General features: G+C 70.1%; 47 protein-coding genes, 1 rRNA gene and 1 pseudogene (1 of these 49 running past the window's edge). 27 read left to right on the forward strand and 22 right to left on the reverse strand.

The window, feature by feature from the left end; genetic code table 11:
• A 5S ribosomal RNA gene (gene rrf / locus EER30_RS36795) occupies positions 1 to 107 on the forward strand; the annotation flags it as partial.
• 200 nt (positions 108 to 307) lie between these two features.
• Here rrf and EER30_RS47505 read toward each other — a convergent pair.
• From EER30_RS47505 to EER30_RS36820, 5 genes are all read right to left on the reverse strand, one after another.
• Entirely contained in the window at positions 308 to 631 is a 324-nt protein-coding gene (locus tag EER30_RS47505; protein WP_164842608.1) for a sensor histidine kinase, read from the reverse strand.
• Entirely contained in the window at positions 586 to 1,080 is a 495-nt protein-coding gene (locus tag EER30_RS36805) for a histidine kinase dimerization/phospho-acceptor domain-containing protein (RefSeq protein ID WP_127505733.1), read from the reverse strand. The genes EER30_RS47505 and EER30_RS36805 overlap by 46 nt, the downstream gene beginning before the upstream one ends.
• 85 nt (positions 1,081 to 1,165) lie before the next feature.
• Positions 1,166 to 2,107, reverse strand: a complete 942-nt coding sequence (locus EER30_RS36810) for a siderophore-interacting protein (protein ID WP_127505735.1) — start codon at positions 2,105 to 2,107, stop codon at positions 1,166 to 1,168.
• A gap of 72 nt (positions 2,108 to 2,179) precedes the next feature.
• Entirely contained in the window at positions 2,180 to 3,817 is a 1,638-nt protein-coding gene (locus EER30_RS36815; RefSeq protein ID WP_127505737.1) for a polysaccharide biosynthesis tyrosine autokinase, read from the reverse strand.
• 66 nt (positions 3,818 to 3,883) lie between these two features.
• Positions 3,884 to 5,104, reverse strand: coding sequence for a DUF6891 domain-containing protein (locus tag EER30_RS36820; protein ID WP_127505739.1), 1,221 nt, complete (start codon positions 5,102 to 5,104; stop codon positions 3,884 to 3,886).
• A 147-nt stretch (positions 5,105 to 5,251) separates the two neighbouring features.
• Between EER30_RS36820 and EER30_RS36825 the strand changes: the two genes are divergently transcribed.
• The 3 genes from EER30_RS36825 to EER30_RS36835 all read left to right on the forward strand — a co-directional run bounded on the left by EER30_RS36825 (position 5,252) and on the right by EER30_RS36835 (position 11,508).
• The gene (locus tag EER30_RS36825; RefSeq protein ID WP_127505741.1) at positions 5,252 to 8,170 is read left to right on the forward strand and encodes a glycoside hydrolase family 3 protein; all 2,919 of its coding nucleotides are present in this window, start codon (positions 5,252 to 5,254) and stop codon (positions 8,168 to 8,170) included.
• Positions 8,171 to 9,322: 1,152 nt separating this feature from the next.
• On the forward strand, positions 9,323 to 9,571 hold the full coding sequence (locus EER30_RS47510; protein ID WP_164842609.1) for a hypothetical protein: 249 nt from the start codon (positions 9,323 to 9,325) through the stop codon (positions 9,569 to 9,571).
• Positions 9,572 to 10,494: 923 nt separating this feature from the next.
• Positions 10,495 to 11,508 carry a LacI family DNA-binding transcriptional regulator gene (locus EER30_RS36835; protein ID WP_127505743.1) on the forward strand — a complete coding sequence of 338 codons (1,014 nt, stop codon included), beginning with the start codon at positions 10,495 to 10,497 and terminating at the stop codon, positions 11,506 to 11,508.
• Here EER30_RS36835 and EER30_RS36840 read toward each other — a convergent pair.
• Complete coding sequence (locus tag EER30_RS36840; protein ID WP_127505745.1) at positions 11,492 to 11,902, reverse strand: VOC family protein; 411 nt, start codon at positions 11,900 to 11,902, stop codon at positions 11,492 to 11,494. The two genes, EER30_RS36835 and EER30_RS36840, sit on opposite strands and share 17 nt — an antisense overlap.
• 10 nt (positions 11,903 to 11,912) lie before the next feature.
• The gene (locus EER30_RS36845) at positions 11,913 to 12,371 is read right to left on the reverse strand and encodes a helix-turn-helix transcriptional regulator (protein WP_240670534.1); all 459 of its coding nucleotides are present in this window, start codon (positions 12,369 to 12,371) and stop codon (positions 11,913 to 11,915) included.
• Between the two features lie 31 nt (positions 12,372 to 12,402).
• Here EER30_RS36845 and helR point away from each other — a divergent pair, with 31 nt between their 5' ends.
• Positions 12,403 to 14,583, forward strand: coding sequence for an RNA polymerase recycling motor ATPase HelR (gene helR, locus EER30_RS36850; RefSeq protein WP_127505747.1), 2,181 nt, complete (start codon positions 12,403 to 12,405; stop codon positions 14,581 to 14,583).
• On the opposite strand, the gene EER30_RS36855 is transcribed toward helR, so the two are convergent.
• The gene (locus EER30_RS36855; RefSeq protein WP_127505749.1) at positions 14,573 to 15,091 is read right to left on the reverse strand and encodes a hypothetical protein; all 519 of its coding nucleotides are present in this window, start codon (positions 15,089 to 15,091) and stop codon (positions 14,573 to 14,575) included. The genes helR and EER30_RS36855 overlap by 11 nt on opposite strands.
• Positions 15,092 to 15,788: 697 nt before the next feature.
• Between EER30_RS36855 and EER30_RS36860 the strand changes: the two genes are divergently transcribed.
• The 8 genes from EER30_RS36860 (at position 15,789) to EER30_RS36895 (ending at position 26,749) form a co-directional block, all read left to right on the forward strand.
• The gene (locus EER30_RS36860) at positions 15,789 to 17,099 is read left to right on the forward strand and encodes an ABC transporter substrate-binding protein (RefSeq protein WP_127505751.1); all 1,311 of its coding nucleotides are present in this window, start codon (positions 15,789 to 15,791) and stop codon (positions 17,097 to 17,099) included.
• 55 nt (positions 17,100 to 17,154) lie between these two features.
• Positions 17,155 to 18,045: a carbohydrate ABC transporter permease gene (locus EER30_RS36865; RefSeq protein ID WP_127505753.1), complete on the forward strand. Its 891-nt coding sequence runs from the start codon at positions 17,155 to 17,157 to the stop codon at positions 18,043 to 18,045.
• Positions 18,042 to 18,929 carry a carbohydrate ABC transporter permease gene (locus EER30_RS36870; protein ID WP_127505755.1) on the forward strand — a complete coding sequence of 296 codons (888 nt, stop codon included), beginning with the start codon at positions 18,042 to 18,044 and terminating at the stop codon, positions 18,927 to 18,929. The genes EER30_RS36865 and EER30_RS36870 overlap by 4 nt, the downstream gene beginning before the upstream one ends.
• Before the next feature lie 35 nt (positions 18,930 to 18,964).
• Complete coding sequence (gene yicI / locus EER30_RS36875; RefSeq protein WP_127505757.1) at positions 18,965 to 21,196, forward strand: alpha-xylosidase; 2,232 nt, start codon at positions 18,965 to 18,967, stop codon at positions 21,194 to 21,196.
• Between the two features lie 63 nt (positions 21,197 to 21,259).
• A complete protein-coding gene (locus tag EER30_RS36880; protein ID WP_127505759.1) occupies positions 21,260 to 22,291 on the forward strand; it encodes a carbohydrate kinase family protein in 1,032 nt (343 codons plus the stop codon).
• A complete protein-coding gene (locus EER30_RS36885; RefSeq protein WP_127505913.1) occupies positions 22,281 to 23,597 on the forward strand; it encodes a family 4 glycosyl hydrolase in 1,317 nt (438 codons plus the stop codon). The genes EER30_RS36880 and EER30_RS36885 overlap by 11 nt, the downstream gene beginning before the upstream one ends.
• Before the next feature lie 182 nt (positions 23,598 to 23,779).
• Positions 23,780 to 24,502, forward strand: a complete 723-nt coding sequence (locus EER30_RS36890; protein WP_127505761.1) for a hypothetical protein — start codon at positions 23,780 to 23,782, stop codon at positions 24,500 to 24,502.
• A gap of 195 nt (positions 24,503 to 24,697) precedes the next feature.
• Positions 24,698 to 26,749, forward strand: a complete 2,052-nt coding sequence (locus EER30_RS36895; protein WP_127505763.1) for a serine hydrolase — start codon at positions 24,698 to 24,700, stop codon at positions 26,747 to 26,749.
• A 22-nt stretch (positions 26,750 to 26,771) separates the two neighbouring features.
• Here the strand turns inward: EER30_RS36895 and EER30_RS36900 are convergent, their stop codons facing one another.
• On the reverse strand, positions 26,772 to 27,692 hold the full coding sequence (locus EER30_RS36900) for a phosphotransferase family protein (protein WP_127505765.1): 921 nt from the start codon (positions 27,690 to 27,692) through the stop codon (positions 26,772 to 26,774).
• 275 nt (positions 27,693 to 27,967) lie between these two features.
• Between EER30_RS36900 and EER30_RS36905 the strand changes: the two genes are divergently transcribed.
• Both EER30_RS36905 and EER30_RS36910 read left to right on the forward strand, forming a co-directional pair.
• Positions 27,968 to 28,660, forward strand: coding sequence for a response regulator transcription factor (locus EER30_RS36905; RefSeq protein ID WP_127505767.1), 693 nt, complete (start codon positions 27,968 to 27,970; stop codon positions 28,658 to 28,660).
• Positions 28,657 to 30,105 carry a HAMP domain-containing sensor histidine kinase gene (locus EER30_RS36910; RefSeq protein ID WP_127505769.1) on the forward strand — a complete coding sequence of 483 codons (1,449 nt, stop codon included), beginning with the start codon at positions 28,657 to 28,659 and terminating at the stop codon, positions 30,103 to 30,105. The genes EER30_RS36905 and EER30_RS36910 overlap by 4 nt, the downstream gene beginning before the upstream one ends.
• A gap of 10 nt (positions 30,106 to 30,115) precedes the next feature.
• On the opposite strand, the pseudogene EER30_RS36915 reads toward EER30_RS36910, so the two are convergent.
• Positions 30,116 to 30,709, reverse strand: a pseudogene (locus EER30_RS36915) (RNA-guided endonuclease TnpB family protein); the annotation flags it as partial.
• A gap of 396 nt (positions 30,710 to 31,105) precedes the next feature.
• Here EER30_RS36915 and EER30_RS36920 point away from each other — a divergent pair.
• From EER30_RS36920 to EER30_RS36930, 3 genes are read left to right on the forward strand one after another with little or no spacing between them, the layout of a single operon-like run.
• Positions 31,106 to 31,765, forward strand: coding sequence for a redoxin domain-containing protein (locus tag EER30_RS36920; RefSeq protein WP_127505771.1), 660 nt, complete (start codon positions 31,106 to 31,108; stop codon positions 31,763 to 31,765).
• 45 nt (positions 31,766 to 31,810) lie between these two features.
• The gene (locus EER30_RS36925) at positions 31,811 to 32,509 is read left to right on the forward strand and encodes a phosphatase PAP2 family protein (RefSeq protein WP_127505773.1); all 699 of its coding nucleotides are present in this window, start codon (positions 31,811 to 31,813) and stop codon (positions 32,507 to 32,509) included.
• Between the two features lie 31 nt (positions 32,510 to 32,540).
• The gene (locus EER30_RS36930; protein WP_127505775.1) at positions 32,541 to 33,239 is read left to right on the forward strand and encodes a phosphatase PAP2 family protein; all 699 of its coding nucleotides are present in this window, start codon (positions 32,541 to 32,543) and stop codon (positions 33,237 to 33,239) included.
• A 103-nt stretch (positions 33,240 to 33,342) separates the two neighbouring features.
• On the opposite strand, the gene EER30_RS36935 is transcribed toward EER30_RS36930, so the two are convergent.
• From EER30_RS36935 to aceA, 3 genes are all read right to left on the reverse strand, one after another.
• Positions 33,343 to 34,824 (reverse strand): mannitol dehydrogenase family protein, encoded by a 1,482-nt coding sequence (locus tag EER30_RS36935; protein ID WP_127505777.1) that lies wholly within the window; start codon positions 34,822 to 34,824, stop codon positions 33,343 to 33,345.
• A 283-nt stretch (positions 34,825 to 35,107) separates the two neighbouring features.
• Entirely contained in the window at positions 35,108 to 36,730 is a 1,623-nt protein-coding gene (gene aceB / locus EER30_RS36940) for a malate synthase A (RefSeq protein ID WP_127505779.1), read from the reverse strand.
• Positions 36,730 to 38,079, reverse strand: a complete 1,350-nt coding sequence (gene aceA, locus EER30_RS36945; protein WP_127505781.1) for an isocitrate lyase — start codon at positions 38,077 to 38,079, stop codon at positions 36,730 to 36,732. The genes aceB and aceA overlap by 1 nt, the downstream gene beginning before the upstream one ends.
• Positions 38,080 to 38,211: 132 nt before the next feature.
• On the opposite strand from aceA, the gene EER30_RS36950 reads away from it, so the two are divergent.
• Positions 38,212 to 39,651 (forward strand): XRE family transcriptional regulator, encoded by a 1,440-nt coding sequence (locus EER30_RS36950; protein WP_240670536.1) that lies wholly within the window; start codon positions 38,212 to 38,214, stop codon positions 39,649 to 39,651.
• A 13-nt stretch (positions 39,652 to 39,664) separates the two neighbouring features.
• Here EER30_RS36950 and EER30_RS36955 read toward each other — a convergent pair whose 3' ends face one another.
• The 3 genes from EER30_RS36955 to EER30_RS36965 are packed head-to-tail and all read right to left on the reverse strand — an operon-like array spanning position 39,665 to position 44,062.
• Entirely contained in the window at positions 39,665 to 42,388 is a 2,724-nt protein-coding gene (locus EER30_RS36955) for a helix-turn-helix transcriptional regulator (protein ID WP_127505783.1), read from the reverse strand.
• A gap of 52 nt (positions 42,389 to 42,440) precedes the next feature.
• Positions 42,441 to 43,247, reverse strand: coding sequence for an alpha/beta fold hydrolase (locus tag EER30_RS36960; RefSeq protein WP_127505785.1), 807 nt, complete (start codon positions 43,245 to 43,247; stop codon positions 42,441 to 42,443).
• The gene (locus EER30_RS36965) at positions 43,244 to 44,062 is read right to left on the reverse strand and encodes an alpha/beta fold hydrolase (protein WP_127505787.1); all 819 of its coding nucleotides are present in this window, start codon (positions 44,060 to 44,062) and stop codon (positions 43,244 to 43,246) included. Before EER30_RS36965 ends, EER30_RS36960 begins: the two co-directional genes overlap by 4 nt.
• A gap of 81 nt (positions 44,063 to 44,143) precedes the next feature.
• On the opposite strand from EER30_RS36965, the gene EER30_RS36970 reads away from it, so the two are divergent.
• Complete coding sequence (locus tag EER30_RS36970) at positions 44,144 to 46,846, forward strand: helix-turn-helix transcriptional regulator (RefSeq protein ID WP_240670537.1); 2,703 nt, start codon at positions 44,144 to 44,146, stop codon at positions 46,844 to 46,846.
• Entirely contained in the window at positions 46,833 to 47,459 is a 627-nt protein-coding gene (locus EER30_RS36975; protein ID WP_349290908.1) for an alpha/beta fold hydrolase, read from the forward strand. Before EER30_RS36970 ends, EER30_RS36975 begins: the two co-directional genes overlap by 14 nt.
• Positions 47,460 to 47,467: 8 nt before the next feature.
• Here EER30_RS36975 and EER30_RS36980 read toward each other — a convergent pair whose 3' ends face one another.
• The gene (locus EER30_RS36980) at positions 47,468 to 48,187 is read right to left on the reverse strand and encodes a hypothetical protein (RefSeq protein WP_127505789.1); all 720 of its coding nucleotides are present in this window, start codon (positions 48,185 to 48,187) and stop codon (positions 47,468 to 47,470) included.
• Positions 48,188 to 48,443: 256 nt separating this feature from the next.
• On the opposite strand from EER30_RS36980, the gene EER30_RS36985 reads away from it, so the two are divergent.
• Complete coding sequence (locus tag EER30_RS36985; protein WP_127505791.1) at positions 48,444 to 49,886, forward strand: cellulase family glycosylhydrolase; 1,443 nt, start codon at positions 48,444 to 48,446, stop codon at positions 49,884 to 49,886.
• On the opposite strand, the gene EER30_RS36990 is transcribed toward EER30_RS36985, so the two are convergent.
• On the reverse strand, positions 49,883 to 51,325 hold the full coding sequence (locus EER30_RS36990; RefSeq protein ID WP_127505793.1) for an EAL domain-containing protein: 1,443 nt from the start codon (positions 51,323 to 51,325) through the stop codon (positions 49,883 to 49,885). The genes EER30_RS36985 and EER30_RS36990 overlap by 4 nt on opposite strands.
• Before the next feature lie 127 nt (positions 51,326 to 51,452).
• On the opposite strand from EER30_RS36990, the gene EER30_RS36995 reads away from it, so the two are divergent.
• The 4 genes from EER30_RS36995 (at position 51,453) to EER30_RS37010 (ending at position 54,281) form a co-directional block, all read left to right on the forward strand.
• Entirely contained in the window at positions 51,453 to 52,193 is a 741-nt protein-coding gene (locus EER30_RS36995) for a lytic polysaccharide monooxygenase (protein WP_127505794.1), read from the forward strand.
• The gene (locus tag EER30_RS37000) at positions 52,178 to 52,714 is read left to right on the forward strand and encodes a DUF305 domain-containing protein (RefSeq protein WP_127505796.1); all 537 of its coding nucleotides are present in this window, start codon (positions 52,178 to 52,180) and stop codon (positions 52,712 to 52,714) included. Before EER30_RS36995 ends, EER30_RS37000 begins: the two co-directional genes overlap by 16 nt.
• Positions 52,715 to 52,723: 9 nt before the next feature.
• Positions 52,724 to 53,134 carry a PPOX class F420-dependent oxidoreductase gene (locus EER30_RS37005; protein ID WP_127505799.1) on the forward strand — a complete coding sequence of 137 codons (411 nt, stop codon included), beginning with the start codon at positions 52,724 to 52,726 and terminating at the stop codon, positions 53,132 to 53,134.
• Positions 53,135 to 53,750: 616 nt separating this feature from the next.
• Positions 53,751 to 54,281 carry a GNAT family N-acetyltransferase gene (locus tag EER30_RS37010; protein WP_127505801.1) on the forward strand — a complete coding sequence of 177 codons (531 nt, stop codon included), beginning with the start codon at positions 53,751 to 53,753 and terminating at the stop codon, positions 54,279 to 54,281.
• On the opposite strand, the gene EER30_RS37015 is transcribed toward EER30_RS37010, so the two are convergent.
• Positions 54,265 to 54,801 carry a GNAT family N-acetyltransferase gene (locus EER30_RS37015; RefSeq protein ID WP_240670539.1) on the reverse strand — a complete coding sequence of 179 codons (537 nt, stop codon included), beginning with the start codon at positions 54,799 to 54,801 and terminating at the stop codon, positions 54,265 to 54,267. The genes EER30_RS37010 and EER30_RS37015 overlap by 17 nt on opposite strands.
• A 110-nt stretch (positions 54,802 to 54,911) precedes the next feature.
• Between EER30_RS37015 and EER30_RS37020 the strand changes: the two genes are divergently transcribed.
• Positions 54,912 to 56,114, forward strand: a complete 1,203-nt coding sequence (locus EER30_RS37020) for a serine hydrolase domain-containing protein (RefSeq protein WP_127505803.1) — start codon at positions 54,912 to 54,914, stop codon at positions 56,112 to 56,114.
• 13 nt (positions 56,115 to 56,127) lie between these two features.
• On the opposite strand, the gene EER30_RS37025 is transcribed toward EER30_RS37020, so the two are convergent.
• The 3 genes in view from EER30_RS37025 to EER30_RS37035 are tightly spaced (at most 52 nt apart) and all read right to left on the reverse strand, a layout consistent with a single transcriptional unit that may run on beyond the window.
• Positions 56,128 to 56,796, reverse strand: a complete 669-nt coding sequence (locus tag EER30_RS37025; RefSeq protein WP_127505805.1) for a hypothetical protein — start codon at positions 56,794 to 56,796, stop codon at positions 56,128 to 56,130.
• 1 nt (position 56,797) lies between these two features.
• Positions 56,798 to 57,142: a PadR family transcriptional regulator gene (locus EER30_RS37030; RefSeq protein WP_127505807.1), complete on the reverse strand. Its 345-nt coding sequence runs from the start codon at positions 57,140 to 57,142 to the stop codon at positions 56,798 to 56,800.
• A 52-nt stretch (positions 57,143 to 57,194) separates the two neighbouring features.
• On the reverse strand, positions 57,195 to 57,671 hold the 3' portion of the coding sequence (locus tag EER30_RS37035; protein ID WP_127505809.1) for a response regulator. Its footprint extends 162 nt past the window's final position; 477 of the gene's 639 nt are visible here — the last part of the coding sequence; its start codon lies beyond the right edge, outside the window — the gene reads right to left on this strand; its stop codon occupies positions 57,195 to 57,197.

Genomic DNA, 57,671 nt, shown 5'->3' on the forward strand with positions numbered 1-57,671 from the left:
ATAGCGGAGGGGAAACGCCCGGTCTCATTCCGAACCCGGAAGCTAAGCCCTCCAGCGCCGATGGTACTGCACTCGGGAGGGTGTGGGAGAGTAGGACGCCGCCGGACTCAACGTGACAGTAGGCCCACCCCACACGGGGTGGGCCTACTGCTGTTTCCGGGCCGGAAACGGGGCGGCTCTACTGGCCTTGGGCTGATATCGCGGCGGGCGTGGGGCTGATGTCGCGGCGGGCGTGGGGCTGATGTCGCGTCGGGCGTGAGGCTGATGTCGCGGCGGGCTTTGGGGTCGTATCGCGGCGATCCCAGTGCTATTTGGGCAGCGTGAGGCAGACCGTTGTTCCGCCGCCCGGCGTCTCTTCGAGCGCGATTTTCCCGTGATGACGGTCGAGAATCCGCAGGCACGTGGACAGGCCGATTCCGTAGCCCTTCTGCTGCTTCGGGTCGACCTGGGCGAACATGTCGAACACCCGCCGGCGCTGATCGGGCGGGATGCCGATGCCGTTGTCGCCCAGCCGAACCACCCAGGCGTCCGGGTGGGCTTCGGCGCTCACGGTGGTGTGGCACGGCCGTGCCGGATGGCGGTACTTCATCGCGTTGTCGATAAGGTTCTGCAGGAGTTGGCGCAGCAGCACCGGATCCCCGAGTACGGTCGGCAGGTCGTCGGTCGCCGTGATCTGGGCGCCGCTGCTTCCGTCGCCGTGCGCAGGTCGGCGAGCACGTCGAGCAGCACGTTGTTCAACGGAACCGGCTCGGCCTGGTACGGCGTCTGGCCGGCACGGGCGTACCTGAGCAATGCGTCCACCAGCTTCTGCATCCGCTCGACCGAGCGGATCGCGCCCGTCAGCCACTTCCCGGCCCGCTCGTCCATCACCGGCGCGTATTCGCTGAGCAGCAGGTCGAGGAAGCCGTGGGCCGCCGCCATCGGACGCACCAGGTCGTGGCTGACCGCGCCGGCGAACTGTTCCAGTTCCTCGTTCGAACGGCGCAGTTCGACCAGCGCCGCGGACAGTTTCTCGCCGCGGGCCACGATCTCGGCGCTGGCTCGTTCGATCTCGCGGCGGTAGGCCCGATCGGCGGTCACGTCTCGCGGGCGTGGCCGTACCGAAAACGCGAGGCGAAAGGGCACCCCGCCGGAGGAATTCGGCGGAAACGGGGACGAGCGCCGCTCAGTTGCCCTCCGCGCGTCCCAGGCGCCAGTAGCCCATGAATGCGACCAGGCGGCGGTCGACGCCCCGCTCGGAGACCAGGTGACGACGCAGGGTCTTGATCACCGCGGCCTCGCCGGCCAGCCACGCGTAGAAGTTGCTCGCGTCGGTGACCTGCTCGGGCACCTCCCACAGGATGTCGTGGTCGACGTCGACATCCTCGAGCTCGACGACCGGGCCGGGCTGGCCGTCCCCTTCGTCGCCGTCGTCGCCCAGGATTCGGCGGGCGGCGGCGCGTACGGCGGGAACCAGCTTTGCGCCGTGGGCGGCGTCGTCGCGGGCCAGCCAGGTGACCCGCACGCCTGCGGGGGCGATCAGCTCCTGGGCGTCGGCGGCCGACGGCACCTCGAGCAGGGCCTCGCCTCGCGCGTCGGCGGGCAGCCCGGCCAGGATCTGGGTGATGGCCGGGACGGCGGTCTCGTCGCCGCCCAGCAGCAGGCATTCGATGTGCGCCGGCGGGTGGAAGTCGATGCCGCCGTGCACCCCGGCGAAGTCGGCGTTCGGGCCCAGCAGGTAGGCCCGGGCGCCCGGCGCGGCCTCGGCGGCGAAGCGCGAGGCGGGGCCGTTCACCCCGTGCAGCACCATGTCGACGTCGACCTCGCGCAGCTCGGGGCGCACCGCACGCACCGTGTACGTACGGATCGGGTTGCGCTGATCCTCGGGCAGCTCGCGCCACCGGGCATACCAGTCCTCGCCGGTCGGCACGTGGGCCAGGCCCGCGCCGGGCAGCGGGGGGATCAGCTTGATCCGCTGGTCGAAGCCGTTGTCGGCGAAGCGGTCGAGGTCGTCGCCGGTGAACGTGACCCGTACGAAGTGGGGGCTCAGCCTGCGCACCGCGCGCACCTCGGTGGCGAAGAACCGCCACGGCACCACGGACACGGCCGAATCGACGGTCTGGGTCACGGGGGCCTCCTGAGCAACAACCGACTAGGTATGCCTAACCTAACCTGCCGGTCCCGGAGGTGGCCAGCCGGGTCATTTGTCGCCCGGTGGGTCCTTGGCCTCGGCGGCCGCTTTGGCCTGCACACGGGCCTCGGCCTCGGCCTTGGCGGCGGAGGTGTAAACGCGCGGAGTGGGGATCGCCGCCTTGGCGCTGATCGGCCGCGCGGACTGGCCCGCAGGGCGTTCGGTCGCGGACTGGGCCTGCGGGCGCTCGGGGGCGGGCTGGGGGTGTTCCGCGGCGGCGGACCTCGGCTCTGCGGCGGGTTTCGGTTGTGCCGCCGGGTTCGGCTGTGCCGTCGGCTTCGCATGGTCGGCCGGGCCGTCGAGAGATGCGGACGGCAGCGGCGGAAGCGGGCGGGGAGCCAGTGAGGGGGACTCGCCGGCCCGGTTGCGCGGGGTCGGGCCGCCGTCGCGCCCGGACACACCGACCAGCACCGCGGCCAGCCGGTCGGGCGCGACCTGGCCCAATTCGGCCGCGGCCCGCACCGCGTCGGCCCGGGTCGTACGGCTGTGGTCGGCGACCAGCAGCACATGGTCGGCGTGCGCGGCCAGCCCGACCGCGTCGGCCACGCCCAGCAGCGGAGGCGAGTCGAGCACGACCACGTCGCACTGCTCCCGCAGCTCGTGCAGCAGCCCGGTGAGCTGGTTGCCGGCGAGCAGGTCGGCGCCGCGCGGGGCGCCCGCGGCCAGCACCCGCAGGTTCACGATCGCCCCGGCGGCCAGCGTCTCGGCCAGCGTGTGCTCGCCGCTCAGCACGCTGGTCAGGCCGCGGTCGCGGGACAGGTCGAACATCAGGTGCAGGGCCGGGTGACGTACGTCGGTGTCGACCAGCACGACCCGCCGGCCGGACTGGGCCAGGGCCACGGCGAGGTTGGCCGCCGTGGTGCTGCGGCCCTCGCCGGTGCGCCCGCCCGCCACCAGCACCGTCGCCGGACAGCGAAGCTGCTGGTCGAGCCGCGCCCGCAGGAACCGGTAGGCCTCCGCGTCGGCCGAGGCGGGCGAGCGCAGCAGCACCGGCAGCGGCGCGCCCGGACCGCGGGAACGCGGGACTCGCGGGATGGTGGCCAGGACCCGTACGCCGGTCTGCTGTTCGAAGTGAACGCGGCCGCGCAACCGGTCGCGGCGGCGAGCCAGCCCCAACGCGCTGAGCACCCCCAGCAGCAGCCCGCCCGCCGCACCGGACAGCAGCGGCACCCACAACGGGAACCGCTGCTCGACCGCCTCGCCGGCCGGGGAGACGAGGGTGGCGGCGATGCCGTACTGGCTGGTGATGCTGTTGCGATAGCGCACGTACTCGGAGGCGACGGCCTGCGCGCGCTGCTGGGCGGTGACCGCGCTCGGGCCGGAGTAGGCGATGGTGATCGCCGCGCCGCCGGCCGCCTCGACGTCGAGCCCTTCGACGAGGTCGTCCCGTCCGATGCCCAGCTCGGTGGCGGCCGTACGAAGCACCGTGTCTGATCGCGCGATCTCCCGCTCGGTGCCGGCGTCGGCCGGAACCGGCTCGATGCCCGGCCGCAGTCGGGGCCCGGCGATCGCGGTGGCGGTGGAGCGGTAGTCGGCCGGCACGAAGCGGTAGGCCGCGTAGACCCCGGCGGTGATCAGCACGGTCACCAGGACGATCCACCAGCCCCACCCACGCAGAAGCCGCGCGGGTCTGCCGTGGGTCGTCATGTCGGGTCGTCCTCCCGCTATGCCGCTGATCGCAGCCTACGGCCACGACGAGGACGCCCGCTACGGTCACCAGGGCCGGGTGATCACGCCGTTCAGCTCACCGACGGCGTTGCGGTGCTCGACCGCGAGGATCGTCAGCACCCGTTCGGCCTCGTCGAGGGTGGCGTGCTTGCCGATGCTGGCGGCGTCGGCGGCACGCGGGGTCTCCAGCCACAACCGGCGGTCCTCCTCCCAGCACATCTGCACGACGCCGGCCTCGCCGGCCGCAGTCAGATGAGCGCTCGTACGGACCGGGAGTCGCCGCAGCACGTCGAGCATCTCGGGCAGGTCCATGGGGCGCGGGTGCGAGGAGTCGGTGCCGACCTCGACGAGACCGGGTTCGCCCTCGACGTCGACGGTCTCGCCCCGCAGCAGCCGCAGACCGTCGAACCGTCCGGCCCGGCGGCCGTCGTGGGCGATCAGGGTGTCCCGTTCACGGTGGACGGTCACGACCCGTCCGGCCTCCTCGACGCGCACCGAAACACCCGCGGGCAGCCAGGGCAGTTCGAGCCGGGCCAGCAGGGCCGCGGTCATCGGCGGGTCGAGGCGGTTGCGGCCGGGAGAATAGCGGATCGTCGCGGTGGGACCGGTCGCGTCGCCGGGCGCGGGGAAGGCCGCCATCCGGCCGTGCCGGCGTCGAGCCCAGCGCAGCGTGACGTGAATGCGCAGGCCGACTGTGCCGTCCCACTGCACGGTGAGGCCTTCGGCGCGAAGAGCCTCGACGATCTCGTGGGCGATCTGCTCGGCATCCCGCCCGCCGTAGGCGAGCCAGATGTCCAAGCCCTCGGCGGCACTGAGCGCGTCCTGGCCGTGATAGAAGACATAGCCCCGGGACGCGCCATCGGTCGTCTCGTCCCGGATCTCGGTGACCCCGCAGTTCTGGCAGCACGAGAAGTCCTCCCGCGCGACGATCCCGGCCGCGTCGAGACTGTGGAACGCGGCGGTGAGCCGGTCGCTGTCGGTCCGCTCCGGCCATCCGGCCTGCTTCTCGAGGTGCGCCGCGAACTCGGCCGCGACGACCTCCCAGGCCAGCGCGGTCAGATCGACGCCATCGCCCCGCCCGGCCCGATCGCCCTGGCCCTCCCCGGGTGTCTCGTTGCTCGCGTCGCCGGTCTTGCTCGCGTCGCCGGCCTCGCTCTCGAGCAGTTCGAGCACTTGGGTCACGATCTCCGCGCACGTCGCGCCTCCTCGGGCGACCTCCACCCGTACGGTCGCGGTTGCGCTCTCCCGGAGGTCGTCCTCAGACATGGCGCGGACGGTATCAGCAGTCGGCTCTGGACTCGTCATTCATCGACATCTATGGTGAGCGGGCCGCCGTTTATCGAAGCGCTTCGACGAAGCCTACTGCTCGCGACGAGGGCCGCTGAGCAGGATGTCTGATGAGGAGAACCGCTCATGCGCAGGCGTTTACTGGCGACGCTGGCCGCCGCCGCACTGATCGCCCCGCTCAATCCCGGCGCGGCCCAGGCCGCCCCTGACTATCCGTTCCGTGATCCGCGGCTGCCGCTGCAGGCTCGCGTCGACGACCTCGTCGGGCGGCTCACGCTCGACGAGAAGGTGTCATTGCTGCACCAATATCAGCCGGCGGTGCCGCGGCTGGGTGTCGGATTCTTCAAGACCGGCACTGAGGCGTTGCACGGCGTTGCCTGGTCGACCGACATCGACAACGGCGGCCAGGTCGTGACGGCCGACGGCACCAGCTTTCCGCAGGCGGTCGGACTGGCCAGCACCTGGGACCCGGCACTGATCCGGCGGGTCGGCTCGGTCGTCGGCGACGAAGCACGCGGGTTCCACGCCCGCAACCCGCGCGTGTTCGGGCTCAACCTGTGGGCGCCGGTCGTCAACCTGCTGCGCGATCCGCGGTGGGGGCGCAACGAGGAGGGGTATTCCGAGGACCCCTGGCTGACGGGTGCGATCTCCACGGCGTACGGGAAGGGTCTGCAAGGGGTTGACCCTGACCACCTGAAGACCGCGCCGACGCTGAAGCACTATCTGGCCTACAACAACGAGACGCGGCGGGACGTGACCTCGTCGAACGTGCCGCCGCGGGTGCTGAACGAATATGACCGGCAGGCGTTCAAGCCCGCGCTGGCGGCCGACGCGGCGACCGGGGTGATGGCGTCCTACAACCTGGTCAACGGACGGCCGACCACGGTGGACCCCGATCACGCGGGGTTGCTGCGGGAATGGGCGAACTATCCGCTCTTCAACGTGAGTGACGCGTGGGCGCCGGTCAATCTCACCGGGTCGCAGGCGTACTACCCGACGCAGGCCTCGGCCAACGCGGCGCTGCTCAAGGCGGGACTCGACAGCTTCACGGTCAACGACACCAACCCCGGTCCGACGGTCACCGCCGTCAAGGAGGCGCTGGCGCAAGGGCTGCTGACCGTCGCGGACGTGGACAGAGCCGTGGGGCACGCGTTCAGCATCCGGTTCCGGCTCGGCGAGTTCGATCCGGGCGGGGGCCCGTACGGGAAGATCGGGGCTTCGGTGATCAACGCGCCGGCGCATCAGCGGCTCGCGCGCGAGACGGCCGGCGACGCGATGGTGCTGCTCAAGAACGCGAACCGCGCGCTGCCGCTGCGGCCGGGAGGGAAGGTCGCGGTGGTCGGGCCGCTGGCCGACAATCTTTACACCGACTGGTACGGAGGAGCGCTGCCCTATCAGGTGACGGCGCGCGACGGCATCGCGTCGCGGGCGTCGTCGGTCGCGTACAGCGCCGGGTCTGATCGGATCGCGCTGAAGCAGGTGTCGACCGGGCGGTATCTGACAGCGACGGGGACCGGGGACGCCGACGCGGTGACCGTTTCCTCGGCGACCGCCTCCGAGGCTGCGCAGTTCGATGTCGTGGACTGGGGGCAGGACGTGCTGACCCTGCGCAACGCGGGGAACGGGCGCTATCTCGGGTCGTTCAACGGGGCTTTCGTGACGCGCGACGAGCAACCGAACGGGTGGTTCGTGCAGCAGCAGTTCAAGCTCGAGTCGCAAACCGACGGAAGTGTCGTGCTGCGCTACGCCGGTTACGAGACGGCGGAGAGCTGGTTCGGGCCCCGGGTCTATGTGACTGTGGGTGCGGACGGCCGGTTGACGCTGGGTTTGCCTCAGGACGCTACGCGGTTCACGCGCGAGGTGCTTCGCAGCGGGGTCGACGAGGCGGTGGCGGCGGCCGCGTCGTCGGATTCGGCGGTCGTCGTGGTGGGAAGCCAGCCGTTCATCAACGGGCGCGAGGCTCACGACCGTACGTCAACGGAGTTGGGCTCGGCTCAGGAAGCGCTGGTCAAAGCCGTTCTGGCGGCCAACCCGCGGACGACCGTGGTGCTTCAGACGAGCTATCCGCAGACGATCAACTGGTTGCAGGAGCACGTGCCGGCGATCGTGTGGACCACGCACGCGGGGGCGGAAACGGGGAACGCGCTGGCCGACGTGCTCTACGGCGATCGAAACCCGGCCGGGCGGCTCACCCAGACGTGGTATCGGTCGGACTCGCAACTGCCGCCGGACCTGCTCGAATACGACATTGTGAAGTCGAAGCAGACCTATCTCTACAGCGATGCGGCGCCGCTCTATCCGTTCGGGCACGGGCTGTCGTACACGTCGTTCTCGTACGGGAAACCGGTGATCGGCCGAGGGGCGGTGCGCGTCACGGTGACGAACACCGGCGGGCGTGCGGGCGACGAAGTGGTGCAGGTTTACACGCATCAGCGCAGCTCACGGGATGCGACGGCGAACAAGCAGCTGCGAGCGTTCGAGCGGGTTTCGTTGGCGGCGGGGGAGAGCCGGACGGTCACATTGCCGCTGCCGACCTCCGCGCTCGCGCGGTGGGACCAGACGCGGGGGCGCTGGATCGTCGAATCCTCGGACTATGACGTGCTCGTCGGCGCGTCGTCGGAGGACATCCGGGGGCGTGCGGTTCTGAACGTGCGGGGCGAGACGATTCCGGCCCGTGACCTGCGTTCCGCGACCCGGGCAGAGACGTTCGACGGGTACTCCGGGGTCCGTCTGCTGGACGAGAGCAAGGCGGCGGGAACGGTCGTGGGGGCTACGGCGGACGGGCAGTGGGTGGCTTACAAGGATGCCTCGTTGCGGTCGGCCGGGGCTTTCACGGGGCGGGTCGCTTCTGTGGGCGGCGGGACCATTCAGGTGCGCTTGGGGTCGCCGACCGGGCGTCTGATCGGCACGGCTTCCGTGCCGGCCACAGGCGATGTCTACGCGTACGCCACGACGAGCGCGACGCTGACACGGACGAGCGGGCGGCAGGACGTCTATCTGGTGTTGGATGCCGGGGTCAGGCTGGCGGAGTTCACGGTGCGGTAGGGCTGGTGGTGGACCGGACGGTCATGCGGCGGCCGTTCCGGTTCACCGGCTCCGCACGCCGGGGACGACAACGGCCCGCTTCCCGCCCGCCTTCGTCGAGCTGGCGGCGGCGCCCATCGGGATCCCTTGCCTGCTCCCTTGACCGCTTCCTGATCGTTGCCTTGACCGCTGCCCTTGACCGCTCCCGGCGATGACCACCCCTCTGGATCGCTCCCCCTGACCGCACCCTTGATCGCTCGCCCTTGGCCCCCTCTGGAACGTTCCCGCCTTGACCCCCGTCCTTGATCAGCTTCCCTTGACCACGGCCCGTGAACGTTCCGCCCTTGACTGCCTCTCCTTGACCACCCCTACCTTGACCTTCTGCTCTGGAACCTTCTCCCTTGACCGCCTCTCCTTGGGCACCCCTTTCTTGACCATCTGCTCTGGGACCTACTCCGTTGGCTACCTCTTCTTGGCCGCCTCTCCTTGATCACCTCTCCTTGACCATCCCGCGATCGACCTCCTTGATCTCCCCTGATTGCTCTTTTTAACGCTACGTCGTCGAACCGATCGGAGGTCGTTCAGAGTCGTCGAGGTGACGATCAGCGCCGGGTCAGAACGCGCATTCCTCGTGTTTCCATGATCGGGATTTGCTGTTCCGGGCAACCGTTTATCTAAACCTGGAAATTTAGAATTGGCATGATCGTCATGGCGATTTGGGTCGGGCGGCGCGGGAGAATTAACTCATGCGATATCAGCAGCTTTCATTGTTCTCCCGTTCGGTGACGGCTGCTATGCGCGACCGCACGAAATCGCGGAAGTATTGTCCGGAGATGGATGCGTTCCGGGCGGAACATGCGCGGTGCCGTGACTGGGGCCTGAAACGACGTCACGCGGAGAAGCTGTGCCGGCTGCACGGCTGCTCCCGCCTCTGCGACGAGGTCGGCCTGCACGACGAGGTCGATCCCGACCCGCCGTTCAACTGGCCAACCGGCGTTGCCCTGGCCCGGCGACCAGGACCCCCGCCGGCGAGCGTCGTTGCCCCGGCGGCGCCGTCGACGTGGAACGCTGTGACTCCAATGACGGCGCCCTCGACGTCGAGTGCTGTTACCCCAGCGAGTGCACGCTCGCCGCTGACGCCGAGCGCTTCGGAGCTGGTCGCGTTCACCGGCGATGGCGTTCGCGGCGATGACGTTCGCGGCGATGGCGTTCGCGGCGATGGCGTTCGCGGCGATGGCGTTCGCGGTGGTGGCGTTTGCGGTGGTGGCGTTTGCGGTGGTGGCGTTTGCGGTGGTGGTGTTCGCGGTGGTGGTGTTCGCGGTGGTGGTGTTCGCGGTGATGACGTTCGCGGCGGTGGCCTCTGCGGTGATGGCGTTCGGCGTGATGACGCTCGCCGAGATGACGCCCGCTGCGGTCAGGTGATCACCGCGCGGCGGGCTGCCAGTGTCACGACGTTCGCCTTCGTCGGGTGGTCGGTTTGCGTGCGGTTCCGCGTGGTTGGCCGGCATATCGATCCGCGACCGGTCGAACGAGTCCTCGCCCACAGTGGTCGCCCACCGCCGTCGTGCGGGCAGTCATAGTTCCCCGGATTTTCTGTGCGCCGAGGCTGGCCGCGTTCCTCGCCGGTCTACGGCCCCGGCGCCCCACACCACACCCCCGACTCGTGCCAGTTTCGCGTTTGCGTGTTCGTCGAACATGGCGGCGTGGCTTTCCGGCCGAATCCGGGGTGGATTAATGCCGCACGTATTTCGTCAGAGTGCGGTCGAATGGCCGGTGCGGTATCGAAGTTGTCACGACTCGGCGGGCAAACAAATTTCCGCCTGATGAAAGGAGTGGTATAAGGTGGGCGTCGCGGCCATAGCCATTCTGTGCGGGCCTGGACGAATTCTGATAAAGGCGTGGCTTGGTGGTGCGGCCGCTGATTCTTGGCTGTGGCGGTTCCGTCAGCGGAAGAAATGCTGAATCTGGGCTCGATCGCCGCGTGGCAGGGCGCGATGCGTTGCTCCTTCTCCGACACATTCGCCTGGGCGTGACAGCACGGAGCCTGACGCTCGGTCACCTGGAATGTGTGCGTCGGAAGAGATCGCTATGCACTGGAGCAGGGAAGCACCGGCCTACGCACAGCCGAGAGCCGGCCCATGCAGCAGCGGGTGAGGGCCGGGCGGCGGGGTGGGCCAGGCGGCGGTGGCCCGGGTGGCGGCGTGGGCCGGGTGGCGGCGTGGGCCGGGTCGCGGCGTGGGCCGGGGAAGTGCGTGGCGCGGCCTGGGGGATGTGACCGCTTGTGGGGCCTCGGTCACGGTGCTCTATAGGATCGCGCATGACGAACGCGGTGGGGGGAAACACGGATGGCGACGATCAATGATGTCGCGCGGGCTGCCGGTGTGTCGCCGAGCACGGTGTCGTATGTGCTCAGCGGGCGCCGCCCGATCTCCGCGCAGACCCGGGAACGGGTGCAGGCCGCGATCGCCGAGCTCGGGTTTCATCCGCATGCGGGGGCCCGCGCGCTGGCCAGCAGCCGCACCAACGTGCTGGCGCTGGTCATTCCGCTGCGCACCGACGTGAACGTGCCGGTCATCATGCAGTTCGCGTCGGCTGTCGTGACCGCGTCCCGCGTGCACAACCATGACGTTCTCCTGCTGACCAAGGATGAGGGCACGGCCGGGCTGGAGCGCGTCGCGCACAGCACGATGGTCGACGCGCTCCTGGTCATGGACGTCGAGCGGGACGACGTTCGCATCCCCGCGCTGCGCCGGCTCAAGCAGCCGTCCGTGCTGATCGGGCTGCCTGAAGACCCGGCCGGGATCGCCTGCGTCGACCTCGACTTCGAGGCCGCGGCGGCCGAGGCACTGCGGCACCTGTCGTTCCACGGGCACCGCCGTGTCGCCCTGGTGGGTCCGTCACCGGCTGTCTACAAGCGCGGCACCACGTACGCGGAACGCTTTTTGACCGGTTTCACCGCGGCGAGTGACCAGCTCGGCTTGGAAACGCTGGCGCACCCGTGCGAACCGGATCGCGAGGGCGTGCGGGCCTGCCTCAATGACATCGACGCGCAGCTGCCCGGCGCGACCGCCCTCGTCGTGCACAACGAGGAGGCTTTGCGCCTGGTGCTCGAGGAGTTGCGGGCCAGCGGGCGCCGCGTCCCGGCGGACATCTCCGTGGTCGCGGTCTGCCCGCGGGACGTGGCGCTCAGCATGCCGCTGCCGTTGACCTCGGTCGACATACCGGCTCATGACGTCGGGGCGCTCGCCGTCGAGACCGCGATGCGCCTTCTCGACGGAAGACACATCGAGCCCGTACGCCTTCTGCCCCCGACCCTCGTCGAACGTGAGAGCAGCGCCGACCTCAGGCCTGCTGGTTGATACGCACCATGTTGCCGGCCGGGTCGCGGAAAGCGCAGTCGCGAATCCCGTACGGCTGGTCGATCGGCTCCTGAACCACGTCGGCGCCGTTCTTCTGCACCTGCTCGAACGCCTCGTCGACGTTCGGGGCGCTGAGCACGATGCTCGCGTAGCTGCCCTTGGCCATCAGCTCGGCGATCGTACGTTTCTCGTCGTCGGTGAGGCCCGGGTCGACGGTCGGCGGGTGCAGGACGATCGACGTCTGCGGCTGTCCGGGCGGGCCGATGGTGATCCAGCGCATCTCGCCGTACCCGACGTCGTTGCGGACCTCGAAGCCCATCGTGTCGCGCCAGAACTCGAGCGACGCCTCGGGGTTGTCGGCCGGAAGGAAGGTGTTCGCAATGGTGAGGTTCATGCCACCCACGCTAGACACCGGGCGTACGGCTTGCTTCTCGATTCCTGACCGGTCGGGTCGCCTGCTTCACGACGAAGGTCGGCAGGCCCGCGACCTGCGGCTCCTCGGCGGTCATGCGGCGGTAGGCGCTCGGTGACATGCCGACCAGTTCGCTGAAGCGGGTGCTGAACGTGCCGAGCGAGGAACACCCGACGGCGAAGCAGACATCGGTGACGGACAGGTCGCCGCGGCGCAGCAGGGCCATGGCGCGTTCGATGCGGCGGGTCATGAGATAGCTGTACGGCGACTCGCCGAACGCGGCACGGAATTCGCGGCTCAGATGCCCGGCGGAGACGTTGACGCCACGGGCGAGAGCTTCGACGTCGAGGGGCTGGGCGTAGTCGCGGTCGATGCGGTCACGAACCCGCCGCAGCAGCCGCAGATCTTTGAGTCGCTGCTCATGCTTGGCAGTCGAAACCGTGGCAGTCACACTCTCCTCCCATTCAGAACATATAACACACATGGGGGCTTGCGGCAAGACCCGGGTGCTGCTGAAGAATCGCTGCTCACAGCCAGTTTCGGGGGTATTCGTGGATCACCTGACCAGCGTTTTCGATGTGCCGCCGGCCAAGGCCGACCCGGCGCTGATCGCCGAGGACGAGAAGCATTTCACGGCGGTCGCGGCCAGCCTCGCGCAGACGGTCGCCCGTCTCGAGGACCAGCTCGAGACCGTACGCCGTGCGCCCGCGGGCAAGGGCAGGCAGGCGATCGACCGTGACGACGAGATCCGCCGCCTGATCGCGCGCCTGCGTGCGCTCAGCCGCTACAGCCTCGACATCTGCCTCGGTCGTATGGTCGGCGACGAGCCTGTCTACGTGGGCCGTTTCGGGCTCACCGACAGTGAGGGCCGCCGGCTGCTGGTCGACTGGCGGTCACCGGCGGCCGAACCGTTCTTCGGCGCGACCCACGCCCGGCCGATGGGTCTGACCAGCCGCCGCCGCTACCGCTGGACGCGGGGGCGGATCACCGACTACTGGGACGAGGTGTTCACGCCCGACGGGCTCGAGGGGCACGCCGCGCTCGACGACCAGTCCGCGTTCATCGCCAGCCTGGGCGGCAACCGGTCGGCGCGGATGCGCGACGTGCTCGGCACGATCCAGGCCGACCAGGACGCGATCATCCGCGCGGGGTCGTCCGGCGCCCTCGTCGTGGACGGCGGACCGGGCACGGGCAAGACCGTCGTCGCGCTGCACCGTACGGCGTATCTGCTCTATTCCGACCGCCGTCGCGGGGTGCTTTTCGTCGGGCCGCACGAGCCCTATCTGGCGTACGTGGGTGACGTTCTGCCCAGCCTCGGCGAGGAGGACGTGCAGACCTGCATGCTGCGCGACCTCGTACCGGAAGGGTTGACCGCCGGTGAGGAGACCGACCCTCACGTGGAGCGGCTCAAGTCGTCCGTCGCGATCGTGGGGGCGATCGAGGCGGCGGTCCGGTTCTACGAGGAGCCGCCGTCGAAAGGCATGGTCGTCGCGACCGACGACGACGAGATCCGCCTGACCGCCGCCGACTGGGCCGAAGCCTTCGACGCGCCGGGACCGGGCACTCCGCACAACGAGGGCCGCGAACAGGTGTGGGACGAGTTGCTGGCGATCCTGGCCGCCAAATACCAGGGCGACGAGCCGGGCGACCTGCTGCGGCGCTCGCTGCTGCGCAACCGGGAGCTGGCCGCCGCGTTCAACCGCGCCTGGCCCCTGCTGGAACCCGAGGACATCGTCGCCGATCTGTGGTCGGTGCCGGCCTACCTGCGGCGATGCGCTCCCTGGCTTCGTCCCGAAGAGATAAGAGCCCTCCAGCGTATGGATCCCCGCGCGTGGACTGTCTCCGATCTGCCGCTGCTCGACGCGGCCCGGCACCGGCTCGGTTCCTCCTCGGAGGCCCGCTTGCGGCGCCGGCAGGAGGCCACGCTGGCCGCCCAGCGCGTCGACATGGACCGCGTCGTCGACGAGCTGATCGCCTCGCACGCCTACGACGACGGCGAGGGCCTGATGCAGATGCTCGTCCAGAAGGACATGCGCGACGTGCTGGTCGACGAGGGCACGGCGCCGGCTGGTGACCCTCTGGCCGGGCCGTTCGCGCACGTCGTGGTCGACGAGGCGCAGGAGCTGACCGACGCGCAGTGGCAGATGCTGCTGCAACGCTGCCCGTCGCGCAGCTTCACGATCGTCGGCGACCGGGCCCAGGCGCGGCACGGCTTCACCGAGTCGTGGCAGGAACGCCTGGCCCGCATCGGCCTCGACCGCGTCACCGTAGCGTCGTTGACGATCAATTACCGTACGCCCGCCGAAGTGATGGCCGAGGCCGAGCCGGTCATCCGTACGGCGCTGCCCGACGCCAACGTGCCGACGTCGATCCGGTCGAGTGGCGTGCCGGTCCTGCACGGATCCACATCGGAGCTGGCGACAATCGTCGACGGATGGCTCGCGGCCCACGCCGAGGGAATCGCCTGCGTGATCGGCGACCCTTCCTTCGAGCCGACGGCAGCGCGGGTGCGGTCGCTGACCCCGACGCTGGCCAAGGGTCTCGAGTTCGACCTCGTCGTGCTGATCGACCCCGCGTCGTTCGGCTCCGGGATAGAAGGAGCGGTCGACCGCTACGTCGCCATGACCCGCGCTACGCAGCAACTGGTGATCCTCACTTCTTGACGCACCGGGCGAACGTGACCCCGTAATCGTCGACGCTCGGCCCCTGGCAGATCTCGGTGGTGATCCCCCGGGAGCCGAAGCTGTCCTCGCGCGAGTCGGTGACGACCTCGCTGCGCCCGTCCGCCCCCGACGTGTAGGTGACCGGGATCGGATCCCCCTCAACCGTCGGCCGGCTGACGCGCAGCTTCGCCAGGCGCCCAGCCGAAGCCGCGTCAACGAAACAACGAGCGGCCGCAGCGTCGAGGCGTTCCCCCTGACCAAGGGTGAAGTCACCGCAGTCGACCAGCGCCGGGACGCCTTGGCCCGGGCTGAGCGTAGTGCTCGGCTCGGACGGGCCTTCCCTGGTCGCACGCGGCCCAAGACTCGGGTCGACGAACGGCGGCGCGCCGGCAGACGACGGGGTGGCGGTTGGCGGCGGCGTGGCGGTGGGCGGCGATGCCTGGATTGTCGGCTCCCCGCAGGCGGCCAGCAGCAACAGCACGAGTACGAGGGCCGGCAGTCGCTTCACAGGGCACCTTCCTCGGAGCGGAGAGTAGACATCTTGGACGCACCGGCCGGCCGCGGGGTTGCGGCCGCTCCGAGGTTGGGGGAGAGGACGCCGCGCGAAGTTTGGGTGACGGGCGGTGTTTGGGGTGAGGGGCGGGGGACTGGGCCGGTGTCTGGGTGAGGGGTGGAGACCGGCCGGTGTTGGGGCGAGAAGCGGAGGCCGGGGTTGGGTTGGGTTGGGGGCGCCGCGGGCCCGGGCAGCGACTGCTGGCGCGGGATGGCGTGCTGGCCGGGGTTGGGGTGAGTGGCGGGGGTCGGGTCTGGGCGGATGCGGACGGTGACCGTTGGCGGGAGGACGTGCTGGCCGGGGTTGGGGGAACTGCGGGGGCCGGGCCTGGGCGGGAGCGGGGTTGGCTGATGGGCCGGGACAGCCCGGAAGCGGCGTGAGGAGGGTGACCAGGCAGTCGGCGGGACTGCTGGGTCGCGCTCGTTGGAGGACCCGTACTTCTGGGTTGGTCTCGGTCTTGGAAATGTCTCTGTCACACCGTTGACATCTGCGGGCGGCGGCACTTAGCGTCCTCCCAAGCCCCGCGTCGAAGCGCTTCGACAATGTTGTGAAGACGGCTTTTACCGCATCGTCGAAGCGCTTCGACGGATATTCATCACCACGGATCTATGTGAGCTCAGCTCTCCTGAAGCACCTCCCGGAGGACGAAACCATGATTCGATCGCGAGCCGGCCTCTCGGCCGGTGCATTCTTGCTGGCCACCTCCCTTGTCCTGAGCGCCTGCGGCGGCTCGGGTGACTCCGGGGACGAGGGGGCCGACGCCAAGACCCTGACGCTGTGGCACTACGAAGGGCCGACCAGCGCGATGGGGATCGCCTGGAACAAGGCCATCGAGCAGTTCAAGAGCTCGCACCCGGGCGTCGAGGTCAAGTTCGAGGAGAAGGGCTTCGAGCAGATCCAGCAGAACGCCCAGATGATCCTCAACTCGGACAGCGCGCCGGACATCATGGAGTACAACAAGGGCAACGCCACCGCCGGCCTGCTGTCGAAGCAGGGCCTGCTCACCGACCTGAGCGAAGAGGCGAGCAAGCGCGGCTGGGACAAGGCGCTCAACTCGAGTTTGCAGACCACCACGAAGTACGACGACGACGGCATCATGGGCTCGGGCAAGACGTTCGGCATCCCGAACTACGCCGAGTATGTCGAGGTCTACTACAACAAGGACCTTTTCAAGAAGTACAACCTGCAGGTCCCGACCACGCTCGACGAGTTCACCAAGGTCATGGACACCTTCGTGCAGAACAAGGTGACCCCGCTGGCCGTCGGTGGTGCGGAATACCCGGCGCAGCAGATCATGTACTCGCTCGCGCTGTCCAAGGCCGACCGCGCCTGGGTCGACGACTTCCAGCTCTACAAGAACAAGGTCGACTTCAAGGGTCCGCAGCTCACGTACGGCGCGAACACCTTCAAGGAGTGGGTCGACAAGGGCTACATCGCCAAGAACTCGGCCGGCATCAAGGCCGAGGACATGGGCGTCTCGTTCACCCAGGGCAAGTTCCCGATCATGATCTCGGGCAGCTGGTGGTACGGCCGGTTCGTGAACGAGATCAAGAACTTCGAGTGGGGCACGTTCCTGTTCCCGGGCAACAAGCTGCACCCGGGATCGAGCGGCAACCTCTGGGTCGTTCCCGAGAAGAGCAAGGCCAAGTCCCTCGCGTACGACTTCATCGACATCACGATGAAGCCGGAGATCCAGGCGTTGCTCGGTAACAACGGCGGCGTGCCCGTCGCGGCCGACACCTCGCAGATCACCGACCCGAAGAACAAGGAACTGATCGAGAACTTCAACAAGGTGTCGAGCGAGGACGGTCTCGCGTTCTACCCCGACTGGCCGGCCCCCGGCTACTACGACGTGCTCGTCGCCGGTGTGCAGGGCCTGATCAACGGCTCGAAGACGCCCGACCAGATGCTCACCGAGATCGCCAAGCCGTACGACGAGAACCTCGCCGACCTCGGCAAGTGACCTTTCGCGGGCGGGTTCTGCACAGAGCCCGCCCGCGTTGAGAAAGAGGGAAAGCATGAGGCGCAAGGGGTACGGGGTTTTCCTGATCCCGGGTGTGCTGGCCTCGGTGCTGGTCATCGTCGTTCCGCTGGTGATGACCGTGTGGACCAGCTTCACCAAGTGGAACGGGGTCGGCGAGCAGCGCTGGATCGGTTTCGACAACTACACGCGGCTGTTCGAGGACACCCTGTTCTGGTCGTCGTTCAGCAACATCCTGTTGCTGATTTTGGCGATGGCCGTGGTGCCCACCCTGCTCGGACTGTTCCTGGCCGCGGTGCTGTTCGACTACGTCGGCAAGAAGTTCAGCAACAGGTGGGCGTCGTTCTTCCGCTCCGGGTTCTACCTGCCGCAGATCATCCCGGTCGCGGTCACCGGCATCCTGTGGGGCTGGATCCTGCACCCGGACTACGGCGCGCTGAACATGATCCTCGACAAGATCGGGCTCGGCGGGTTGGCGACCAACTGGCTCGGTGAACCGGGATCGGCGCTCTACAGCGTCATGGGCATCATGATCTGGGTCCAGCTCGGCTACCCGATCGTCATGTTCATGGCCGGCCTGCAAAGGGTCGACCCCGAGCTGTACGAGGCGGCCGACCTCGACGGCGCGACCTGGTGGCAACGGTTCACCAGGATCACGGTGTACCTGATCCGGCCCGAGTTTTACGTCGTGCTGGTCACGACCACGATCGCCGCACTCAAGATCTTCGGTCCGATCTTCGTGCTGACCGGCGGCGGGCCGAGCAACGCCACGCTCGTGCCCTCGTACTTCGCTTACAAGAACTTCTTCGAGAAAGCCCAGGTCGGGTACGGGTCGGCGATCTCGACGGTGCTGACCGTGCTGATCGTCGTGCTGGCCTTCGTGTTCCTGCGGCTGCAGAACCGCGCCGAGAACGGGAGGGTCCGATGACCGTCACTGCTTCTCGCGCTGTCAAAACGCCGGCCGATGCTCCCGAGACGCGTGCCGCCCGCCGCAAGAACCCGTTGCGCTTCTTCATCCTCGCGGCGTTGCTCGCCCTGCTGCTCATCGTGATCGCGCCGCTGCTGATCATCGCGATCAACGCGGTCAAGAGCCCGGCCGAGTACGCCGGCAGCGGCCCCCTGTCGTTGCCGACCTCGCTCTACTGGGACGGCATCGTCGACTTCTGGAATCGGGTCGACTTCGGGCAGAAGCTCTGGAACAGCTTCGTCACGAGCTTCACCGTCGCCGTTCTCGGCGTGCTGCTGTCGATCCTGAACGCGTACGCCCTGGGCATCGGCCGCGTGAAGGGCCGGCTCTGGTTCCTGGTGTTCTTCCTGGTCGCGAACCTGCTGCCGCAGGAGGTGCTGGTCTATCCGCTGTACTTCCTGTCCAAAGAGGTCCACCTCTACGACAGCCTGATCTCGATCGTCATCATCTTCACGGTCATCCAGGCCGCCTTCGGTACGTACCTGCTGACCTCGGTCTATCAGGAGTTCCCGACCGAGTTGCTCGACGCGGCCGACGTCGACGGGGCCGGCAAGTGGCGCACGTTGTGGAGCGTCGTCGTGCCGGTCAGCCGGCCCACGCTCGGCGTGCTGTTCACCTTCTTCTTCATCTGGACGTGGAACGAGTTCTTCCTGCCGCTGGTCTTCCTGGTCTCCAACGACAACCAGACGGTGCCGGTGGCCCTCGGCGTGCTGCAGGGCGACCGCCTGATGGACGCCACCATGACCAGCGCTTCGGGCCTGATCGGCATCCTCCCGGCGCTGATCTTCTTCCTCGTCTTCCAGCGGACGCTCACCCGCGGCATCACCGCCGGCGCCATCAAGTAGCTCGCCGCAGGCTCGCAAGAAAGCAAAGGACGCGTATGAAATTCACCGACGGGTACTGGCTCAAGCGCAAAGGACTGACCGTCCTGCACCCGGCGCAACTGCGGGACAGCGAAGCGGACGAGAACAGCCTGACCGCGTACGCCAGCACCAAGCCGGTACGCAGCCGGTCGGACACCCTGGACACGCCGCTGGTCACCATCAACCTCTCCGCTCCGGCCCCCGACGTCGTGCGGGTGACGGTCGGGCACTTCCTCGGCGGCGCCCCGACCGGCCCCAACTTCGAGATCGCGTCATCAGACCACCCGGTCACCGTGACATCGGATGCGCTGACCTCGGGGAGTCTGACCGCGAGGTTTCGTACGGGCGAGAACTGGGGCCTTGATTTTGTCGCGGACGGGAAGCGCCTGACCGGCAGCGGCTGGAAGGGCATGGGGATCGTCGATGCCGCGGACGGCTCGCACTACGTGCACGAGCAGCTCGACCTCGGCGTGGGCGAAGCGGTCTACGGGCTGGGGGAGCGGTTCGGGCCGCTGGTCAAGAACGGGCAGAGCATCGACATCTGGAACGAGGACGGCGGGACGAGCAGCGAGCTCGCCTACAAGAACGTCCCGTTCTATCTGACCAACCGCGGCTACGGCGTGCTGGTCGACCACCCCGGCCGGGTGTCGTTCGAGGTGGCCAGCGAGATGGTGTCGCGCACCCAGTTCAGCGTGGCCGGGCAGACCCTGTCCTACCTGGTCATCTACGGTCCGACCCCGGCCGACATCCTGCGCAAGTACACGGCGCTGACCGGACGGCCCGCGCTGCCGCCGCAGTGGTCGTTCGGGCTGTGGCTCACGACGTCGTTCACCACCCCGTACGACGAGGAGACGGTGACGTCGTTCGTCGACGGGATGGCCGAGCGGGACCTGCCGCTGAGCGTCTTCCACTTCGACACGTTCTGGATGCGCGAGTTCCACTGGTGCGACTTCGAGTGGGACCCGGCGATCTTCCCGGACCCGCCGGGCATGCTGAAGCGCCTGCACGACCGTGGCCTGCGTACCTGCCTGTGGATCAACCCGTACATCGCGCAGCGCTCGGCCCTGTTCGAGGAGGGCCGGGCCAACGGCTACCTGCTTCGCAGATCTGACGGCAGTGTGTGGCAATGGGACCGCTGGCAGGCCGGCATGGCGCTGGTCGACTTCACCAACCCGGCGGCGCGGGAGTGGTATGCCGCCAAGCTCGCCGTGCTGGTTGAGCAGGGGGTGGACGCGTTCAAGTCAGACTTCGGCGAGCGCGTGCCGACCGACGTCGTCTGGCACGACGGCTCCGACCCCGAGCGGATGCACAACTACTACACGCAGCTCTACAACCAGGTCGTCTTCGACGTTCTGCGCGAACTGAAGGGCGAGGGCGAGGCGGTGCTGTTCGCCCGCTCGGCGACCGTCGGCGGCCAGCAGTTCCCGGTGCACTGGGGCGGCGACAACTCGGCCACGTACGAGTCGATGGCCGAGAGCCTGCGCGGCGGGCTGTCCCTGATGAGCAGCGGGTTCGGCTTCTGGAGCCACGACATCGGCGGCTTCGAGGGGCGGCCCGACCCGGCCGTCTTCAAGCGCTGGATCGCGTTCGGGATGCTCTCGTCGCACAGCCGGCTGCACGGCAACCACTCCTACCGGGTGCCGTGGCTGTTCGACGACGAGTCGGTCGAGGTGCTGCGCTCGTTCACGCACCTCAAGTACAGCCTGATGCCGTACCTGTACGAGGCGGCCCGGGAGGCCCACCTGTCAGGTCTCCCGGTCATGCGACCGATGGTGGTCGGGTTTCCTGACGACCCGGCCGCTGTTTTCCTGGATCGGCAATACCTGCTCGGCGGTGACCTGCTCGTCGCGCCCGTGTTCAGCGAGGGCGGCGAGGTCGGCTACTACGTGCCGGCCGGGCGGTGGACACGCTGGTTCGACGGGACGGTCGTCGAGGGCCCGGGCTGGCAGACCGAGACGCACGGCTTCGACAGCGTGCCGCTGCTGGTCAGGCCGGGCGCGGTGATCCCGGTCGGAGCGGTCGTCGACCGGCCCGACTACCCGTACGCCGACGGCGTCACGCTGCGGATCTTCGAGCCGGTCTCTGATTCCGTCACGGTGGTGCGGGTCGGGGACAGCACGTTCACGGTTGTTTTCTCCGGCGCGGGCATCCGGGTCGAACGTGACGGTGCTTCGCTGCCGTGGCGGGTCGACGTGGCGGGCGGGCCGTCCGCGGATATCGACGCCTCGCAGGCGGTCTGGACGTCCTGAAGCGTGGGGCTCGCCACCCTCGTGGCGGGCCCCAGCACCGGGAACGCGGCATAGGATCTCCAGATGAACCCGGCACTGGACCTCTTCGTCCCAGGTGTCGTCTATCTCGACATCATCTTCACCGGCCTCGACGAGCTGCCCCAGCCGGGCACCGAGGTGTGGGCCTCGGGCATGGGCTCGTGCCCCGGCGGCATAGCCAACCTCGCCGTCGCCGCCTCCCGGCTCGGCCTCGCGACCGGGCTCGGCACCGCCCTGAGCACCGACGCGTACGGCGACTTCTGCGCCGAGATCCTCTGCGCCCAGGAGAACATCGACCTCAGCGCGTCGCTGCGCACCGACGGCCACTCACCCGTGACGGTCTCACTCGCCTACGACCGCGACCGCAGCATGATCACGCACGGGCACCCGCTGCCGCTCAACGCCGACGGCCTGGTCGGCGAGCTCCCGACCTGCCGGGCCGCCTCGGTCAGCCTGACCAAAGACCGCCTTCCCTGGGTACGCCGGGCCAAGCAGGCGGGCACGCTGGTCTTCGCCGACGTGGGGTGGGACGCGAGCGCGGAATGGCCGCCCGAGATGCTCGACATGCTCGAGGACTGCCACGCCTTCCTGCCCAACTCGGTCGAGGCCATGCAATACACGCGGGCGTCGAGCCCGGCCGAGGCCCTGCACCGGCTGGCCGGCCTCGCCCCGGTCGTGGTCGTGACCTGCGGCGCCGACGGCGTGCTGGCCCACGACGCGCGCACCGGCGAAACCGTGCACGTGCCGGCCGTACCGGTGCCGGCTCTTGACCCGACCGGGGCCGGGGACGTGTTCACGGCTGGGTTCATCCTCGGCAGCCTGCGAGAATGGCCGCTCACGCAGAGCCTCGCGTTCGCCAACCTGATCGCGGCCCTGTCGGTGCAGCATTTCGGCGGCTCGCTGTCCGCGCCGGGCTGGGGCGACATCGCCGACTGGTGGCGTACGGCCCGTTCGATGCCGGGCGACCTGGCCACCCGCTACGCGTTCCTCGACGACGTCATCCCCGGCGGTGAGCAGCGCACGGTTCGCCGCGCCGGCGCCACGATCGCCCGGCTCTCGGATGCTCATGCCCACTAAGCGACTGGTGATCCTCGGCGGGGGCGGATTCCGGGTGCCGCTCGTCTACGGCGCGCTCCTGAACAGCTCGTTGATCGACACGGTGGTGCTGCACGACGTCGACGCCGCTCGGCTCTCGGTGATCGGTCGGGTGCTGCGCGCCCAAGCGTCGCCGGTCCTGTCGCCCCCCAAGATCGAACTGACCACCGACCTGACCGAAGCACTGACCGGGGCCGACTTCGTGTTCAGCGCCATCCGGGTGCACGGGCTCGAAGGACGCGTGATCGACGAGCGGGTGGCGCTCGACGCGGGAGTGCTCGGGCAGGAGACGGTCGGGGCGGGCGGCATCGCGTACGGGCTCCGGACCGTGCCGGTGGCGCAGGCGATCGCACGCCGGATCAGCCTGGTCGCGCCGGACGCGTGGGTCATCAACTTCACGAACCCGGCGGGGCTGGTCACCGAGGCGATGGCGGCGTTCCTGGGCGACCGGGTGATCGGGATCTGCGACTCGCCTTCGGCCCTGGCGCGGCGGGTATCGCGAGCGCTGGGAGTGCCGGGGGCGCGGGTCTCGTACGCGGGATTGAATCATCTGGGATGGCTGACGGCGGTGCATGACGGGGAACGCGACCTGCTGCCCTCGCTGCTGGCCTCACCGTCGTTGATCGAATCGTTCGAGGAGGGACGGCTCTTCGGGGCGTCGCTGGTGCAGTCGCTGGGGGCGGTCCCCAACGAATATCTACATTACTACTACGACAACGACGCGATGGTGCGGGCGGCTCTGGAAGCGCCGGAAACGCGTGGGGAGTTTCTGCTCCGACAACAGCGGCAGTGTTACGCGGATCTGGCCTCGGCGGACGGGGACGCGTTCCAGGCCTGGGATGCGGTACGCCGGCAGCGGGATGCGACGTACATGGCGATGGAAGGGTTGGGGGAACGCGACGACGCCGAAGGGGGAGGGTACGAGGACGTGGCCCTGGCCCTGATGACGGCGCTCGCCTTGGACACGCCGCAGGAATTGATCCTCAACGTCCGCAACCGGGGGACGCTGTCGTCGCTGGACTTGGAGGCGGTGGTGGAAGTGCCGTGCTCAGTTTCGGGGTCGGGGGTCGTGCCGTTGCCGTCCTCGGGGTTGCCGTCGCACGGGGTTTCGCTGGTCCGGCAGATCAAGGGGACTGACCGGGCGATTCTCGAGGCTGCTTCTTCCGGGTCTCGTGCTCTTGCTGTTCGGGCCATGGCCGCGCATCCGTTGATTGATTCTGTGGCTGTTGCCCGGCGGCTGATGGATGGGTATCAAAGCCAGCTTCCGGAATTGTCGTACTTGAGCTGATTTCGTCGGATCGGCCGGGGTCTGCTCGTCCGTGGTTCGGGCAATCCGTCAAGGGTCGTTGGTTCGGCTGAAAACGCTCGGTGGCTCGGTTCCGTGCCTTCTCGAGCGGGTGACCGACGGTGCCGGGGGAGGTCCTGGTCGGTAGACCTGAAGGACGTCCAGCCGTCGAGAGGGATCCCTTCATGAAAGTCACGTCTCGTATCTCGGTGTTGTCCACGGCCGTTCTGCTCCTGACCGGGGTGGTGGCGGCGCCGGCTGCGGCTGAGCCCGGCCCGCAGTGCGCCGGCACGCGCGCTGAAGCCCGGAAGATCGGCGACAGCGGTGAGATGGTCGAGTCCGCGCCGACGCCCGTGTCCGCATGGGACGGGTCGGATCCCGAACCGGCTCTCGACGGCCTCCTCGGCGAGAACACGTTGGCCGCCTTCGCCCCGGCCGTCAACAGGGTCGTCTGGGCGCCGGGTCACGTAGTAGCCGCCGCCGTCGAAAGGGCGAACCCGGTGTCCGACCCGACCGTTCTGGACTTCGCGGCCACCGTCGTACTGCGCTACTCACCGTCACGGCAGTGCGCGTGGGGACTGATCTCGTTGAACCGCGAATGGGACGATCTCATCAGCTTGCCGCCTTCCCCGGGGCCGTCACTATGGTTGGACACCTCGAACGACGAGGGGCAGAGCGTCACCTCCGGCATGATCAACCGGAGGCATGTGCAGAGCAGGAACTCCAGCACCTACACGGCGACGTCCTCGATGGCGCCGCAGAGATCACCGATCTCGATGCGAGCCTGCGGCGAAGGTCTGCACACGCACATGGGCCCCGGCAAGAGGGCCAAACTGAAGCTCGGCTTCTCCATCCGGATCCACACCAACGGGATCGTCTGCACGGATTGGGTGACGGTTCGGCCCTGACCTCTGACGAGGGTTCGGCCGGTCTGGCCGAACCCTCGCTTGTTGCTCGCGGTGGGACGGCCGGGCAGTCCGTGACGGGCCGGGGACGGGTCACCGCCTCGACCGGACACCTCAGCCACACGCTCGACGGCAGCGACGTCCCCACCACGCACGATCCGCAGCGCCAGTCTGGTCGACAATGCCGCACTGTTGATCATGAAGCTGAGTGTCGCTGACGACCGCGCCGGCCTCGTCAAAGTGTTCTTCCACCTGCGTGCGGAAGATGGCTGGCCACCCGTCGGCACCGAATCCCTGTGGGCACGGCCGGTATCCGCCGACGTTGTCGAGCTCGACAACACCCCGTTCTTCGCCCGCGGCGTTTCCTGCGGTGACCACGTCAGGGTCGTACCCGAAGACGACGGCACGCTGACCGCTGTCGACGTCGTCGAGTGGTCCCAGCGGTGCACTGTGCGGGTAGTCCCGTTCCGCGCCGGCCCGCTGCGAGGTGATCGCCAAAGGGTGCCCGACGAGTTCGCCACCGTCGGCGTCTCCGGCGAAGGAATCGAGCAGTACAGCATCGTGGCGCTCGACATCCCACCGACCGCCAACCTGGCCGCCGTCAAGCGGCTGCTTCGCGACGGCGTCGAACGTGGCTGGTGGGATTACGAAGAGAGCAACGTCGGCGAGGCCTGGGCCGACGCCGTCCAGACTAGGGCAGAACACCGTCGTGCAGTCGACGAAGAGTCACCCCGGAGCAGCATCGATCAGCGCAACGGGCTGCAGGGGCTTGATCGGAACTCGGTTGGCCGGGGTCGGGCGGGTGGATACGGTGCGTTGATGTCTGACGCGCGCGTTTTGCTTCCGCGGGTGGCGCCGGCTGTGGCGGGGGTTTCGTCGCGGGCTGTGGGGGAGCTGCTGGATCGGCTCGAACGCCAGGAGCTCGAGTGTCACTCGCTCATGGTTGTGCGGCGCGGGCGGGTTGTTGCTGAGGGGTGGTGGACGCCGTTCTCGGCTGGGCGACCGCATCTTCTGTACTCGTTGACCAAGTCGTTCACGGCGGTCGCGGTGGGGCTGGCGATCGCGGACGGGGTGCTTTCGCTGGATGACCGGGTGGTGGATGTGTTGCCGGAGCACGTTCCGGCCGACGTCTCGCAGCAGGGGCGGCGGGTCACTGTCCATCACCTGCTGTCCATGACCAGCGGGCATGGGACGGACAGTCTCGGCGAGGCCTGGGAGCTGGAACCGGGCGACCTGGTCAAGGGGTTTCTGCGGGTGCCGTTCACCGAAGCGGAGGGGAGCACGCACGTCTACGACAACGCGACCACCGGCGTTCTCGCCCGGATGGTGGAGCGGGTCACCGGTCGTGGGCTGCCGGAGTTGCTTGATGAGCGACTGTTCGGGCCCATGGGGGTCGATCATGCTGAGTGGGATCGGGTGGCCGGCGGGGCCGCGTTCGGTTTTCATGGGCTGCATCTGACGACCGAGGCCGTTGCCGCGTTCGGTGAGGTGCTGCGGCGCGAAGGGCGTTGGGGTGAACGGCAACTGGTTCCGCGCGACTGGGTGCGGCTCGCGACTCGCGAGCACGTGGAGACCCGGGCGGCGGAGGTCGGTGGCGGGGAGGCTGATTCGCTTCGCGGGTACGGGTATCAGTTCTGGCTGTCGCAGCACGGCTATCGCGGTGAGGGCAACAACGGCCAGATGTGTGTGGTCGTTCCCGAGCACGGGCTCGTGGTCGCCGTGACCGCCGCGGTGAACTCCACTCAGCCGGTGCTGGACGCGGTCTGGGAGTGCCTGCTGCCCGGTCTGGGCCACGGCGACAGCGCCCGGGACGACGAGGCGCTCGCCGAGCGGTTGCGGCGGTTGTCGTTGGCGCCGGTCCGGGGTGCGGCTGCCCGGGGACGCTCCGTTGAGGCGAAACTGGACGCTGCGGCCGCGAACTCTCCGCTGGCCGACGGCACCAGGGTGAACGTCGATCCCGTGGGCGGTGGGTGGAGGCTGCGATTCGGGTCGTCGTTCACGGTCGAGGCCGGCCACGGTGAATGGCGGGAGAGTTCGCCGCTCGGGCGGCCGATCGTCGCGACCGGGGCCTGGCAGGGGGACACGTTCGTCGCCGACCTCTACGTCGTCACCACGCCGCACCGGGTCCGGCTGGTTGTCGACGCCGAGGCGCGGGTGGCGGTGGCGTCGTGGAACACCGTGCCGCTCACCACTCCCGACCTGATCGTGCACCTGCGGTCGCCGCTCATGACACGACCCGACGTCGCCTAGGTTCTCCCAGCGGTCGAAGGCGCTATCGGTGGAGGTCGGCGATCAGCGCGCTCACCAGCGGGCGCAAGGCGGCCGACCTCGCTCGGCGCCAGGTGGAGATGTACGGCATCACCGTGTCGGGGATCGTCTCGGCGCGGATGTGCCACATGCCGGCCAGGGCTATGACGAAGCGGGAGGCCTCGGGCGGGAGCCCTCGGAGGAGGCTGTGGGCGCGTTTCGTGGCCGTCGGCTCGCCGAGGACGTGGCCGGTGGCTACCACGTCGGCGGCGAGCTGGGCCAGATCGAGCCAGGGGGCGCCGGCTGCGGCGTAGGCCCAGTCGAGCAGGACGGCCGAGTTCGCGTCGACCGTTGTGTTGTCCAGACGGATGTCGCGGTGGATCAGCGCGTCGCCGGCCGTCCACTGTTGCCAGCCGGTCACCAGAGCGGCGGCCGGGGCCGCGTGGTCGGCTGTCCAGTCGTCGGTCGCGCCGGTTTGCCGGGTGCGCGCCCAGCCGTCGAAGTCGGAGATGCGCTCGACCACGGGAGACAGGGATTTCGGCGCCCGGTGGCTGCTCGCGGTGCGGCACGCCTGCACGACAGCGGCGATCGACGCGTCGGTCCAGCAGGGCTCGGTCAGGCCGGGGCACCACGTGGTGGCCAGGGCGATCCAGGGTCCATGCTCGACGGTGGCCAGGCGTCGGGGCGCGGGCACCGATCGGGGCAGGACGTCGAGGACGCGGGATTCGCGCTCGATCATGTGGCGGTTGTGGGGGCGGACGTCGGCGGAGACGGCCTTGACGAAGACCTGCCGTCCGTCGGCCAGGTGCAGGGCCACGGCGGGGCCGGGGGACATGCCGCCGTGCAGGTCGGTGTGGGCGACGATCGTCGAGCCGAGGGCGCGGGCGACGGCCGCACGGACGGGGGCCGGCGTCTCGGCCCATGCGGCGCGAGGTGTGAACGCCACGGGTCAGGCGGGCCGGTGCGACTCGGCGCGGCGGCGGAAGGTGGCTGTTAGGGTCCGGTTCTGGCAGGTCAGCACACGCACGACGTCACCGTAACGCAATGAAAGCGGGTTTGTGCGTTGTGCCGCCGCCGCGCCCGTCAGTGGTCAAACCTGAGCTCAGGCGTCCGTAAGAGCACGGCCCGTGGGCACCACAGAGGCGACGGTTCTAATCCTGGCTTCAGGTTGATCGGGGAGGATGAGCGGCAAAGCATCGACGGGAAGGGGGGCGGGCCGGCGTGCGGATCCTGATCGCGGATGATGACGGGGCCATCCGTGAGTCGCTGGAGCGGGTGCTCCAGGTCGAGGGTTACGACACCAGCACCGTCGCCAACGGTCTCGCCGTGCTCGACGGGGTCGGTGGGGCGGGCGGTGACGCGCTGGATCTGCTGATCCTCGACGTGATGATGCCTCGCCTCGGCGGGTTGGAGACCTGCCGGCGGCTGCGGGCGGCGGGCCGGGATCTGCCGGTGCTGATGCTGACCGCCCGTGACCAGGTCTCCGACCGGGTCGCGGGGCTCGACGCGGGCGCTGACGACTATCTGCCCAAACCGTTCGCCACCGAGGAGTTGCTGGCCCGGGTTCGGGCCCTGCTGCGCCGGCGCACGCCGGCCGGCGGGGAGTCGCAGGTCCTGTCGTTCGCCGACGTCCGGGTCGATCCCGACAGGTTCGAGGCGTGGCGTGGCGGGCGGCCGCTGCGCTTGACCCGGACCGAGTTCTCCCTGCTGGAGGTTCTCGTGCGCAACGCGACCCGGGTCTTGACCCGCGACGCGCTGTTCGAGGCGATCTGGGGCTTCGACATGAGCGCCACCGCCAACAACCTCCAGGTGTACGTGAGCTACCTGCGCCGCAAGATGGAGGCCGAGGGTGAGCCGCGATTGATCTACACGCTGCGCGGCCTGGGATACACGTTGCGGGAGACTCCGCCGTGAGCAGGTCCGCCGGCCGGGAACCGCGCCGGCTGACCCGATGGTGGCGCCGGCGGTCCCTGCGGACCAGGCTGACGGTGATCGCGGCGACGGCCATCGCGGTCAGCGTGTTCGTGGCCTTCCAGGTGGCCAGCGAGCTAATGGATCGGAAGCTGCGGGACACCGCCGAGGACCAGCTGCGCGCCGACTCCCGCGTCCTGGCGACGGACGCGGAGCACGCCGGTGTGGCGCAGGTCCAGCTACCGTCATATCCCGGGTCCGGTCGGCTGGTGCGGGTCATCCTGCCCGACGGCTCGGCCCGGACGCCGGTCGGCCAACCCGCGCTGCCCCCGGTCAGCGTGCACGCCGGGCGCGTGGCGCAGGGCGCGTCGGCCGACCTGATGGAGTCGAACGACAGCGAAGAGGGCTACCTCATCTACACGCTGCGGGCGGGCGACGGCGCGGTCCAGGTGGCCCTCGCCGCCGACGACAGCCCGATCAACCAGTTCGGGTTCGGGTTCCTGCTGATCGGGCTGCTCTGCGTGGTCGGCGGCGCCGTCGTCGGGCGGACCGTGGCGCGGACCGGGCTGGCGCCGATCGACCGGCTGACCGCCGCCGCGGTCCGTGTCGCGCACACCCGGGATCTCGACGCCGACATCCCGGATGAGGGCGGTGGGGAGATCCGGCGGCTGATCCGGTCGATCAACGACATGCTCGCCGCGCTCCGGGACTCCCGGCGGGCCCAGCGGCTGCTCGCCGAGGACGCCGCCCATGAACTCAAGACCCCGCTCACCAGCCTGCGCCTCAACGTCGAGTTGCTGGTCCGGCTCGATCGGCGCGGCACCCTGGACAGCGCCCTGCCGGCGGAGAGCCGGACCCGGTTGCTCAACGATCTCGGCGCCCAGGTGGCCGAGTTGAGCACCCTGGCCGCCGAGCTGACCGAGGTGGCGCGCGGTGACGTCAGCGACGAGAGCACCGAGCTGCTCGACTTCGCCGACGTGGTGGTGGCCGCCGCGGCCCGGGCGCGTTCCCGCCTGCCTGACATCGAGGTCGCGCTCGACGTGACCTCCGCGTGGGTGAGCGGGCGTCCCGCCGCGCTTCAACGGGCGGTGCTCAACCTCATCGACAACGCCGGCAAGTGGTCCCCCGTGGACCAGCCGGTCCGGGTCCGGCTGCGGGCCGAGGGCGCGTCGGCGGTGCTCGAGGTCGACGACGCCGGGCCGGGCATCGACGCAGTCGACGTACCGCGGGTGTTCGACCGGTTCTACCGGGCCGACAGCGCCCGGGGGTTGCCGGGATCCGGTCTGGGGCTGTCGATCGTGCAGCGGGTCGTCGACGCCCACGGCGGCCGGGCCACTGTCGCCCGGTCCACGCGCGGTGGCGCGCTGCTTCGGGTCGACCTTCCGGCCGCGGCCCCGCCCGGCTCGATCGCGCGCCGCACCGCCGGGGAGGACACAGCGGCGCGCTGACCGTTACCCTTCAGTGTGCTTTGGTGAGCACATGATCGATAGTCCTGCCTTGCGGCGGGACGGTCCCGGCCTGACCCACAAGTGTGGTGCCGGGTTCACGCTTCACGGCCACCTGCCCGCGTGCGCGGGTCTTCTGGTCGGCTCCACGTGCTGCCACCGAGCCACTCCCGGCGGTGTCGAACTGTGCCGCGAGGGCGGCGAGGTTCAGGGCGGCGTTGCGGTCGCGGTCGATGACCAGCCCGCACGCCTCACAACGGTATTCACGCTCGGACAGGGCCAGCTTGGTTTTCACCGCGCCACAGGCCGAGCAGGTTTTGGAGGACGGATACCAGCGGTCGGCCACGACGAGCCGGCCGCCGTTCCACGAAATCTTGTAGGCCAGTTGCCGCCGGATTTCGGCGAACCCGGCGTCGGCGATGTGCCGGGCCAGCCGCCGGTTGGTGAGCATGCCGGCGACGTTGAGATCTTCGACCACCACCGTGCCGTACGTCGCCGCCAACTTATTGGTGAGCTTGTGGATCGTGTCGCGGCGCAGATGAGCGACCCTGGCATGCGCGCGGCCGAGCCGCGCCGCCGCACGCGAATGGCTGCCCTTCGGGGTCGAGACCCGCGTCGCCCGGCGATGCCCGGTTCATACCGGGCGAACCTGAAACGACCGTTAGAAACGGCGCTCAGGCGGACTTGCCCGGCGAGAGTGCCGGCCTTTACGCCGTTTTCCACCGAAGGATGATCCGGAGTGCCGGGTCTGCCGCCCGGCGGCCCGCACCGGCCTGGCGGGTGTTGCGCCCCGCTTCGCCGGATGCGGGCGCTTCGGTCGCGGAACCGTCCGATATGGTCATGCCGCCGCCCGAGCCGGTCGCCCCGTCCGCGGGCAGCCGAGCCGCCCCCGCCGGGCAACCGTGAGTGACGAGCCTCCCTGTAATCGCGGTGGTCCGCATCCGCCCGGGCGCGTAAGCTATATCTCCTATCTGCTAAATAGGCATTTGGATGGGTGGACCCGATGACCACAGCCGCGCACAGCACCACGCCGTCGCTCCCGGCCCGGGACGAATCGGCCGTTCCCGCCCGCTCGCGCACCGGTCGGCCGCGGGGTCCGGCCCGCTCCCGCATCGTGGATTCCCGCCGCCCGGCCCTCGACGCGCTCGACCGCGACGACATCTGGGACCGCATGGTCAAGCCCGGCGACCGGTTGCCCTCCGTACCGCTGCTCGAAGCCGACCTCGGCCCCATCCACCTCGACCGCCTGCTGCGGACCGGCCCGGTCGTCCTGGTCTTCTTCCCGCACGCGGCGAGCGCGCCGGCCGGCGCGGCCCTGGCCGACTACGAGCACCGGCTCATGCCCACGCTCCTCGAGACCGACGCCCACCTGGTCGCCGTCAGCCCCCAGCACCCCGACCGCCTGGCCGAGCTCAAGCGCCGCCACGACCTGAGCTACTTCGTCGCCGCTGACCCGCGCCACCTGCTCATCGACGCGTTCAACCTGGGCTTCCACGCACCCGGCGCCGACGTGCTGCTCGGCACCGGCCGCTCCGTCCTGCCCTTCCCGGCTGTGGTCGTCGCCGACCGTACGGGCCTGGTCCGCTTCGCCGACGTCCGCCCCGACGGCGCCGCCCACCCCGAGCCCGGCCGCGTTCTGGGGGCGCTCGACTTCTCGCGATGAACTTCAGGTGTATCAGAGGTGAATTGCCGGGTATAGCTAGTCCCCATGCGGGAGCAGCAAGAGTACGGACTTGAGGTGCGGCTCGCGGTGGCAGCCGCGGGCGCGGTGATCCTGTTGGTGCCGTTCGCGGTGATCGCCGCGCTCGTGGTCGGCAACGTCGGTTGGCTGCACCGCGTCGACCAGGACGTCAGCGTGGCCGTGCACGCCTTCTCGGCCGCCCATCCGGCCCTGGTCGACTTCATGTGGACGTGGTGCCTTGTCTTCGACCCGTGGACGTGGCGGGCCGCCGCACTGGGCCTGGTGATCTGGCTCGTCCGCCGTGGCGCGCGCTCGCTGGCCTGGTGGGTGGGGATCACCACGGTGGCCGGCGGCCTGCTCGGCGCCCTCCTGAAACTGCTCTTCGAACGCGACCGCCCCTCGTTCCTCGACCCGGTCGCGACGGCCGTCGGCTATTCGTTCCCCTCGGGTCACGCGCTGAACAACGCACTCGGCGCCGCCGTCGTTCTGGCGGTCGTGCTGCCTCTCGTACGCCACCGGCGCCTGCTTCTGATCGCGGGCATCGCCATCCCCGCGGTGACCGGCGCATTCCGCATCGGCCTGGGAGTGCACTACCTCAGCGACGTACTGGCCGGTTGGCTCTTCGGCCTGATAGTCGTCGCCGTGACCACCGCCGCCTTCGCAGCCCGCCGCCGGCGCCGCCCGGAACTGGTCGGCGCCAATGCCGCCGCCCCCGATCAGGCGTAACAACCGTCACTATCGGGTAGGTACGGCGGACATGCCCCCAGTGATCCCCCAAGTGCTCCGGCGACTGCTGCTCCCCGTGGCCGTCCTCTTCGGAGTGATGGTCGGCCTGGGCCTGCTGGCCACCAAGGTGGCCAACGACGCCTGGCCGCTGACCGTCGAGGACGACATCAACCGCGACTTCGAGGCCCACCGCACAGCGCCTCTCAACGTCATCAGCGAGATCGTCAGCCTGATCGGCAGCACCCCTGTCATCATCGCCGTGACCGGCGTGGCCGCGGTGATCCTGCGTCTCAAACTCGGCCGCTGGCGCGAGCCTTTGTTCCTTTGCCTGGCCGTCACCGCCCAGGCCCTCGTCTTCTTCTTCACGACGTTGGTCATCGACCGCGAACGTCCCGCCGTCCACCGCATGGACGACTCCCCACCCACGTCGAGTTTCCCGTCCGGCCACACCTCGGCCGCGGTGGCCCTTTACGTCGGCCTGGCCCTGCTCCTCTTCACCCTGCTGCATCAGACCTGGGCAAAACGCCTGGCCTGGCTGTTGGTCCTGGTGCCGGTCGCCGTGGCCTGCGCCCGCCTCTACCGCGGCATGCACCATCCCACCGACGTGACAGCATCGTTCCTCAACGGCATAACCTGCGTCGTCATCATGGCCCGCGAGATCCTCAACCGAGCCGTACGCTGGGCAGTCCCGCAACGCTTCCGGCTCAGCTCACGCAAGGTGGCGCATTAGCATCGTTCAGCCGCCGACGAAACGTAGGCGAACAACGCTGAGCAACCCGGGGTGCCGGATCCTGGCGTAACCGCACAGCCGGGGCCCGGCACCCCGATGCGCGCTAACCCTCGGACGGCACCAGCCCTTCGAGGGTTGTCTTCGCCCCTCGGCTGTGCAGGCTCCGCAGCACCGCGACATAGGTCGTCGCGAACCGTTCGTTGTCGGCGAGGTCGCCGAAGACCTCGCGGTTCTCGATGAACGCGGTCGGATCGTCGCGCTGGCGCAGGGCGATCTCGTTGAGCGAGTCGCGCAGGCGGTCGACGATCTCGATGGGTGCGCCGTCTTCGTCCACTCCCTCGTCGTAGCGGGCCCACGAAGCCACCACGGCGGTTGACAGTTGGATCGGACCTCCCGACGCGAGGTTCTGGCGGATCACCGGGAGCAGCCACTTCGGGATGCGGTCGGAGCTCTCCGCGCACAGCCGCGCGACCGTGTCCTTCACCTGGGCGTTCGAGAAGCGCTCGATCAGCTGATGCTGGTAGGCGTCCAGGTCGATGCCCGGCAACGGATCGAGGGTCGGCTCGGCCTCCTGCCTCATGTAGTTCAGCAGGAACCGGGCGAACACCGGGTCACGCGCCACGTCGTGCACCAGCCGATAGCCGGACAGATAGCCGAAGTAGCACAGGGCCTGGTGCGACGCGTTGAGCAGGCGCAACTTCATCAGCTCGTACGGCTCGACGTCCGGCACGAGTTGCACGCCCGCCTCGTCCCACGCCGGCCGCCCGTCGCCGAAGCTGTCCTCGAGGGCCCACTGCGTGAACGGCTCGCACACCACCGGCCAGCCGTCGTCCACCCCGAAGTGCTTGCGCACCTCGTCGCGGTCGTCGTCGGTCGTCACCGGCGTGATGCGGTCGACCATGCTGTTGGGGAAGCGGACGGTCTCCCGCACGTACGCGCCCAGGCCGGGGTCGCGCAGTGTGGCGAACGCGACGAAGCTGTGCCGGGCCGCGTCCCCGTTTCCTTGGATGTTGTCGCAGCTCATGATTGTGAACGGTGGCAGTCCTCGCTCGCGCCGGCGCTCCAGCGCGGCCGTGATCAGCCCGAACGTCGTACGCGGGGCGCCCGGGAGGGCCAGGTCGTGCTGGACGTCTTTGTTGTCGGCCATGAACTCGCCGGTGATCGCGTTGAAGTTGTAGCCGCCCTCGGTCACCGTCAGCGACACGATTTTGATCGCCGGGGACGTCATCTTCTCGATGACCGCGTCGGGGTCGTCCGGCGCGAACAGATATTCCTTTATCGACCCGATCACCCGCGCGTCGAGCGTGCCGTCCGGCGATTTCACCACCAGCGTGTAGAGGCCGTCCTGCGCGTCGAGGACCTGCTGCATGCGCCGGTCGGCCGGCATCACCCCGACTCCGCAGATCGCCCAGTCGAGAGCTTTGCCCGCGTTCATGAGGCGGTCCAGGTACATCGCCTGGTGGGCCCGGTGGAAGCCGCCCACCCCGAAATGGACGATCCCGGTCTTCAGTTGACGGCGATCGTAGGCGGGGACGGCCAGGTCGGCGGGGAGCTGGGACAGGGTCTCGGCGTTGAGGGGCAGCATGACGGCTCTTCCTCCCGGCAGCGGTTCGGGGATCTCCCACAGCATCGCACCGGATCGCCCTGGTCACGGGCGACCGAGCTGAAGGATCTTCTGCACGCTTCGGTCATCCGAGTCTTGGCCATGTGCCAACACGCCTGAGCCCCGGTGACCGAGTTACGTCTCCCCATGCCCGTTTTCTGTGAGGCGAACCGAGGGAAAGGTGACCCGACCGGTGGGGCGAACCGAGAGGGGGCGAAGCGGAAGGGCGCGGCCCCGGGAACCCCGGGACCGCGCCCTCGATCGATCAGGCGGCGACAGGCGCCTGATCCGGGACCGGAGCCGGGGACCCGCCGGACAGGTGCCGAAGGTAGGCCGGCAGGGTCAGGAACTCCGGGCACGTTCGTTCGCTCAGCAGGACGGTCAGCAGGGTGCGGGCCTGACCGAACCGGCGCGCCGAGTCCTCGTCGAGGGCGCCGGTCTCGCTGAGCACGTCCAGTTCTTCGCGCAGCATGCGGCTGACCAGCGCCGCGCTGACCGGCACCCCGTAGTCGGTCGGCGTGCCCGAGCGGATCCACTGCCAGAGCTGCGTACGGCAGATCTCCGCCGTCGCCGCGTCCTCCATCAGGCCGTTGAGCGCCACCGCGCCCCGTCCGTCCAGCCACGCCGCGACGTAGCGCAGCGCCACGCTGACGTTCGTCCGCAGCGCCACCTCGCTGACCTGCACACCCAGCGCCCGCACGTCGAGCAGTTCGACCGCGGTCACCTGCACGTCCTCGCGCTTGCGCACGATCTGGTGCGGCTCTTCGCCCAGCCACTGGTCGAAGACCTCGCGGCACGTGTCGACCAGGCCGGGGTGGGCGACCCACGATCCGTCGAAGCCGTCGCCGACCTCGCGCCGCTTGTCCTGCCGAACCTGGTTCAGCGCCCTCTTCGCCGCCACCGGGTCACGGCTGGGCACCACCGCGGCCATCCCGCCGATCGCGTGGGCGTTGCGGCGGTGGCAGGTGCGCACCAGCAGTTCGGTGTACGCCCGCATGAACGGCGTGGTCATCGTGAGCGACGACCGTTCGGGCAGCACCACGTCGGGCCGGTTCTTGATCATGCTGAAGAGGTAGTCCCAACGGCCCGCGTTCAGCCCGGCCGAGTGTTCGCGCAGCTCGTAGAGGATCTCGTCCATCTCGAAGGCGGCCGGGATCGTCTCGATGAGCGCGGTGGCACGGATTGTGCCGCGCGGGATGCCGAGCGCCTCCTGGGCGAAGACGAACACGTCGTTCCAGAGCCGCGCCTCCAGGTGCGACTCGAGCTTGGGCAGGTAGAAATAGGGTCCGCTGCCCCGGTCGATCTGGCGCTGCCCGCAGTGGAACAGGTATAGCCCGAAGTCGAACAGCGCCGCCGACACCGGCCGCCCGCCCACCCGCAGGTGGCTCTCGGGCAGGTGCCAGCCCCGCGGCCGCACCATGATCGTCGGGAGCCAGCCGTTGACCCTGTACTCACGGCCGTCGGGGGCGGTGAAGTCGAGCGTGCCGTCGAGCGCGTCGCGCAGGTTGGCCTGGCCGAGCACGACGTTCTCCCACGTGGGGGAGGTGGCGTCCTCGAAGTCGGCCATCCACACCTGCGCGCCCGAGTTCAGCGCGTTGACCGTCATCTTGCGCTCGGGCGGCCCGGTGATCTCGACGCGCCGGTCGAGCAGGTCGTGCGCCGGGGGAGCCACGGTCCACGAGGACGAGCGCACCGACTCCGTCGAGGGCAGGAAGTTCAGCGAATCGGTGCGGGTGGTGCGACGGCGGCGGCGACGGTCGAGCAGCTGCACGCGCCGGGCGCCGAACTCGCGGTCGAGCGCGACCACGAACTCGATGGCGCCCGGGCTCAGGATCTCGCCGTAGCGCCCCTCGGTCGTACCCGTGACGGTGATTTCTTCGGCGGTCATCAGAACTGCTCCGTCTCGGTCGAGCCCGTGAGGGCGGTCGTGGACGACGTGGGGTTGAGCGCGGTGGCGACGGCGTCGAAGTAGCCGGTGCCGACCTCCGCCTGGTGCTTGGTCGCCGTGTAGCCGTCGGCCTCGGCCGCGAACTCGGCCTCCTGCAACTTCACGTACGCGGTCATGCCGTCGGCCGCGTAGCCGCGGGCCAGCTCGAACATGGAGTGGTTGAGCGCGTGGAAGCCGGCCAGCGTGACGAACTGGAACTTGTAACCCATCGCGCCGAGCTCCTTCTGGAACCGGGCGATGTCGGCGTCGTCGAGGTTGCGCTTCCAGTTGAACGACGGCGAGCAGTTGTAGGCCAGCATCTTGCCCGGGTGCTCCTTGTGCACGGCCTCGGCGAACGATTTCGCGAACTCGAGGTCCGGCTTGCCGGTCTCCACCCAGATCAGATCCGCATAGTCCGCGTACGCCACCCCGCGCGCGATGGCCGCCTCGGGCCCGCTGCGCACCCGGAAGAACCCCTCGGCCGTACGCTCTCCCGTGAGGAACCGCTGGTCGCGTTCGTCGACGTCGGTGGTGAGCAGGTCGGCCGCGAGGGCGTCGGTGCGCGCGATGACCAGCGACGGGACGCCGAGCACGTCCGCGGCGAGCCGGGCCGCGTTGAGCGTGCGGATGTGCTGCGCGGTCGGGACGAGCACCTTGCCGCCGAGGTGGCCGCACTTCTTCTCGCTGGCGAGCTGGTCCTCCCAGTGCACGCCGGCCGCGCCCGCGGCGATCATGCCCTTCATCAGCTCGAACGCGTTGAGCGGCCCGCCGAACCCGGCCTCCGCGTCGGCCACGATCGGCGCGAACCAGTCGCGGTCGTGCTTCTCACCGGGTCTTTCTCCGGGTTCTCCGCGCCGTCCGGAGGACCCGGCGCCGGCGGCATACGCAGCCGCCGTGTCGATCTGGTCGGCCCGCATGAGCGCGTTGTTGATGCGGCGGACCACGGCGGGGACCGAGTTCGCCGGGTAGAGGGACTGATCGGGGTAGGTCGCGCCGGCCAGGTTCGCGTCGGCGGCGACCTGCCAGCCGCTCAGGTAGATGGCCTTGAGCCCGGCCCGCACCTGCTGCACGGCCTGCCCGCCGGTCATCGCGCCCAGCGCGTTGATGTAGTCCTCGCTGTGCAGCAGTTCCCAGAGCCGCCGCGCGCCGCGCTCGGCCAGGGTGTGCCGCTCCTGGACGCTGCCGCGGAGCTTGACCACGTCGTGCGCGGTGTAGCTGCGCGTGATGCCCAGCCACCGCGGATCGCCGGCCCACGCCCTGGTGAGGTCCGCTGCGGTACCGCCCCTGACTTCGGTCAGCTGATCAGTCATCGGAAAAGTCCCTCCCTGCCCTGTCGCTCGCGTTTGCTTCGTGGAAGAACTCGACTTTCGCGCACTTCGCCCGACCCTCTGAAGCCGTTTGTGACGAGAAGAAACGAAGAATTTCTGCTAGCGTCAAAACGCGTGACGGATTCCCCCGCGGTTGACCTCGTGACCCTCGGACAACGCCTGCGCCACCTGCGCAAATCGAAAGGTCTGACGCTCGAGCAGCTCAGCGAGGCCGTCGGCCGGGCGCCGTCGCAGCTCTCGCTGATCGAGAACGGCAAGCGGGAGCCCAAGCTGTCGGTGCTCCAGTCGATCGCGAGCGCGCTGGGCGTACCGCTGCAGGATCTGCTGCGCCCCGAAGCGCCCAGCCGGCGGGCCGGACTCGAGATCGATCTCGCACATTTCCAGCATTCACCGGCGTACGCGGGCCTGGGTCTGCCCTCGGTGAAAGGGGGACGGCGGCTGCCGGCCGACGCGCTGGAGAGCCTGGTCGGGTTGCATCGGGAGCTGAACCGGCTGCTGACCGAGCAGAGCGCGACCCCGGAGGTGGCGCGGCGGGCGAACGCGCAGCTGCGGATCGACATGCGCGAGCGGGACAACTACTTCGCCGAGATCGAGGCGGCGGCCGCGAACGTGCTGCGCTCGGTCAAGCACACGACCGGACCGCTGTCGCAGCGCGGCATCCTCGACATCGCCGCGCAACTGGGGTTCACGTTGCACTACGTGAGCGACCTGCCCGGCTCGACACGGTCGGTGACCGACCTGACCAACCGGCGCATCTATCTGCCCCAGGTGGCCAGCGGCAAGGGCCACGACCCGCGGGCGGTGGTGCTGCAGACGCTCGGGCATTTCGTTCTGGGGCATCCGGAGCCGGTCGACTACGGCGACTTCCTGCGGCAGCGGGTCGAGGCGAACTACTTCGCGGCGGCGCTGCTGATGCCCGAGAAGTTCGCGGTCGGGTTCCTGGGCGAGGCGAAGGCCGACCGGGCACTGGCGATCGACGACTTCCGGGACGCGTTCGGGGTCTCCTACGAGACGGCGGCCCACCGGTTCACCAACCTGGCGACGCACCACTTCGGGATTCCCGTGCACTTCACACGGGTGCACGAGAGCGGGATCGTCTACAAGGCCTACGAGAACGACGGGGTCGGCTTCCCGTCCGACGTCACCGGGGCGATCGAGGGGCAGCCGATCTGCCGCCGCTGGGCCTCGCGCACGATCTTCCAGTCCGAGGATCCGTACTCGTCGTTCTACCAGTTCACCGACACGGCCGCGGGCACCTACTGGTGCACCGTCCACATCGAGTCGACGCGCTCCGGGGAATTCTCGGTGACGGTCGGGACCCCGTACGAGCACGCGCGTTGGTTCCGCGGCGGAGACACCAGCCGGCGTACGGTTTCCCGCTGCCCCGACCCGTCGTGCTGCCGCCGCCCACCGGCCGCCCTGGTCGACCGTTGGGCGGGCCAGGCCTGGCCGAGCGCCCGCGTGCACTCCCACCTGCTCGCCGCCTTGCCCCCGGGCACGTTCCCGGGCGTCGACGCGCAGGACGTCTACGAGTTCCTCGACCGTCGGGCCTGACCGGCCCGCAAGATCAGGTCTCGGCGATCGACCCGGTGAGCTGGGCCCGTGAACTGATCCGCAGCTTCACGAAGACCTTGTGCAGGTGGTACTCGACCGTCCGGGGGCTCAGGAACAACCGGCCGGCGATCTCGGGGTTGGACAGACCCGAGCCGGCCAGCCGGGCAATCCGGGCCTCCTGGCGGGTCAGGCCGTGCTCGTGGCCGTCGTTGCGGCCGGCGCGCACCGGGCTGCCGAGGGCGCGCAGGCCCGTCGCGGCGCGGGCGGCGAACGCGGCCATGCCCATCTCGGTGAACGCCTCGTGCGCGGTGCGCAGCTCGGTGCGGGCCTCGCCGACGCGCCGGGACTTCCGCAGGTGCTCGCCGAGCTGCAGGTGGGCGCGGGCGAGGTCGGGCCGGCATCGGGTCTGCCGCAGCCGTTCGATCGCCTCCCGGAAGTCCGGTTCGCCGTCGCCGAGCAACCCCCGCAACCGGGCGGCCACGCCGAGGGCCCAGTTTGTGCCGGCGGCCTCGGCCGACTCGGTCACCCGCTGGAGCTCGGCCCGGGCCACGTCGCGGCGGCCGGTCGCGCAAGCCGCCTCGACCAGCTCGGTGGCGGCCCAGACCCGGCCGGCGTCGAACTCGTCGTAGTAGGCGCGGGCCGCGCTCGCCGACTCGTAGGCCTGCTCGAAGTGGCCGTGCCCGTTGAACCCGATCGCGCACGCCCAATGGATCAGCCCGGCCGCCGACGACTCGCCGCGGGCCCGCGCGTCGCCCAGCGACGAGTCCACCAGCGTGCGCAAGTCGCTCTCCGACCCCGAGAAGGCCGCGATCCCGAGGGCGGCGTACGGGCCGATCTGCTGCCCGGTCGCCTCGGTGACCGCGTTCGCCTCCTCGGCCAGCAACGACGCCGTACGCAACTCGCCGGTGAACAGGTGGGCGAAGATGCGCGACGTCAGCGCGAGCGGGAGCTCGGCCAGGTCGCCGGCCGCGCGGGCCTCGTCGAGCTGGCGTTCCGACAACGCGTACCAGGCGTCGTCGTCCCACGTGACGATCGACATGACGCAGGCCAGCCAGAGCCACCGCGCCCGTACGGAATGGTCCTGAGGCTCGGCCCGGAAGGCCGCGAGCGCGTCGCGGAACGGCCCGGCCGCCTCGCCCCGGCCCTGGCTCCACAGCGTGACCATCGCGTCGAGCAGCCGCTCGTGCGGCGCGACCGGCGTGGGCAGCGCCGCGGCGGCCGTGCGCTGGGCGACCTCGCGCAGGCCGGTGCCGCCGGAGAGCGGGCCGGCGACCAGGGCCGCGTTGAAGGCGCCCAGGTAGGTGTCGCGGGCCAGCGCCGGGTCGAGCGGCACGAGCTGGTCGGCCGCCCGCAGCAGCAGGGGAGTGGCCCGGTTGCCGCGGTCGGCGGTGAACGCGATCTCGGCCTCGAGCAGGTCCGCGTGCACGACACCGGATTCGGTCAGCGTCGCGGCGCGGGCGGCGGCCAGCGCGGCCAGCGCCGCACCGAAGTCGCCGGCCAGCAGCTCGGCCCGGGCGACCCGCAGCAGCCACGCGCCGCGCAGCTCGGGCTGCTCGGTCAGCTCGACCGCGTCGCGCAGCAGCGTCGCCGCTGTGGCCGGACCGCCGCGGGCCAGCAGCCGTTCGGCCGCGGCGGCCAGCCCGGCGGCGGCGTCCTCGTCGACCGTCCGCGCGGCCCGGGCCCGGTGCCAGGCGTGGCGGTCCGGGTCGACCTCGGTGCCGGTCGCCTCGGCGAGCGCGCGGTGCACCGTACGGCGGTCGTCGTCGGTGGAGGCGTAGTAGACGGCGGAGCGTACGAGAGGATGGGTGAAACGGACGACCGTGCCGCCCTCGCACAGACCGGCGGCGATCGCGGGGGTCAGCGCGTCGAGGGTCAGGCCGAGCCGGGCCGCGGCGCCCCACACCAGCCACGGGTCGGCGAACGGCTCGGCCGCGGCGATCAGCAGCAGGCGCCGGGTGTCGTCGGGCAGGCCCGCGAACCGGGCGGCGAAACCCCGCTCGACCTCGCCGGGCTGGCGGGCCAGGGCCGAGTGGATGATGCCGCTGGTGATCTCGGCCTGGGTCAGGACGCGGGCCGCCTCGACGATGGCCAGGGGGTTGCCGCCGGTCTCGAGGACGATCCGCGACAACGCGCGCGGGTCGATCGGGCCCTGCACGGTGGCCCGCAGAAGCGCGCTCGCGTCCTTGTTGCCGAGCCCGGCCAGCGGCAGCGACTCGATCAGGTCGAAACCGATGTCGGGGCTGGGGGTGCGCCACCCGAACACCATGCCGACCGGCTCGGCGGCCAGCCGCCGGGCCACGAAGAGCAGCACCTGCGCCGACTCACGGTCGAGCCATTGGGCGTCGTCGACGATGTAGAGCAGCGGCTCGTCCTCGGCCGCCACGGAGAGCAGGCTCAGCGTCGCCAGACGTACGAGAAAGGGGTTGGGGAACGGCCCCGGCTGCAGACCGAAGGTGGTGGCCAGCGCCTCCCGCTGGGGTTCGGGCAGGTCGCCGAGGCGGTCCATGAGCGGGTCGCAGAGCTGGTGCAGGGCCGCGTAGGCCAGCTCGATCTCGGACTGGATGCCGACGATGCGCACGACCTGGCAACCCTTCGCGCGCTCGGCGAGATGATCGAGCAGCGTGGTCTTGCCGATGCCGGGCTCGCCGCGCACGACGAGGGCGCGGCCCGTCCCCAGGCGGACATCCTCGACAAGACGGTCGAGTCGGCCCATCTCCTGGGCGCGCGCGAGCAGCACAAGCTGACCCTAGACGCCCGTCAGCGCCGCCGGAAGGAGTCGAAGAGGCAGCTCAGACGCGTTCCCACCAATCAGTCACCAGCTCCGCGTACGCGTCGGCTCGGTCCTCGTACACGAAATGACCCGCTTCGAGCCAGTCGATCCGGCTCTCGGGCAGCCGCTCGCGCAGGAACGTCGCGTTGGCCGCCAGCACCCCGCCGTCGTGATCACCGGCGATGATCCGTACGGGCGTCTCGATCTCGGGCAGCAGACCGCTGAGCAGGGGCAGCTCCGTACGGTACGACCGGATGAACTCGAGCGACTCGACGAAACCGTCACCCGCGTACGCGCTCAGATAGTCCTCGCGGACGTCGGCCGGCAGGTCGTAGTGCTCGAGCAGGCCCAGCACGGCGGCGACCGACTCCCGCGGGTCGCGCTGCCCGAACGCCGACAGGTCGGGCGCCTCGACCGCGGTCTTGAGGATGCCGCCGAGCTGCAGCGGGACGGCCGCGCTGCCATTGCCGACGACGAGGCTGCGGAACCGGCCGGGGTGCTTGGCCGCCGCGAAGAGCAGGGCCGAGGTGCCGACGTCGGGGCCGACCGCGTGCGGCTGCTCCAGCCCGAACTCGTCGGCCACCCGCACCACGAACTCGCCCATGGCGCTGGGGTTGAGCAGGTCGGGGCTGCGGTCGGAGTGGCCGAAACCGGGCAGGTCGATCGCGACGAGGTGGGCGCGGCCGGCGAGGCGGGTCCACATCTGGTCGTACGCGTGCAGGCTCTCCGGCCACGGGCTGAGCAGCAGGGCGTGGCGGTCGTGAGGCGCGCTCTCGGCGTACCGGATCGTGAGGCCGTCGATCGTACGGAAGCTGGTCTTGATCATGACTGGTCCAGGAAGGTGTGGACGTCGGCGGCGAACTCGGCGTGGTGCTGGAAGAGGAAACCGTGGGCGGCGTCGGGGTAGAGCTTGAGGGTGGCGTTCGGGAGCAGGCCGGCCAGCACGTGGGAGTAGCGGGGCAGGATCATGCGGTCGTCGTCGCCGTTGGCCACGAAGACCGGGCAGTCGATCACCTGCAGGCGCTCCAGCAGCGAGAAGTTCGGCATTCCCCAGCGCACCACCGCGTCGTAGTGGGCGTTGCGGGTCTGCCAGCTCGTGTGGGTGTCGCGGCCGGTCGTGCGCTCGGAGAACCGTTCCAGGAACTCCTTACCGGCCTGCTGGCTCGCGGCCGACGCGGTGAAGAAGGCGTGCAGCAGGTCAGGGCCGGTCGTCTGGGGTGAGCCGACCGCGTCGATGATGTCGCGCACCCAGCCGTGCATGCCGGGGGCGCCCTGCGGCGCGGTCGCGGCGAGCACGAGACGGCGTACGAGGTCGGGCCGCACGAGGGTGAGCTCCTGGGCCACGAATCCGCCGAGCGAGTAGCCGAGCAGGTCGATCCTGGCCAGGCCCAGCGCGTCGACGAACTCGAGCGCGCCGGCCGCCATCTCGGCCACCGTCGACGGGGTGCGCCCGCTGGTGCCGCCGACGCCGACGTTGTCGAAGACGATCACCTCGCGTTCGGCGGCCAGCGCGTCGAGCAGCGCCGGATCCCAGTTGTCGAGGTTGCCGCGGAAGTGCTGGCACATCACCAGCGGAAGCCCACCGGGTTCTCCCTGGCGGCGGTAGACGTACTCGATGCCGTTGCTCGTGACCGTTTCCATGCTTGCGGAGCCTGGTCGTTGCCCGTTCGGCCCGAATCTGTGAGCACCCTGGTCAGGGCACCTGCCGCTACGCTCGGGAGCGTGCTGCTGGGCAGGAGCACGGAACGCGGGATGCTCGACCGGCTCGCCGGCGACGTCCGCGACGGGCGGAGCCGCGCGCTGGTGATCCGGGGGGAGCCTGGCGTGGGCAAGACGGCGCTGCTCGACGAACTGGCCGGGCGCGCCGACGGCTGCCGGGTCATCCGGGTCGCCGGGATCCAGTCGGAGATGGAGCTGGCCTTCGCGGCCCTGCACCAGGTGTGCTCGCCCCTGCTCGACCGCCTGCCCCACCTGGCCGAGCCGCAGCGGAACGCCCTCGCGATCGCGTTCGGGCTGCGTACGGGCCGAGCGCCCGACCGGCTCATGGTCGGGCTGGCCACCCTGAGCCTGCTCGCCGACGCCGCGACCGAGCGGCCGCTGATCTGCCTGGTCGACGACGTGCAATGGATCGATCAGGCGTCGGCGCGGGCCCTCGCCCTGGTCGCGCGACGGCTGCACGCCGAGTCGGTGGGCCTCGTCCTGGCCGCGCGCCGAGCCGTGGCCGAGCTGGCCGGACTCGACGAGCTCGACCTCGCCGGGCTCGACCCGGCGGACGCCGCCGTCCTGCTCGCCGTGGCGGTTCCCGCGCCGCTCGATCCGCGCATCCGTGATCGGATCCTGCGCGAGGCGCGCGGCAACCCCCTCGCCATTCTGGAGCTGCCCCGCGCGATGACACCGGCCGAGATCGCGAGCGGTTTCGTCCGTCCGGGCGCCCTGGCCGGGGAGATCGAGGCCGACTTCCGCGCCCGGCTGGCCGTCCTGCCCGCCCGGACCAGACAGCTGCTGCTCGTCGCCGCGGCGGAACCGCTCGCCGACACCGCCCTCGTGGAGCGGGCGGCCCAGCGGCTCGGTCTGGGCGCGGACGCGGCCGCCCCGGCCGTGCTCGCCGGGCTGGTCGAACCGGAGTTCCGGTTCCGGCATCCGCTCGTCCGCTCGGCCGTCTATCGGGCCGCTACAACCGACGAGCTGCGCCGGGTCCACCGCGCGCTGGCCGAGGTGACCCCGGCCGCCGAGGACGACCGGTACGCGTGGCACCTGGCCCAGGCCGCCGCGGCGCCGGACGAGCGGGCGGCGGCCGAGCTGGAGGACGCGGCCGCCCGGTCGCTCGGGCGGGGCGCCCCGGCGGCCGCGGCGGCCTTCCTGCGCCGGGCCATCGAGCTGACCGCCGACCCGGCCGGCCGGGCCCGCCGCGCGATCGGCGCGGCCCGGGCCGAGCTGCAGGGCGGCGGGCTCGACGCGGCGCTGGCCCTGCTGGCCGCGGCCGAGGGCGGCCCGCTCACCCCGCAGCAGGCCCATCAGGTCAACGTGGAACGGGCGCGAATCGCCTATGTCAAGCATTACGGCGACGGGCCCGTGACGATGCTGCTCGACGCGGCCCGGCGGCTCGAACCGATCGATCCCGACGCGGCCCGGGACACCTATGTGGAGGCGCTGGGCGCTGCCATGGCCGGCGGCCGGATCCTCGCCGTGGCCGCGCGCGCGGTCGCCGCCGTGCCCCCGACCCGGCCCCGGCCCGCATCCGACCTGCTGTTCCGAGGTCTCGATCGGCTCCGCGACGCGCCCGGCGAGGCGCACCGTCTGCTGCATCAGGCCTTCGACGAATATTGCGACCGGCCACCGCCCGCCGTGGAGGCCTGGCTGCCGATGGTCATGGCGGCGGTGCTCTGGTCGGACGAGCGCTGGGACCGCGAATCGGCCCGCCACCTCGCCGAGATGCGCGCCCGTGGCGACGTCGCCGAACGTCCGGTCGCGTTGAACGTCTACAGCCTGGCCCGGCTGTTCATGGGTGATCTGGCGAGCGCCGCGCGCGCAGCCGACGAATTCGCCGCGGTCGCCGAGCTCACGAATGTGCGCCAGGTGCCTGTCGCGGCGCTGGGCACCGCTGCCTGGCGGGGCGAGGCCGGCGAGGTGGTCCGGCTGGTCCAGGTCTATCGCGAGGGGGCCGCCCAGCGGGGCGAGACGACCGGGGTCGGAATCCTGCACTGGGCCGAGGCGGTGGTTTTCAACGGCCGGGGGCGCTACGAGGAGGCGTACGAGGCCGCCGTTCACGGGGCCGCGATACGCGAACCGTTCCACACGATCGGCAACTGGGCCCTGGCCGAGCTGGTGGAGGCGTCGGCCCGCACCGGAAGGCGATCCGACGACGCCCTGGCCGCTCTGGCTGAGGCGACGACGCTGGCCGGCTCGGACTGGGCGCTGGGGGTGCTGGCCCGCTCGACCGCGCTGACCGTCGACGACGCCGAGCCGTGCTTCCGCGAGGCACTCGACCGGCTGGAACGCACGCTGATGCGCGCCGAGGCGGCTCGGACCCATCTGCTGTACGGGGAGTGGCTGCGCCGGGAACGCCGCCGGGGTGACGCACGCGAACACCTTCGCATCGCGTACGACCGCTTCAGCGCGATGGGCGCGGCGGGGTTCGCCGACCGGGCCGCCCGTGAGCTGCGCGCCGCCGGAAGCACCCCACGCCGGGCCGGGGCGGCGGCCGACCACGACCTGACCGTGCAGGAGGAGCAGATCGCCCGCCTGGCCGCCGACGGCCTGTCGAACCCCGAGATCGCCGGGCGGCTGTTCCTGAGCACCCGCACGGTCGAGTACCACCTGCACAAGGTGTATCTGAAGCTGAGCATCACCTCCCGGCACCAGCTGGCCCGGCACCTGAGCCACCCGGGGTCCCGCACCGGGGTGTTCACAGATTCGCCGGGGTGAGGCCTACGCCCAGACTCCTCATCGAGCAGACGTCGAGGAGGGGGCAACATGCCGACCATCACCAGCAACGACGGCACGCAGATCCGGCGAGGTCACCCGCTACCTCGCCCGGCACGGCGAGACCCGGGTCGCGAAGGCCGTGCTGATCAGCTCGGTGCCGCCGCTCATGGTGCAGACCGACGCCAACCCGGGCGGCACCCCGAAGAAGGTCTTCGACGACTTCCAGGCCCAGGTGGCGACGAACCGGTCCACCTTCTACCGCGAGCTCACGACGCCGTTCTACGGCTATAACCGTCCCGGCGTCGAAGCCAACGAGGCCGTCGTCGAGAACTGGTGGCGCCAGGGCATGATCGGCGGCGCGAAGGCCCACTACGACGGCATCGTGGCCTTCTCCCAGACCGACTTCACCGAGGACCTGAAGAAGATCAGCGTGCCCGTGCTGGTGATGCACGGCGACGACGACCAGATCGTCCCCTACGCGGACGCCGGCCCGCTGTCGGCCAAGCTGGTTCAGAACGGGACGCTGAAGACCTATCACGGCTATCCCCACGGCATGCCGAACACCCATCACGACGTCATCAACGCCGACCTGCTGGAGTTCGTCCGCTCCTGACGTCCGCCTCAGCTGAACCTGATGTCGCTGAGATCGATCCAGATCATCGCCAGTTCGGTGACCGGCCGGCTGTCCGGGCCACGTACGAAGGCCCGGCGCCGCGTCGGCAGCTTGATCCCCCCGGCGTCCGTGTATTCGGTCATCACCTGCGCGGCCGGGAAACCGCCGGCGATGTTGACGCGGTAGTCGTGCCGGCGCAGCAGGAAGTCGTCGCCGAAGTAGAACTCCTGCACGGCGCTGTGCGTCTCGATCGAGCCGGGGAAGTACGCGCGCAGCACCCGCCACGTCTCGTCGCCCTCCGCCCACGGGTCGAGTTCCTCCACCCGTACGCCGGGCATGGCCAGCAGGAACGGTGACGTGAGGTAGGTCCAGAGCGCCTCGCCGTTGAAGTAGGCGCGCTGCAGCGCGTCCCACGGGGTGTGCATCTGGTGACCGGCGAACGAGTCGTGCGGGGACAGCCGCTCGGCGACCACCGAACCGTCCGTCCTCTCCACGGCGATGCGATCGGGCGTGAAGACACTGCGCTGGTCAGCCGCCCCGTACGGTGCCACCGACGCCCATTCCGAATGCAGCAGCGCCTTCATCGTGCGCGGTTCGTCGTCCTGCACGATGCCCTTGAGCGCGAAGAAGCCCCCACCGCTGACGATCGTCGCCTCGACCTGGTCATAGCTCGACCACAGGCTCTCGCCGCCGTGTGCCTCGATGGCCTTCGCGAGCAGTTCGTTCACGACCTTCCCCCTTCGGTACGCCGGCCGGTCGGTTCGCCTCCCGGTTGGTTCGCTGACCAGCCTGGCCGGGCCCGGCTGCGAGGGGATCGGTGAACACCCCGGTCCGCATGCCCGGTGTGGCACATCGAAGTCATTGCCGACACCGCGGAACGTCACTTACCGTCATCGATAGACGCCTCGCCGCGACCCCCGGCCCGTGGGCACTCGACGACGATCCGCCCCGCGTCTGACCTCCCCCCGAAGGCGCGGTATTCGCATGTCCAAGTTCCGCCTGCTGGCCACCGTTGTGGCTTTCCTGTTGCTGCCGGCCGTCCCGGCGCACGCCGCGTCCGTGCCGACCCTGGCGAGCCGGATGACCGCGGTGCAGGACGCCAAGGCGTTCAACTACTACCCGTCGAACGCCGGGTGGTCGTCGATGTGGACCAGCTTCGATCCCGTACGCATCGACACCGACCTCGATCGGGCGGCCGGCCTCGGCGCGGACACTGTGCGGGTCATCGTTTTCCCGTACACGTTCGGTTATCCGACACCGTCGGTCGCGTACGCCGACAAGCTGGACGCGTTCATCGACATCGCTGACGGCAACGGCCTGAGCGTCAAGCTGACCCTGTTCGACTGGTGGTCGGCCTACACCGACGTGACCGGCAGCATCACCTGGGCGCAGAGCTTGCTGACGCCGTACGCGAATGATCCCCGGGTGATCGCCGTCGAGCTGAAGAACGAGATCCAGGCGACCGACGCGACCGCGATCCACTGGGCCCGTCAGCTGATCCCGGCGATCCGAACCACGGTTCCGGCGATGCCGATCACGCTCACGGTCGACGCGGCCAGCGGCCACACCGGCATGGCCGGCCTCAAGTCGCAGCTGGCCACGACCCCGCTGGACTACTACGACTTCCACTTCTACGGCGCGTCGGAGCGGTCCCTGGCCGAGATCAACCGGGCCCGGACCGCGATCGCGCCGGATCCGATGGTGATCGGCGAGACCGGGATGAGCACCGTGTCCGCGACCGACGGTGAACAGGCCGCCTACCTGGCCCGGGTCTTCCGCGCGGCCGCCGACGCCGGGGTCGGCTCGGTGGCGCCGTGGACGCTCAACGACTTCGCCCCCGGCGCCATCCCGTCCGGTTCCCAGGTGTCGACCCAGCCCGCCCAATACAAGTACGGGCTCTACCGCACCGACACGACCGCGAAGCTCGGCGCCTCGGTGGCCGGTGCCGGCTGGACGACCGGGATCACCTCGAACAACGTGCTCAACCTGGGCTTCGAGGCCGCCGCGATCGACTCGCCGTGGCGCAAGTACCAGCCGTCGGCCGGGGCCGCCGCGATCACCACCGACTCACCGCGCACGGGCACGCAATCGGCCCGGTTCTCGGGGACGACCCGGGTCGGCAGCAACCTGCCCTCGCTGCTCACGTCGCCGGTGACGCCGGTCGAGCCCGGTGACGCCTGGCACGCGGAGGCGTACGCCCGGGGTGTCTCGGCCACCGGGATCACCGAGATCTCGTTGAGCTGGTTCGACATCAACGGCACGTGGATCAGCCAGAACACCTCGAACCGGCTGGCGGTCGGCACCACCGCGTGGACGAAGCTCTTCGTCGACGCGGTCGCGCCGGCCGGGGCGGCGGGCGTTCAGCTGCACCTGAAGTGCGGCGACAACACGGGCACGGTTTGGTACGACGACGTCGCGATCTCCTAGGCGAGAATTCCCTCGAGGTCGGTGCGGGCCTCGGGGGTCCAGGGAGCGGGCCGCCGGGTGGCCGGGTCGATCTTGACGAGCACGCGGGTGCCGCGGGCGTACTCGACCAGGCCGTCCGGCGAGACGAACCGGAAGCCCAGGCTCACGCTGGTGTCGCCGACCTTGTCGGCCCAGATGTTGGGTCCTAGGCCAGGCCGGCCAGCTCCGGGGTCCGGGCCGGGGCCAGCCGTCCCCAGCAGCGAGCGCGCCGCCTCGATGACCAGCGCGCGGTCGTGGGTCAGCGCGAAGTCGAAGCGCCGCTCACCCTGCGGGCCGGAATCGCCCAGATCGAGGGCGACCAGCGCGGCCGCCCGGTGCGGGCCGACCACGATGACGTTCCACTCGCCGCGCAGTGCGTCGTCGTCGCTGAGGCAGGCGCCACGCACGCCACGGGCGGGGGCGTCGGTGAGCCCGGCGCCGAGCGCGGCCACCAACGGGCTGACGGCGGCCATCCGGGCGAAGCGGCGCGCGGTGGCCGGGGTGAAGTGACGGGCCTCCTGGAAGCAGGCGAGCAGCACGGACGGTTCGCCGCCGTCGGTGACCAGCGCCTCGACGTGCCGGCTCATGGGCATGAGCTGCGCCTTCGAGGTGCGCGTGACCGGGCGGCGAGCGGCCACGATCTCGTACGGGGTGCGGTTCTCGGGGTGGGGCGACGCGATGAACGCCAACGGCTGCGGGGTCGCGGAGACGGTGTCGGGCAGCGGGGCGGGGCGGCCGAAGTGCCAGCCCTGGCCGACGGTGGCGCCCATGGTGCGGGCCACGGCCAGGTGCTCCTCGGTCTCGATGCCCTCGGCCAGCACGATCGCGCCGCTCGACTCGGCGTACGCGGCGACCGCCGCGACCACCCGGGCGGTCTGCGGATCACCGGGGGCGCGCAGCATGCCCATGTCGAGCTTGACCACGTCGGGGTGCACGAACGGCATCAGCGCGAGCGACATCGGGTCGGCGCCCACGTCGTCGAGCGCCGTGCCCCATCCATCGGTACGGACCGTCGCCATCGACTGCAGCAGGCCGGACGGGTCCGAGGCGATGGCCCGCTCGGTCATCTCGGTGACGACGCGCAGCCCGCGGCGGGCGCGCTCGACGACGGGCAACAGGTCGGGCGGGCAGGCGGCGCGGGCGGCGGCCGGCTCCATGTTGACGAACCAGGTGAGGTTCTCGTCGAGCCCCGCGTTCAGCGCGGACTCGTACGCCCGGGCCCGGCAGATCCAGTCGAGCTCGGTCAGCCGTCCGGCCTGGCGGGCGGCGGCGAACAGCTCGGCCGGCGATTCCCACGGGCTGCCGGCCGGTCCACGGCTCAGCGCCTCGTAGCCCAGGACCCGCCCGGAGGCGAGATCGATGAGCGGCTGGAACAGCGTCGTTACCGCGCGGCGGTCGAGAACGTCGTGGATGTCGGGCACAGCTGTCCGATCGGCAGCCGACTTTCTGGCCTGAGGCTATTTACTGTTAATACTCTTTAACTTATGTTGGTCTATATAGGCCGGTCACCGGGCCCCCACCCGTTGATTCCGCGCGAAGGAGTCCCTCATGAAGCGAAGGTTCACCCTCCCCGCACTGACCGTCGCCGCGACCGCGGCAGCCCTCACCGTCGGAGTCTCCCCGGCTTCGGCCCACGGCTACATCTCGTCTCCGCCCAGCCGCCAGGCCAACTGTGCCAGCGGCGCCGTCCCCAACTGCGGCGACATCGTCTACGAGCCGCAGAGCGTCGAGGCCCCCAAAGGCTCGAAGCAGTGCAACGGAGGCGGCAGCCGGTTCGCTGTCCTCAACGACAACGGTCGCTCCTGGCCGGTCGCCTCGGTCGGCCAGACCGTCACCTTCAACTGGGTGCTGACGGCCCGGCACTCGACCGCCACCTGGGAATACTTCATCGGCAACACGCTGCTCGCCTCGTTCAACGACGGCGGCGCGCAGCCCGGCGCCACCAAGTCGCACACGGTCAGCATGCGCGGCATCAGCGGCCGCCAGACCGTGCTCGCCCGGTGGAACGTCGCCGACACGGCCATGGCCTTCTACGCCTGTGTCGACGTGAACATCGGCGGCGGAGGCGGCACCCCACCGCCGACCACGCCGCCGCCGACCACCCCGCCCCCGACGACCCCGCCGCCGACCACCCCGCCGCCCGCGAGCGGCACGTGGCGGGCCGGCGCCTCCTACACGGTCGGCAGCACCGTGACGTACAACGGTCGTTCCTACACCTGCCGGCAGGCGCACACCGCCATCGCCGGCTGGGAACCGCCGAACGTCCCGGCCCTGTGGTCCGCCAACTAGTCGCGGCCGCGCTGGCTGCTCTGCTGGTGGTCTCCGGCTGCGGTGCGCAGCCGGAGACCCCGGTCTTCAACGCGACCGACGTGATGTTCCTGCAGATGGCCCTGGCCCAGATCGACGAGGGCTCGCAGGTCACCTCGCTGGCCGTCGATCGGGCCACCGACCCGCGGGTGCGCACGATCGCCTCCGAGCTGCACGACCAGTGGAATTCCGAGGCTCTCCTGATGTCACGATGGCTGCGGGAATGGCAGCAGCCGGTCGTTTCCACCGCTTCGCACGACGGGCACGGCGATCTGCACGTGCTGCGGCCCTCCGACATCGGCGAGCTTCGTTCGGCCCAGGGCAAGACCTTCGACCGTACGGCGGTGAGCCTGCTCCTCGGTCACCTCGGCAACTGCGTCGAGACCGCCCGCATGGAGTCGGCCGGCGGTGCCTACCCGCCGGCGCGCGACCTGGGCGAAACCGTGACCCAGCGGCGCCAGACCCAGATCCAGCGGCTGTTGGCCCTGGCGGCGGAGCCGTAAGTTCGAGTCATGGGAACCTTGCCGAAGGAACTCGTCGACCTGATCGAAACGGGTCCGCTGGCCCACCTGACCACCCTGAACGCCGACGGCTCACCCCAGGTGTCGATCATCTGGATCGGCCTCGACGGCGACGACGTGGTCAGCGGCCACCTGCCCCGCAACGTGAAGATCCGCAACATGGAACGCGACCCGCGCGTGGTGCTCTCGTTCGAGGCGCCCCGCCGCCCCGGCGTCTTCCTGGCCGAACACGCCGTGCTGCGCGCCCTGGCCACCGTCGACCCTTCCGACCAGGCCTGGGACCTGCTGAACCGCCTGTCGCTGGTGTACGTCGGGTCACCGTTTCCGGCGCCGCGCGCTTCCGGCTACATCGTCCGCTACCAGGTGCAGCGCATCGGCGGAGTCGGCCCCTGGGTGCCGTGATCGCGCGCGGGCTTCCCGGCGGGCTGCTGTTGTGGTGTCGCTTGGGCGGCCGGTTGCGGTGGCTGGGTGGTTGCGCGCGGGCTTTCCGGGTGGGCTGTCGTTGTGGTGTCGCTTTGGGCGGCCCGTCGCGCTGATCGCTTGCTTGCGGCCTGTCGCGCCTCCCGCTGCCCGGATGCCGGGCCTCACGCGCAAGATCCTTCGGCTGATCCTTGATCTAGGGGCCTCGCTCGCCCCCGAGAGGCCTTGATCCTTGATCTCGAATTGATCATGCGTGCGAGAGGCTTGAGTCATGCGTGCGAGAGGCTTGATCATGCGCGCGAGAGGCCCGTTTTCTTGAAATAGGGTCTGGAAATAGGGTCTGGCGTTCGCATCGACTTCTCCTGAAATAGGGTCGGCCGTTCGCATCGACCGAAATCGACTGAATAGGTCTGCCGTTCGCGTTGGCCCGGCCACCGCGACGGGCCGCACCCAGGCGGCCGCACGACAGCGCCCGCCCGGGGACGCCCTCGCGCAGCCACCCCGGTCACGGCGATCAGCCCACAAAAGCCGCACTTCGGATGGCCGGTGTTCGAGTCCGGAGGGTCCCCGACGGCGGAGGATCTCTAGAGTCTCCGGCATGCCGAAGTTGATCGCGCCCACCGTGGTGCTGCACGCCGCGTTCCTGGAAGCCCGCGAGGAGTGGGGCGAGGGAGCCTGGTTGCACGGTCACGGAGTGCGGCCGACCGACGACGTGGTCTCGGCGGCCGGGTTCGAACGGTGGGTGGCGAGCCTGCACGACCAGGAGGATGTGTCGATCCCGCCCATCGACGGGTGGGTGCACTGCACGTACCGCTGGATCGTCGAGGACGAGCGCTTCCTGGGCGCGATCGCGCTGCGGCACACCCTCAACGACTGGCTGCTGCAGACGGGCGGCCACATCGGCTACGGCCTGCGTCCGACGGCCCGTGGGCGCGGCCTGGCGAGCTGGGCCCTCGGCCACACCCTCGAGACGGCGCGGTCGCTCGGCCTCGACCGCGTGCTGCTCACCTGCCACCCCGGCAACACCGCGTCAGCCCGCACGATCGAAGCCCACGGCGGCGTTCTCGAAGACATCCGCAACACCGGCCCCGACCGCGTCAAGCGCTACTGGATCAACCTGCGACCGTGAGGGTTTTCTCGAAGATGACGAAGTCGCATGGGGTGGCCAGGCGTGGGACCACGGTGGGGTAGTCGTCGGCGAAGTCGGCGGTTCGGGTGGCCTGGTAGCCGAGGCGTTCGTACCAGGCCCGCAGGAAGTCCTTGACCGGGTGGGACCAGGTTCGGGGCGTGAGCAGTTCGAGCTGCATGCGGGGTAGGCCTTGGGAACGGGCCCACGTCTCGGCGAAGGTGACCAGGTCGCGGCCCAGGCCGATACCTCGATGTTCGGGGGCGGCGACCAGCATGCCGAACTCGGCCAGGGTGTCGCTGAGGCGCTGGACCCGGACCGCGCCGACGACGACGCCGTCGAGGCGGGCGGCGGCCAACTGGCCGGTGCGGATGAACTGGGTGATCTCGGCCGTCGTGGTGCGGGCGGTGTCGTCGCGCCACAGGCCCTTCTCGGCGTCGGCGTAAACCCGGTTGACCAGGGCGGCTGTGCCGGGAGCGAGGTGATCGTCGGAGGGTTTCAGCACGGCGATGTCGGCGCTCACCCGGCCCAGCGTAGTAGCGCTGGCACTACCGCCGACGGTGGCGCAGGCTGCCGGGCGGCTGGGCAGGTGACGGCAATGACCGGGAGCGACGCAGTCGCAAGGATCGATGCATGACGACTTTGACGAAGAGGACAGCGCTCGTAGTGGCCGCGACGGTCGTACTGACCGGCTCGGGGGCGGTGAGTGCGGCGGCGGCACCACCGGCTCACGACGTCAGCATGAGGGAGGTGGCTGCGCGGGTGCTGTCGGTGGGCGTACCCGGGTATGTGGCTCGGATCGACGACGGGCGCCGGGTCCGGACGACCGTGGCGGGGCTCGCGGATCGGGAGACCGGACGGCCGTTGAACGGGCGGGAGCAGTTCGAGGTCGGCAGCAACACCAAGACGTTCATGGCCGTGCTCGCCCTGCAGCTCGTCGATCGGGGGCGGCTGAAGCTCGACCGGCCGGTCGGCGACTATCTGCCCGGCGTGGTGCCCGACGGCGACCACATCACCGTACGGATGCTGCTGAACCACACGAGCGGGCTGTTCAGCTACACCTCCGACCCCGCGTTCTTCGAGCGCATGAACGAGGACCCGCAGCACGTGTACACCGAGCGGGAGCTGCTGGATGTCGCCTTCGGGCACGCGCCGAACTTCGCACCGGGGCAGGGCTGGTCGTACTCGAACACCAACTACACGCTGATCGGGATGATCCTGCAGCGGTTGACCGGGCAGAGCCTGCCTGATCTCGTCGAGCGGCGCATCGCGAAGCCGCTCGGGCTGGACCGCACCTACTTCGCCGACCCGCGGGCGACCCACACCGGGCGAGGCTATGCCCACGGGTACGCGGTGTCGTTCGCGGGCGCGCAGCCGGTGCACACCGACGTGTCCGAGTGGCCGATCGGCGGCTGGGGCGGCGCGGCCGGCGCGATCATCTCCACACCGGAGGACCTGGCCCGGTTCTTCGAGGCCGTGCTGGGCGGCGAGCTCTTCTCCCGCGCACAGCTCGCCCAGATGCGGTCCACGGTGGACATCCCCGAGAGCTTCGGGATCAAGGGCGGGTACGGTTTGGGCCTGATCAGGATCGACTCGGTGTGCGGAACGGTCTGGGGCCATGGCGGCGACACCATGGGCCACCACAGTACGGCCGTCGCGAGCGCGGACGGGCGGCGTACGGCGGTCACCGACGCCACCGCCGAGCCCGTCGACTCCGAGCCTAACGCCGGTGCCGAGCGCTTCTACCGGGTGGTGATGGCGGCCGACACGGCAACCATCTGCCACCTGCTGAACAAGCCGGTGCCCGCCGCGGTGGCCGACGCCCTGCGCGGCTGAGACACGGCCGGTGTCATGACGCGGTCCGCACCTCGGGCCGCGTCGCACCGGCCCGCAACGCGATCTTGCGCGAGGCGACGATCGCCGCCGCGAGGGCGGCCAGGACCAGCGCGGCCTCGGTCAGAACCACGACCGGGTCGACGCTGTAGCCGGTGGACCGGGCGAAGGCCACCGTGACCAGCGTGATCACGACGGCCGTCAGCGGCAGGAGCAGCATCATCACGCGGGCGGTCTCCGCGGCCCGGTGGACGTCGCGCAGGCGCAGCCGTACCGCGACGACCGCCCCGGCCACGAACGCGACGGCGGGCAGGCTGTAGACGACGGTGGCCACGACGTGGACGGGAATGTTCACGGAGAGATCGAAGAGCCGCACGCACAGCGCGAAGACCGCGATCACCAGCCCGCTGCTGGCCACCCCGGCGACGAGCCCACCGAGCAGCGACGTGACCAGGAAGCGGCTGTGCTGCGCGGCGCCCGACCGCACCCCGGCCTCGTCGGCGAGTGCACGGGCGAAGGCGGCGACGTCGCCTTCGATCAGGCGGGCCGGGTCGACGCCGTCGGCCGCCGCGGATTCCAGGTCGAGGCGAAGGTCGGCGGCGAGTCTCGCCCGGTCGGGGGCGGCGACGCCCGCGGCACGCCAGGCCCGGGACGCCTCGGCCAGGACGCTGTCGATGTTGTCCATGTCAACTCCTCGCGATGGTCAGGATGCTGTCGACGGTGCCGGTGAAACCGATCCACTGCCGCTGCCACGCCTCGAGGTGTTCACGGCCCGCGGCGGTGACGGCGTAGACCTTGCGCGGCGGGCCGGACGGGCTCACCTGGCTCTCGTTCGCGACCAGGCCGAGGCGCCGCAGCCGGGTGAGCAGCGGATAGATCGTGCCGTAGCCGACCGAGCCGAACCCGGCCGCTTCCATGCGGCGGACCAGCTCGTAGCCGTGCGCGGGTTCGCCGGCCAGCAGCGCGAGCAGGCACATGTCGAGCACGCCCCGTAGAAGCTGAGCTTGACGCTCCGGATCGGCCGCTATCATGCGCCACATAATAGCGAGGTATTAGGCGGCGCGATATAGCGGATCGGTTGTGCTAGCCGAGCAGGCGGCGTTCCCAGGCCCAGGCGGCGATTTCTACGCGGTTGCGGGCGTTCAGCTTGGTCATGATCGAGCCGACGTGGGTCTTGACGGTGCCGATCGAGATGAAGAGCTGGGCGGCGATCTCGGCGTTGGTCAGGCCCTTGGCGGCCAGGCGCACCACGTCGAGCTCGCGCGGGGACAGGCCGCCGTCGTCGCCCGAGGGCGCCGGGGGAGAGAGGTGCTCAAGGAGACGTACGGTGATGGAAGGGCTGATCAGAGCGTCGCCTGACACGGCCGCCCGCACCGCCTCGACCAACAGGGCCGGGCCCGAGTCTTTGAGCAGGAAGCCGGCCGCGCCGTTGCGCAGCGCCTGGTGGACGTATTCGTCGAGGTCGAACGTCGTCACCACCACTACCTTGACCGGCTCGCTGACGCCGGGGCCGGAGAGCAGGCGCAGCGCCTCGAGGCCGTCCATCTTCGGCATGCGGAT

The sequence above is a fragment of the Actinoplanes solisilvae genome (assembly GCF_003999975.1).
GTDB classification, from domain to species: Bacteria; Actinomycetota; Actinomycetes; order Mycobacteriales; family Micromonosporaceae; genus Actinoplanes; species Actinoplanes solisilvae.

Bases quoted from the DNA above. Each gene is read 5' to 3' on its own strand.
- yicI (WP_127505757.1), top strand. From the start codon at position 18,965: ATGAAATTCACCGACGGGTACTGGCTCAAGCGCAAAGGACTGACCGTC.
- EER30_RS36860 (WP_127505751.1), top strand. From the start codon at position 15,789: ATGATTCGATCGCGAGCCGGCCTCTCGGCCGGTGCATTCTTGCTGGCC.
- EER30_RS36960 (WP_127505785.1), bottom strand. From the start codon at position 43,247: ATGATCAAGACCAGCTTCCGTACGATCGACGGCCTCACGATCCGGTAC.
- EER30_RS36835 (WP_127505743.1), top strand. From the start codon at position 10,495: ATGGCGACGATCAATGATGTCGCGCGGGCTGCCGGTGTGTCGCCGAGC.
- helR (WP_127505747.1), top strand. From the start codon at position 12,403: ATGGGGGCTTGCGGCAAGACCCGGGTGCTGCTGAAGAATCGCTGCTCA.
- EER30_RS37025 (WP_127505805.1), bottom strand. From the start codon at position 56,796: ATGGACAACATCGACAGCGTCCTGGCCGAGGCGTCCCGGGCCTGGCGT.
- EER30_RS36890 (WP_127505761.1), top strand. From the start codon at position 23,780: ATGAAAGTCACGTCTCGTATCTCGGTGTTGTCCACGGCCGTTCTGCTC.
- EER30_RS36820 (WP_127505739.1), bottom strand. From the start codon at position 5,104: ATGTCTGAGGACGACCTCCGGGAGAGCGCAACCGCGACCGTACGGGTG.
- EER30_RS36825 (WP_127505741.1), top strand. From the start codon at position 5,252: ATGCGCAGGCGTTTACTGGCGACGCTGGCCGCCGCCGCACTGATCGCC.
- EER30_RS47510 (WP_164842609.1), top strand. From the start codon at position 9,323: ATGGCGTTCGCGGCGATGACGTTCGCGGCGATGGCGTTCGCGGCGATG.
- EER30_RS37005 (WP_127505799.1), top strand. From the start codon at position 52,724: ATGGGAACCTTGCCGAAGGAACTCGTCGACCTGATCGAAACGGGTCCG.
- EER30_RS36985 (WP_127505791.1), top strand. From the start codon at position 48,444: ATGTCCAAGTTCCGCCTGCTGGCCACCGTTGTGGCTTTCCTGTTGCTG.
- EER30_RS36995 (WP_127505794.1), top strand. From the start codon at position 51,453: ATGAAGCGAAGGTTCACCCTCCCCGCACTGACCGTCGCCGCGACCGCG.
- EER30_RS36880 (WP_127505759.1), top strand. From the start codon at position 21,260: ATGAACCCGGCACTGGACCTCTTCGTCCCAGGTGTCGTCTATCTCGAC.
- EER30_RS36865 (WP_127505753.1), top strand. From the start codon at position 17,155: ATGAGGCGCAAGGGGTACGGGGTTTTCCTGATCCCGGGTGTGCTGGCC.
- EER30_RS36925 (WP_127505773.1), top strand. From the start codon at position 31,811: ATGCGGGAGCAGCAAGAGTACGGACTTGAGGTGCGGCTCGCGGTGGCA.
- aceB (WP_127505779.1), bottom strand. From the start codon at position 36,730: ATGACCGCCGAAGAAATCACCGTCACGGGTACGACCGAGGGGCGCTAC.
- EER30_RS36885 (WP_127505913.1), top strand. From the start codon at position 22,281: ATGCCCACTAAGCGACTGGTGATCCTCGGCGGGGGCGGATTCCGGGTG.
- EER30_RS36930 (WP_127505775.1), top strand. From the start codon at position 32,541: ATGCCCCCAGTGATCCCCCAAGTGCTCCGGCGACTGCTGCTCCCCGTG.
- EER30_RS37030 (WP_127505807.1), bottom strand. From the start codon at position 57,142: ATGATAGCGGCCGATCCGGAGCGTCAAGCTCAGCTTCTACGGGGCGTG.
- EER30_RS37020 (WP_127505803.1), top strand. From the start codon at position 54,912: ATGACGACTTTGACGAAGAGGACAGCGCTCGTAGTGGCCGCGACGGTC.
- EER30_RS36965 (WP_127505787.1), bottom strand. From the start codon at position 44,062: ATGGAAACGGTCACGAGCAACGGCATCGAGTACGTCTACCGCCGCCAG.
- EER30_RS36815 (WP_127505737.1), bottom strand. From the start codon at position 3,817: ATGACGACCCACGGCAGACCCGCGCGGCTTCTGCGTGGGTGGGGCTGG.
- EER30_RS36935 (WP_127505777.1), bottom strand. From the start codon at position 34,824: ATGCTGCCCCTCAACGCCGAGACCCTGTCCCAGCTCCCCGCCGACCTG.
- aceA (WP_127505781.1), bottom strand. From the start codon at position 38,079: ATGACTGATCAGCTGACCGAAGTCAGGGGCGGTACCGCAGCGGACCTC.
- EER30_RS36895 (WP_127505763.1), top strand. From the start codon at position 24,698: ATGAAGCTGAGTGTCGCTGACGACCGCGCCGGCCTCGTCAAAGTGTTC.
- EER30_RS36870 (WP_127505755.1), top strand. From the start codon at position 18,042: ATGACCGTCACTGCTTCTCGCGCTGTCAAAACGCCGGCCGATGCTCCC.
- EER30_RS36920 (WP_127505771.1), top strand. From the start codon at position 31,106: ATGACCACAGCCGCGCACAGCACCACGCCGTCGCTCCCGGCCCGGGAC.
- EER30_RS37010 (WP_127505801.1), top strand. From the start codon at position 53,751: ATGCCGAAGTTGATCGCGCCCACCGTGGTGCTGCACGCCGCGTTCCTG.
- EER30_RS36840 (WP_127505745.1), bottom strand. From the start codon at position 11,902: ATGAACCTCACCATTGCGAACACCTTCCTTCCGGCCGACAACCCCGAG.